Source organism: Serratia marcescens (genome assembly GCF_006715005.1).
Lineage (GTDB): Bacteria > Pseudomonadota > Gammaproteobacteria > Enterobacterales > Enterobacteriaceae > Serratia > Serratia montpellierensis.
Genome location: NZ_VFMJ01000001.1, coordinates 5004366 through 5062036, shown reverse-complemented (window position 1 = coordinate 5062036; position 57671 = coordinate 5004366). Strand labels below are relative to the sequence as shown.

At 62.1% G+C, this 57671-nt stretch carries 44 protein-coding genes and 1 riboswitch (2 of these 45 cut by a window edge); of the genes, 20 read left to right on the top strand and 24 right to left on the bottom strand.

The window, feature by feature from the left end; genetic code table 11:
• Both dusA and FHU12_RS24475 read right to left on the bottom strand, forming a co-directional pair.
• Positions 1-368: the 5' portion of a tRNA dihydrouridine(20/20a) synthase DusA gene (gene dusA, locus FHU12_RS24480; protein WP_141972288.1), read on the bottom strand. It extends 643 nt beyond the left edge of the window; the window shows 368 of its 1011 coding nt (coding positions 1-368); it begins with the start codon at positions 366-368; its stop codon lies off the left edge, out of view.
• A gap of 112 nt (positions 369-480) precedes the next feature.
• Positions 481-1053, bottom strand: coding sequence for a sugar O-acetyltransferase (locus FHU12_RS24475; RefSeq protein WP_141973077.1), 573 nt, complete (start codon positions 1051-1053; stop codon positions 481-483).
• 244 nt (positions 1054-1297) lie between these two features.
• On the opposite strand from FHU12_RS24475, the gene zur reads away from it, so the two are divergent.
• The gene (gene zur / locus FHU12_RS24470; RefSeq protein ID WP_015379223.1) at positions 1298-1810 is read left to right on the top strand and encodes a zinc uptake transcriptional repressor Zur; all 513 of its coding nucleotides are present in this window, start codon (positions 1298-1300) and stop codon (positions 1808-1810) included.
• Positions 1811-1912: 102 nt separating this feature from the next.
• Here the strand turns inward: zur and FHU12_RS24465 are convergent, their stop codons facing one another.
• The 4 genes from FHU12_RS24465 to FHU12_RS24450 all read right to left on the bottom strand — a co-directional run bounded on the left by FHU12_RS24465 (position 1913) and on the right by FHU12_RS24450 (position 4955).
• Positions 1913-2122 carry a CsbD family protein gene (locus tag FHU12_RS24465; RefSeq protein WP_004936743.1) on the bottom strand — a complete coding sequence of 70 codons (210 nt, stop codon included), beginning with the start codon at positions 2120-2122 and terminating at the stop codon, positions 1913-1915.
• 314 nt (positions 2123-2436) lie between these two features.
• Positions 2437-3774 (bottom strand): MATE family efflux transporter DinF, encoded by a 1338-nt coding sequence (dinF, locus tag FHU12_RS24460; RefSeq protein WP_141972286.1) that lies wholly within the window; start codon positions 3772-3774, stop codon positions 2437-2439.
• A 101-nt stretch (positions 3775-3875) separates the two neighbouring features.
• Positions 3876-4484 carry a transcriptional repressor LexA gene (lexA, locus tag FHU12_RS24455; protein WP_025160136.1) on the bottom strand — a complete coding sequence of 203 codons (609 nt, stop codon included), beginning with the start codon at positions 4482-4484 and terminating at the stop codon, positions 3876-3878.
• Between the two features lie 102 nt (positions 4485-4586).
• A complete protein-coding gene (locus tag FHU12_RS24450; protein WP_141972284.1) occupies positions 4587-4955 on the bottom strand; it encodes a diacylglycerol kinase in 369 nt (122 codons plus the stop codon).
• Positions 4956-5104: 149 nt separating this feature from the next.
• On the opposite strand from FHU12_RS24450, the gene plsB reads away from it, so the two are divergent.
• Entirely contained in the window at positions 5105-7570 is a 2466-nt protein-coding gene (gene plsB, locus FHU12_RS24445) for a glycerol-3-phosphate 1-O-acyltransferase PlsB (protein ID WP_141972282.1), read from the top strand.
• Between the two features lie 66 nt (positions 7571-7636).
• On the opposite strand, the gene ubiA is transcribed toward plsB, so the two are convergent.
• Positions 7637-8509, bottom strand: a complete 873-nt coding sequence (gene ubiA, locus FHU12_RS24440) for a 4-hydroxybenzoate octaprenyltransferase (protein WP_047573515.1) — start codon at positions 8507-8509, stop codon at positions 7637-7639.
• Positions 8510-8526: 17 nt separating this feature from the next.
• Positions 8527-9042, bottom strand: coding sequence for a chorismate lyase (ubiC, locus tag FHU12_RS24435; protein WP_084827467.1), 516 nt, complete (start codon positions 9040-9042; stop codon positions 8527-8529).
• Between the two features lie 392 nt (positions 9043-9434).
• On the opposite strand from ubiC, the gene FHU12_RS24430 reads away from it, so the two are divergent.
• Genes FHU12_RS24430 through FHU12_RS24420 form a run of 3 tightly spaced genes read left to right on the top strand, consistent with a single transcriptional unit; the run spans position 9435 to position 12848 of the window.
• A complete protein-coding gene (locus FHU12_RS24430; protein ID WP_025304457.1) occupies positions 9435-10817 on the top strand; it encodes an MFS transporter in 1383 nt (460 codons plus the stop codon).
• Between the two features lie 24 nt (positions 10818-10841).
• The gene (locus FHU12_RS24425) at positions 10842-11843 is read left to right on the top strand and encodes a LacI family DNA-binding transcriptional regulator (protein WP_141972280.1); all 1002 of its coding nucleotides are present in this window, start codon (positions 10842-10844) and stop codon (positions 11841-11843) included.
• Positions 11844-11864: 21 nt separating this feature from the next.
• Complete coding sequence (locus tag FHU12_RS24420; protein ID WP_141972278.1) at positions 11865-12848, top strand: nucleoside hydrolase; 984 nt, start codon at positions 11865-11867, stop codon at positions 12846-12848.
• Between the two features lie 55 nt (positions 12849-12903).
• Here FHU12_RS24420 and malM read toward each other — a convergent pair whose 3' ends face one another.
• The 4 genes from malM to FHU12_RS27540 all read right to left on the bottom strand — a co-directional run bounded on the left by malM (position 12904) and on the right by FHU12_RS27540 (position 17305).
• Positions 12904-13809, bottom strand: coding sequence for a maltose operon protein MalM (gene malM, locus FHU12_RS24415; protein WP_141972276.1), 906 nt, complete (start codon positions 13807-13809; stop codon positions 12904-12906).
• 100 nt (positions 13810-13909) lie between these two features.
• Positions 13910-15202, bottom strand: a complete 1293-nt coding sequence (locus tag FHU12_RS24410) for a maltoporin (RefSeq protein ID WP_049288181.1) — start codon at positions 15200-15202, stop codon at positions 13910-13912.
• Between the two features lie 29 nt (positions 15203-15231).
• Positions 15232-16341 (bottom strand): maltose/maltodextrin ABC transporter ATP-binding protein MalK, encoded by a 1110-nt coding sequence (gene malK / locus FHU12_RS24405; protein ID WP_038874339.1) that lies wholly within the window; start codon positions 16339-16341, stop codon positions 15232-15234.
• The gene (locus FHU12_RS27540; protein ID WP_141972274.1) at positions 16334-17305 is read right to left on the bottom strand and encodes an alpha-amylase family glycosyl hydrolase; all 972 of its coding nucleotides are present in this window, start codon (positions 17303-17305) and stop codon (positions 16334-16336) included. The genes malK and FHU12_RS27540 overlap by 8 nt, the downstream gene beginning before the upstream one ends.
• A gap of 358 nt (positions 17306-17663) precedes the next feature.
• Between FHU12_RS27540 and malE the strand changes: the two genes are divergently transcribed.
• The 3 genes from malE to malG are packed head-to-tail and all read left to right on the top strand — an operon-like array spanning position 17664 to position 21394.
• Entirely contained in the window at positions 17664-18857 is a 1194-nt protein-coding gene (gene malE / locus FHU12_RS24395; RefSeq protein ID WP_025304464.1) for a maltose/maltodextrin ABC transporter substrate-binding protein MalE, read from the top strand.
• 57 nt (positions 18858-18914) lie between these two features.
• Complete coding sequence (gene malF, locus FHU12_RS24390) at positions 18915-20492, top strand: maltose ABC transporter permease MalF (RefSeq protein ID WP_141972272.1); 1578 nt, start codon at positions 18915-18917, stop codon at positions 20490-20492.
• A gap of 11 nt (positions 20493-20503) precedes the next feature.
• Positions 20504-21394, top strand: a complete 891-nt coding sequence (gene malG / locus FHU12_RS24385) for a maltose ABC transporter permease MalG (protein ID WP_004936696.1) — start codon at positions 20504-20506, stop codon at positions 21392-21394.
• A 152-nt stretch (positions 21395-21546) separates the two neighbouring features.
• Here the strand turns inward: malG and psiE are convergent, their stop codons facing one another.
• Positions 21547-21954 carry a phosphate-starvation-inducible protein PsiE gene (gene psiE / locus FHU12_RS24380; RefSeq protein WP_099816667.1) on the bottom strand — a complete coding sequence of 136 codons (408 nt, stop codon included), beginning with the start codon at positions 21952-21954 and terminating at the stop codon, positions 21547-21549.
• Between the two features lie 225 nt (positions 21955-22179).
• On the opposite strand from psiE, the gene FHU12_RS24375 reads away from it, so the two are divergent.
• A complete protein-coding gene (locus FHU12_RS24375) occupies positions 22180-23616 on the top strand; it encodes a capsule assembly Wzi family protein (protein ID WP_141972270.1) in 1437 nt (478 codons plus the stop codon).
• A 62-nt stretch (positions 23617-23678) separates the two neighbouring features.
• On the opposite strand, the gene pgi is transcribed toward FHU12_RS24375, so the two are convergent.
• On the bottom strand, positions 23679-25325 hold the full coding sequence (gene pgi / locus FHU12_RS24370) for a glucose-6-phosphate isomerase (protein ID WP_033639258.1): 1647 nt from the start codon (positions 25323-25325) through the stop codon (positions 23679-23681).
• Positions 25326-25554: 229 nt separating this feature from the next.
• Here pgi and FHU12_RS24365 point away from each other — a divergent pair, with 229 nt between their 5' ends.
• From FHU12_RS24365 to FHU12_RS24345, 5 genes are all read left to right on the top strand, one after another.
• The gene (locus FHU12_RS24365; protein WP_060425143.1) at positions 25555-27363 is read left to right on the top strand and encodes a cation:proton antiporter; all 1809 of its coding nucleotides are present in this window, start codon (positions 25555-25557) and stop codon (positions 27361-27363) included.
• A gap of 52 nt (positions 27364-27415) precedes the next feature.
• Positions 27416-27610: riboswitch (Lysine riboswitch) on the top strand.
• A 108-nt stretch (positions 27611-27718) separates the two neighbouring features.
• A complete protein-coding gene (lysC, locus tag FHU12_RS24360) occupies positions 27719-29086 on the top strand; it encodes a lysine-sensitive aspartokinase 3 (RefSeq protein WP_141972268.1) in 1368 nt (455 codons plus the stop codon).
• 138 nt (positions 29087-29224) lie between these two features.
• Positions 29225-30142: a ketopantoate/pantoate/pantothenate transporter PanS gene (panS, locus tag FHU12_RS24355; RefSeq protein WP_141972266.1), complete on the top strand. Its 918-nt coding sequence runs from the start codon at positions 29225-29227 to the stop codon at positions 30140-30142.
• A 384-nt stretch (positions 30143-30526) separates the two neighbouring features.
• Positions 30527-32206 (top strand): ShlB/FhaC/HecB family hemolysin secretion/activation protein, encoded by a 1680-nt coding sequence (locus tag FHU12_RS24350; RefSeq protein WP_141972265.1) that lies wholly within the window; start codon positions 30527-30529, stop codon positions 32204-32206.
• Positions 32207-32251: 45 nt separating this feature from the next.
• A complete protein-coding gene (locus FHU12_RS24345) occupies positions 32252-37078 on the top strand; it encodes a hemagglutinin repeat-containing protein (protein WP_141972262.1) in 4827 nt (1608 codons plus the stop codon).
• Between the two features lie 48 nt (positions 37079-37126).
• Here the strand turns inward: FHU12_RS24345 and FHU12_RS24340 are convergent, their stop codons facing one another.
• From FHU12_RS24340 to FHU12_RS24315, 6 genes are all read right to left on the bottom strand, one after another.
• Complete coding sequence (locus FHU12_RS24340; protein ID WP_141972260.1) at positions 37127-38776, bottom strand: Na/Pi cotransporter family protein; 1650 nt, start codon at positions 38774-38776, stop codon at positions 37127-37129.
• 207 nt (positions 38777-38983) lie between these two features.
• Complete coding sequence (locus FHU12_RS24335) at positions 38984-39976, bottom strand: ABC transporter ATP-binding protein (protein ID WP_141972258.1); 993 nt, start codon at positions 39974-39976, stop codon at positions 38984-38986.
• Positions 39977-39980: 4 nt separating this feature from the next.
• Positions 39981-40766 (bottom strand): ABC transporter permease, encoded by a 786-nt coding sequence (locus FHU12_RS24330; RefSeq protein ID WP_063988515.1) that lies wholly within the window; start codon positions 40764-40766, stop codon positions 39981-39983.
• A gap of 17 nt (positions 40767-40783) precedes the next feature.
• Positions 40784-41629 (bottom strand): ABC transporter permease, encoded by an 846-nt coding sequence (locus FHU12_RS24325; RefSeq protein ID WP_141972256.1) that lies wholly within the window; start codon positions 41627-41629, stop codon positions 40784-40786.
• On the bottom strand, positions 41626-42435 hold the full coding sequence (locus FHU12_RS24320) for an alkaline phosphatase family protein (protein WP_016930299.1): 810 nt from the start codon (positions 42433-42435) through the stop codon (positions 41626-41628). Before FHU12_RS24320 ends, FHU12_RS24325 begins: the two co-directional genes overlap by 4 nt.
• 11 nt (positions 42436-42446) lie before the next feature.
• Positions 42447-43508 (bottom strand): ABC transporter substrate-binding protein, encoded by a 1062-nt coding sequence (locus tag FHU12_RS24315; RefSeq protein WP_004936660.1) that lies wholly within the window; start codon positions 43506-43508, stop codon positions 42447-42449.
• A gap of 193 nt (positions 43509-43701) precedes the next feature.
• Here FHU12_RS24315 and FHU12_RS24310 point away from each other — a divergent pair, with 193 nt between their 5' ends.
• Complete coding sequence (locus FHU12_RS24310) at positions 43702-44412, top strand: UTRA domain-containing protein (protein ID WP_141972254.1); 711 nt, start codon at positions 43702-43704, stop codon at positions 44410-44412.
• Between the two features lie 37 nt (positions 44413-44449).
• On the opposite strand, the gene metH is transcribed toward FHU12_RS24310, so the two are convergent.
• Entirely contained in the window at positions 44450-48145 is a 3696-nt protein-coding gene (gene metH, locus FHU12_RS24305) for a methionine synthase (protein ID WP_141972252.1), read from the bottom strand.
• Positions 48146-48341: 196 nt separating this feature from the next.
• Here metH and iclR point away from each other — a divergent pair, with 196 nt between their 5' ends.
• The 5 genes from iclR (at position 48342) to FHU12_RS24280 (ending at position 53910) form a co-directional block, all read left to right on the top strand.
• Positions 48342-49172 carry a glyoxylate bypass operon transcriptional repressor IclR gene (iclR, locus tag FHU12_RS24300; protein WP_141972250.1) on the top strand — a complete coding sequence of 277 codons (831 nt, stop codon included), beginning with the start codon at positions 48342-48344 and terminating at the stop codon, positions 49170-49172.
• Between the two features lie 252 nt (positions 49173-49424).
• The gene (gntK, locus tag FHU12_RS24295; protein ID WP_141972248.1) at positions 49425-49964 is read left to right on the top strand and encodes a gluconokinase; all 540 of its coding nucleotides are present in this window, start codon (positions 49425-49427) and stop codon (positions 49962-49964) included.
• Positions 49961-51298: a gluconate transporter gene (gene gntU / locus FHU12_RS24290; RefSeq protein WP_141972246.1), complete on the top strand. Its 1338-nt coding sequence runs from the start codon at positions 49961-49963 to the stop codon at positions 51296-51298. Before gntK ends, gntU begins: the two co-directional genes overlap by 4 nt.
• 101 nt (positions 51299-51399) lie before the next feature.
• Entirely contained in the window at positions 51400-53214 is a 1815-nt protein-coding gene (edd, locus tag FHU12_RS24285; RefSeq protein ID WP_141972244.1) for a phosphogluconate dehydratase, read from the top strand.
• 54 nt (positions 53215-53268) lie between these two features.
• Positions 53269-53910, top strand: a complete 642-nt coding sequence (locus FHU12_RS24280; protein WP_141972242.1) for a bifunctional 4-hydroxy-2-oxoglutarate aldolase/2-dehydro-3-deoxy-phosphogluconate aldolase — start codon at positions 53269-53271, stop codon at positions 53908-53910.
• A gap of 1 nt (position 53911) precedes the next feature.
• Here the strand turns inward: FHU12_RS24280 and aceK are convergent, their stop codons facing one another.
• The 3 genes from aceK to aceB form a co-directional block, all read right to left on the bottom strand.
• Entirely contained in the window at positions 53912-55666 is a 1755-nt protein-coding gene (aceK, locus tag FHU12_RS24275) for a bifunctional isocitrate dehydrogenase kinase/phosphatase (RefSeq protein WP_141972240.1), read from the bottom strand.
• 69 nt (positions 55667-55735) lie between these two features.
• Positions 55736-57043: an isocitrate lyase gene (gene aceA / locus FHU12_RS24270; RefSeq protein ID WP_141972238.1), complete on the bottom strand. Its 1308-nt coding sequence runs from the start codon at positions 57041-57043 to the stop codon at positions 55736-55738.
• Positions 57044-57084: 41 nt separating this feature from the next.
• Positions 57085-57671 carry the final stretch of a malate synthase A gene (gene aceB / locus FHU12_RS24265; protein ID WP_141972236.1) on the bottom strand. The gene runs 1012 nt beyond the window's last position, so only the last 587 of its 1599 coding nucleotides appear in the window; its start codon lies off the right edge, out of view; the stop codon is at positions 57085-57087.

Here is a 57671-nt window from a genome sequence, read left to right as displayed (position 1 = left end):
GCGACCAGCGTCGCCTGCCCCATCAAACAGGCGCCGAACATGCCGTTTTGCACGCGATCGGACGGGCAGCCGACGTTGAGGTTAATTTCGTCGTAACCGCGCTGCTCCGCCAGCTTGGCGCAGTGCGCCAGCGCGGCCGGATCGCTGCCGCCCAGCTGCAGCGCCACCGGATGCTCTTCTTCGCTGTAGGCCAGGTAATCGCCCTTGCCGTGGATGATCGCGCCGGTGGTCACCATTTCGGTGTACAGCAGCGTTTCCTTGGTCAGGAGGCGGTGGAAGTAACGGCAATGACGATCGGTCCAGTCGAGCATCGGCGCGATGGAGAAACGATGGGCGGCGTAGGTTGGGGCGTGGTTGTCTTTCGTCATGCTGAGTTACTGGCTACCTGAGTCTGTCTGGGTTCAACGAACGGCGCGCGGCCGCAAACGGCTATTATAACGACAATCGGCGCCGTTGGGAAAACCCGCCTTCGCTTCCCCCCTATTCCAACGCGCGGATAACCCGGCACGGCTGCCCCAGCGCCAGCACATTGGCCGGGATGTCGCCGGTCACGATGCTGCCCGCGCCGATAGTCGTGCCGTCGCCGATGGTCACTCCCGGCAGGATCACCACGTTACCACCGATCCACACGTTGTTGCCGATGGACACCGGCTGTGCCGAAGTGCGGAAAGGAAAGGCCGGGTCGCCGGTAAAGCGTTCGCCAGCCTTCAGCGGGTGGCTCGGCGTGTAGATTTGCACGTTGGGGCCGATCAGCGTGTTGTCGCCGATGGTGATGGTATTGCAATCGAGGAACACCGCATTGACGTTGATAAAACAGTTCTTGCCGATACGAACATGCTGCCCATAGTCGCACCAGAATGGCGTTTCAATCCAGCTCGCCTCGCCCCAGGCGCCGAACAGCTCACCGAGCAGGCGTTTTTTTTCGTCCGCCTGATGCGAATCCAGCTCGCCCAGGCTTTTGGTTAACGCTCTGGCCCGATGGTACATAGCAATCAGTTCTTCATCGCGGCTGTTGTACTCCAGGCCGCTTAACAGCTTCTCTCTTTCCGTCATCACACAAGGCTCCTGCTCATAGCGGGGTGAAACGCGTTATACCGCCCTCGCCCGCCGCTCTCCAGCGCTAAAACCGGCAATGTTGATTTGCCGCCCGGCGGAGGGGAAAAGTTGTGATGCATCTCTCTTTTAGCGATCTCGACGCGCTTTTCCCTGCGCTATCCTCAGGGGAAAAGGGGGCAACTCTCGGCGATTCGCCGTAATCATGGTAAAATCGGCTTTTTTACGTACCGGGATATTTGCGATGAACTCAACCACCCAGGAAAAGCTGTTGGCACAGGCGGAACGCCTCTGCCAACAACGCAATGTGCGATTGACGCCGCAACGGCTGGAAGTGCTGCGTCTGATGACTCAGCAACCCGGTGCAATCAGCGCTTATGACCTGCTCGATCTGCTGCGCGTCGCCGAACCGCAGGCCAAGCCGCCGACGGTATACCGCGCGCTGGATTTTCTGCTGGAGCAAGGGTTTATCCATCGAGTGGAATCGGCCAACAGCTACGTGCTGTGCCACCATTTCGAACAGCCGATGCACACGTCCGCACTGTTTATCTGCGACCGCTGCGGCCAGGTGACCGAACGCACGACAGAAGGCGTAGAGGAAACGCTGCAGAAACTGGCGCAGGAAGCCGGATTTGCGCTGCGGCACAGCGTGGTGGAAGCACACGGTCTGTGCGCCGGCTGCGTGGAGGTTGAGGCGTGCGATAGCAAGCATGACTGCGCCGAACACGATCACAGCATCGCCATCAAGAAGAAGTAATACGAAGTCAGGTACCTCCCTGTACCTGCGGCCGGAGCGCCAGAGGATGAGAGCGACGCCGGCCTGCGCTGGGTAAGCCGCCTTCAATGGCGGCCCTGCAGATTACCAGCGGTGTTTGGTGTGATCTTCCCAGGCTTTCACCTCTTTCTCGGCCGCCTCTTTCTGGTAACCGTAGCGCTCCTGGATTTTGCCGACAAGCTGTTCGCGTTTCCCTTCGATGACCGTCAGATCGTCATCGGTCAGCTTGCCCCATTTTTCCTTCACTTTGCCTTTAAGCTGCTTCCAGTTACCGTCGGCTTGATCTTTATTCATAGTCTCTCCGTTAACCTGTGGTGAATCAGTGATCCCTGTCGCCGGCCGGGGTTAACCAGAAATTTTTCTGACCGATACCCCTTCACCTTAAGGAATACCGTTCCCCTTTATTCTCCAGCCACATGATTCATTCTAGTTAAACATGGAAATAAAAAAGCCAAACATCAGAATAAAAAACCATTAAAAAATAAAATAAAAATAAAAAACGCCAACAAACAACGAACTAAGCCGGGAAAAACCAGGCTGAAAACATGTAAGCAAACATGAACCAAAGCATTATTAAAATTAATAATTAACCCAGCAAAGCGTCCGGTTTAGCGTGCGGCAAACCAGCTGCCGCGCACCTGATGGCGGTGCCAAATCCAACCCAGCGCCACGCCGCGCAACGTCAGAAACACCGCCAGCGCCAGCCAAAGCCCGTGGTTGCCAAGCAGCGGCACGCTGAACAGCGCCACGCCATATCCTGCCGCGGCCACCGCCATGCTGTTACGCATCTCGGCGCCGCGCGTGGCGCCGATAAACATGCCGTCCAGCAAATAGCACCACACCCCGACCAGCGGCAGAATAACCTGCCACGGTAAATAGTGGGCGGCCAACGCACGCAGCTCCGGTAAGGAGGTCAACGCCGCCACGATCTGCTGGCCGGTGATGGCATACACCAGGCCGAAGGCCAACGCGACCAACCCCGCCTGCCTGCAGGCCGCGTGCCATACCTTACGCAGTTGGCTGTCGTCCCGGGCACCGTAGGCGTGGCCCGAATGGGCCTCCACCGCATAAGCGAAGCCGTCGAGCGCATAGGCGGTAAACGTCAGCAGGTTCATCAACACCGCGTTAACCGCCACCACGTCGCTCCCCAGGCGAGCGCCGAAAATGGTCAGCGATGCGAAGCACAGTTGCAGCAACAGTGAACGCAACATGATGTCGCGGTTAAGCGCCAGCAGCCGACGCAGATCGCCACGCCAGGCCTGACGCAGCATCGGCAGGGTGATACCGCGCAGGCGCATTACCCGCCACGCCAGCCACAGGCCAAGCAAGAACGTGGCATATTCGGCGATGGCGGTTGCCGCCGCCGCCCCTCGCACGTTCCAGCCCAGGCCCATCACCAGCCAGATATCCAGCACGATGTTCAGCAGGTTGCCGACGATCAGCAGGATCACCGGCGCACGCACGTACTGCACGCCCAGCAGCCAGCCCAGCAGCACCAGATTAGCCAGCGCCGCCGGCGCACTCAGCCAGCGGATTTCAAGAAAACGCCGCGCCTGTTCCAGCACCTCGCCATTACCACCGACGATCCGCAGCGCCAGTTCGATCAGCGGGTAGCGCAGCAGGACGATCGCCGCCCCGGCCAGCAGTGCCAGCAGCAGCGGCTGCATAAAGGCGCGCGCCAGCGCCTGCGGGTTCTGTGCCCCCAGCGCCTGCGCCGCCAGGCCGGTGGTGCTCATGCGCAGGAACAACAGCAGCATGAACAGGAAGCTGGTCGCCACCGCGCCGATCGCGACGCCCCCCAGATAGATCGGGCTGTCGAGGTGGCCGATCACCGCGGTGTCCACCAGCCCGAGCAGCGGCACGGTAATATTGGAGAAAATCATCGGCATAGCCAGGCGCCACAGGGCTTTATCGGTGTCGCTGGTGAAGGCGGAAATCAAGCGCATGATGAAATGTTCCCGTAGCAGTGGCGAAGGGCAAGGTCAGAAACAAAAACGCCCCAGAACAGGGGCGATTGATACAAGGGGTGGCACTGAGGGTGCGGCGATTAAATCCAGTCGCCGTTGCGGATCACGCCGACCGCCAGCCCTTCGATCGTGAAATTCTGCTGGCGCAGATCGACCACGATCGGTTGGAATTCGTTGTTCTCCGGCAGCAACTCGACCACGTTGCCGTGTTTTTTCAGGCGTTTGACCGTCACTTCGTCTTCGATGCGCGCCACCACGACCTGGCCGTTGCGCACGTCTTGCGTTTTGTGCACCGCCAGCAGATCGCCGTCCAGAATGCCGATGTCGCGCATCGACATGCCGTTCACCCGCAGCAGGAAATCGGCGCTCGGCTTAAACAGGGAAGGATCCACCTGATAGTGCCCTTCGATGTGCTGCTGCGCCAGCAGCGGCTCGCCGGCGGCGACGCGGCCAATCAGCGGCAGCCCTTCTTCTTCTTCCATCAGCAGGCGGATACCGCGCGATGCACCGGAGACGATTTCGATCACGCCTTTGCGTGCCAGCGCCTTCAGGTGCTCTTCGGCGGCGTTAGGCGAACGGAACCCCAGACGCATCGCGATCTCGGCACGCGTTGGCGGCATGCCCGTTTGCGAAATATGATCGCGAATCAGATCGTAGACCTCTTGCTGTCTGGTAGTTAGTGCTTTCATTCCGCCCCCTGTTTGTTTATACAGTCTTGCTGTGAGTATATACAGGTAAGCGCGGATTGGGAACCGAAGAATAAATAAAAATCAGTCAGTAGGCGCCTTTCGTCAGCCAAAATGCTGCCACAAGACCGTGCCCCAAACGAACAGCGCCAGTACGATCGCCAGCGACACCGCCGCCGACCCCATGTCCTTGGCCCGCCCGGACAGCTCATGGTGTTCGCTGCCGATGCGATCCACCACCGCCTCGATCGCGCTGTTCAGGATCTCGACGATCACCACCAGCGCTACCGATCCGATCAATAAAATGCGCGCTATCGCACCCACATCCAGCCAGACTGCCAGTATGATAGCCAAGAGGGTGACCACCAGTTCCTGTCGGAACGCCGCCTCGTGTTGCCAGGCGGCGGAAAGCCCTTTATAGGAATAGCCGGCGGCCTTGATGATGCGGGTCAGTCCGGTTGCTTGGTTTGCCATGTTTTCGTGCCTTTCTCAGAGGTCGGTCATAATAACAAGAGTCTAGAACAGTCCGCGCTGACGGCTCTCGGTTTTCGAACACCACAGATCTGCTACCCGGTTTCTGGTATGCTTGCGGCGCATTGCTAACAAGAGGCTTCACGTTGTTTATGTCAGGTTGGCGTAAAATTTATTATAAAATATTGAATTTACCACTTAAATTGTTGGTAAGAAGTAAGGTCATCCCTTCAGATCCGGTTACCGAGCTAGGGTTGGATCCCTCACGGCCGATTTTGTATGTTTTACCTTACAATTCCAAGGCGGATTTGCTGACGCTGCGCACCCAGTGCCTGGCGCAGGATCTGCCCGATCCGCTCAACTCGCTGGAGATCGACGGCACCGTGCTGCCGAGCTACGTGTTCATTCACGACGGCCCGCGCGTGTTCCGCTACTACACCCCGAAAGAAGAGTCGGTAAAGCTGTTCCACGACTATCTGGATCTGCATCGCAGCAATCCGGATCTCGACATTCAGATGCTGCCGGTTTCGGTCATGTTCGGCCGTTCGCCGGGCCGCGAAGGCCACGGCACGCCACACCTGCGTCTGTTGAACGGCGTGCAGAAATTCTTCGCCGTGCTGTGGCTCGGCCGCGACAGCTTCGTGCGTTTCTCCAACACCGTTTCGCTGCGCCGCATGGCGACCGAACACGGCACGGATAAAACCATCGCGCAGAAACTGGCGCGCGTGGCACGCATGCACTTCTCGCGTCAGCGCCTGGCCGCGGTAGGCCCGAGCCTGCCGGCCCGTCAGGATCTGTTCAACAAGCTGTTGGCGTCCAAAGCGATCGAAAAAGCGGTCGAGGACGAAGCGCGCAGCAAGAAGATCTCGCACGAGAAGGCCCAACAGAACGCCATCGCGCTGATGGAAGAGATCGCCGCCGATTTCTCCTACGAAACCGTGCGCCTGTCCGACCGCGTGCTGAGCTGGACCTGGAACCGGCTGTATCAGGGCATCAACGTCACCAACGCCGAACGCGTGCGCCAGCTGGCGCAGGACGGCCACGAGATCGTCTACGTGCCCTGCCACCGCAGCCACATGGATTATCTGCTGCTGTCCTACGTGCTGTATCACCAGGGCCTGGTGCCGCCGCACATCGCCGCCGGCATCAACCTCAACTTTTGGCCGGCGGGTCCGATCTTCCGCCGCCTGGGCGCGTTCTTCATCCGCCGCACCTTCAAGGGCAACAAGCTGTACTCGACGGTGTTCCGCGAATACCTCGGCGAGCTGTTCACCCGCGGTTACTCGGTGGAATACTTCGTGGAAGGCGGCCGTTCCCGCACCGGGCGTCTGCTGGAGCCGAAGACCGGCACCCTGTCGATGACCATTCAGGCGATGCTGCGCGGCGGTGCCCGTCCAATCACGCTGGTGCCGATCTACATCGGCTACGAGCACGTGATGGAAGTGGGCACCTATGCCAAAGAGCTGCGTGGCGCCACCAAGGAAAAAGAGAGCCTGCTGCAGATGCTGCGCGGCCTGCGCAAGCTGCGCAATCTGGGCCAGGGTTATGTCAACTTTGGCGAGCCGCTGCCGTTGACCGCTTACCTCAACCAGCACGTGCCGCAGTGGCGCGAGTCTATCGATCCGATCGAGGCTCAGCGCCCAAGCTGGCTGACGCCGACGGTCAACGATCTGGCCGGCCAGATCATGGTGCGCATCAACAACGCCGCCGCGGCCAACGCCATGAACCTGTGTTCCACCGCGCTGCTGGCCTCGCGCCAGCGTTCGCTGACCCGCGAACAATTGCTCGAGCAGCTCGAGTGCTACCTGCAGCTGATGCGCAACGCGCCTTACGCGCATGACGTCACCGTACCGACGCAAACGCCGGACGAGCTGCTGGATCACGCGCTGAACATGAACAAGTTCGAGGTGGAAAAGGACAACATCGGCGACATCATCATTCTGCCGCGCGAGCAGGCGGTGCTGATGACCTATTACCGCAACAACATCCACCACCTGCTGGTGTTGCCGTCGCTGATCGCCAGCATTGTGATGCATCATCGCCGGGTGTCGCGCGCCGAGCTGCTGCGCCAGATCGGCATGATCTACCCGATGCTGAAAGCCGAGCTGTTTCTGCATAACGATAAGGAACAGCTGTCGGAAGTGCTGCGGCCGATGATCGACGAGCTGATCCGTCAACAGCTGATCTGCGACAAAGGCGACGAGCTGGTGCTGAACCCGGCGCGCATTCGCCCGCTGCAGCTGCTGGCCGCCGGCGTGCGCGAAACCCTGCAACGCTACGCCATCACTATGTCGATCCTCAGCGCCAACCCGAGCATCAACCGCGGCGCGCTGGAGAAAGAGAGCCGCATCATGGCGCAACGTCTGTCGGTGCTGCACGGCATCAACGCGCCGGAGTTCTTCGACAAGGCGGTGTTCTCCACCCTGGTGGCGACGCTGCGCGAAGAAGGCTATATCAACGACAGCGGCGATGCGATCCGCGAACACACCCTCGAGGTGTACAACATGCTGAGCGATCTGATCACGCCGGAAATCAAGCTGACCATCGAAAGCGTCAACATGCCGGAAGAAACCAACGTTCTGCCGCAAGCCGATGCGGAAGAAGAGCAAGACGAGTGATTTCGTCCGGCGCGGAAACACAAAAGGCACCCCGAGGGGTGCCTTTTTTCTTGCTGCAGGAAACCGTTACGCAGGCAGATAGCTCAGCGCGATGCCGATAAACACCACCAGTCCGACATAGTTGTTCTGCAGGAAGGCCTTGAAGCAGGCTTCGCGCTCACGCCCGGCGATCTGTTTCTGCTGGTGAATGAACAGCGCGCCCGCCAGCAGCAGCGACCAGTAAAACGCCCCGCCGAGCTGCGCCAGATAACCGACCCACACCAGCAGCAGCAGCGTCGCGAATTGCAGCAGCCCGACGATCAGCTTGTCATAACGCCCGAACAGGATAGCGGTGGATTTGATGCCAATCTTCAGGTCATCGTCGCGGTCGACCATCGCATACAGCGTGTCGTAGGCCACCGTCCAGCAGATGTTGGCCAGCAGCAGCAGCCAGCAGCTGAGCGGCAGCGATTCGCTGACCGCCGCATAGCCCATCGGAATGCCCCAGCCGAACGCGGCGCCCAGCACGAACTGCGGCAGGTTGGTCACCCGCTTCATGAACGGATACACCCAGGCCAGCGCCAGCGCCGCCAGCGACAGCCAGATGGTCATCGCGTTCAGCGTCAATACCAGGCAGAACGAAATCAACACCAGCACCACGAACAGCACTTTGGCCTCTTTGGCGCTCACCCGGCCGCTCGGCATCGGCCGCCCGGCGGTGCGTTTCACATAGCCGTCCACCGCGCGATCGGCGTAATCATTCACCACGCAGCCGGCGGCGCGCATCAGGAACACGCCGAGCACGAACACCAGTAAAATCGACAGCGGCGGCACGCCTTTCCCGGCCAGCCACAGCGCCCACAGCGTCGGCCACAGCAGCAACAGCGTGCCGATCGGTTTATCAATGCGCATCAAATGGCTGTAAGCCCGCCATTTACTTTGAGTCACGCTTCCCTCCAAGGTCTTACTCTCCTCTCTTATGCAGGAACCGCTGAATACAGCGGTGAAGCCGGTAAAAACAGTTCGGTCAGCAACAGCGGTTTGCCCGCCAGCCGCAGCCGTGAACGGCGTGCCCACAGCGCGTCCTGTCGGCCGATATGGATATAGTCGCGGGTCAGATCGCCGCTGCTGAACAGGTAGCGCCCCAGCGGCAGCGTGCCCAGATCCACCAGCGCCTGGTCAGGGCCGGTCAGCGTATTTTCCGGGATCACCGTGCGCCCCAGCAGCCAGGGCTGGTCGTCACCCAGCAGCACCACTTCGCGCAGCCAGTAGCGCGGGCTGTTTGGCAGGTGCTTCGCCTCGTCGCCCAGCGCCTCGCGCGTGACGAAGCATTCGCGCTGCGGTTCGACGCGCACCTGGGCGCAATGGCGTTCAAATCGGCGGGTCATGGAGCCTAACTCCATCAGCCAATCGCTGACGGCGGCGGGCGCCGGAGGATCCTGTTCGGACAACCACTCCAGCGGCGGCAGGATGGAATCCCTGATGCCAGACATTGCTTTACTCCTCGCCTGAACCACAGCCGGTACGGCGCGCCAGACGATACAAACTGTTAACAGGCCCCCATTGTAGCGCAGAAATACGAAAGCGGCAGGCTGATTCGTGGCGAAAACGGCAGGCGCATCAGCCGGAAAAACCGAGGGGCTGTCATCTTTTTGCCATCCGCATTCTCTATCTTCATCTCCCGGCACGCTGACGATTCTGTGATCGCCCGCAAAGTTTCAGCTTCCTCGCGTTGTGTTATCTACGCGCGTAGATACTCTGACACCGCAGCGTTGAATCGCCATGCGTCCGACATGATTTGTCGGCACACCTTTGTTGCCGGCACCAGGGAAACCATCTTTAACCGCGCCCCTCCAGGCGCAGAACAAAAGAGGATAGCACTGCCATGAGCGAAACAACGCTTGCCCCTTCACAGACCGCCGACGCCGCGCTGGCGGCCGATGAACGCCTGGCAACCAAAGAGGGGCGCAGCCAATTTTGGCGCGCCACCTTCTCCTGCTGGCTCGGCACCGCGATGGAATACGTCGATTTTGCGCTGTACGGCCTGGCGGCCGGCATGGTGTTCGGCGACGTGTTCTTCCCCGAGGCCACGCCGCTGGTCGCCCTGCTGGCCAGCTTCGCCACCTACTCTGTCGGCTTCGTCGCACGGCCGATCGGTGCGCTGGTGTTCGGCTGGATCGGTGACCGCAAAGGCCGCCGCGTGGTGCTGATCACCACCGTGGCGCTGATGGGCCTCTCCACCACGCTGATCGGCCTGATCCCGTCCTATGCGCAAATCGGCGTCTGGGCACCCACCTGCCTGGTGATCCTGCGCTTCGCACAGGGGTTCGGCGCCGGTGCGGAACTGTCCGGCGGCGCGGTGATGCTGGCGGAATACGCGCCGGCCAAACGGCGCGGGCTGGTGGCGTCGATCATCGCCATCGGCTCCAACAGCGGCACTCTGCTGGCGTCGCTGGTATGGCTGCTGGTGCTGCAGTTGGACAAGGAAGACCTGATGAGCTGGGGCTGGCGCATTCCGTTCCTCGCCAGCATTCTGATCGCCGGCGCGGCGCTGTACCTGCGTCGCCACGTGCGGGAAACGCCGGTCTTCGAACGCGAGCTGCAGCAAAACCACCAGCGCATGCTGGACGCCGCCCAGGCCGCGCCGGATACGCGCAGCTACCTGCAGCGCACCAAGGCGTTCTGGGTGATGCTCGGCCTGCGCATCGGCGAAAACGGCCCTTCCTACCTGTGCCAAGGCTTTATCGTCGGTTATGTGGCCAAGGTGCTGATGGTTGATAAATCGGTACCGGCGCTGGCGGTGCTGATCGCCTCGCTGTGCGGTTTTCTGGTGATCCCGCTGGCTGGCTGGCTGTCCGATCGCTTCGGCCGCCGCATCACCTACCGGTGGTTCTGCCTACTGTTGGTGCTGTACGCCTTCCCGGCGTTCTGGTTGCTCGACAGCCGTGAACCGGCGATCGTCATCTCGGTGATCGTGGTCGGCATGTGCATCGCATCACTGGGGATCTTCGGCGTGCAGGCGGCCTACGGCGTCGAATTGTTCGGCGTGAAGAACCGCTACTCCAAAATGGCGTTCGCCAAGGAGCTCGGCTCGATCCTCTCCGGCGGCACCGCGCCGCTGATCGCCACCGCACTGCTGTCCGGTTTCGGTCACTGGTGGCCTGTCGCCTGCTATTTTGTTGTAATGGCGGCCATCGGCTTAATCACCACCTTCTTTGCTCCCGAAACCCGCGGCCGCGATCTCAACCTGCCGCAGGATGCCGCGTAACGAGAAGGCGAACAGGATCCCAATTTGGATAATCACTCCGCGCGACGCGTTACCCGCGCCGACGTGGCCCGCGTAGCGGGCACCTCCGTCGCCGTGGTCAGCTATGTGATCAACAATGGTCCGCGCCCGGTGGCGGAAGCCACCCGGCTGCGCGTGCTGGCGGCAATCGAGCAGACCGGCTACCGGCCGAACGACATCGCGCGGGCGCTGGCTTCCGGCAGCACGCAAACCTACGGGCTGGTGGTGCCGGATATTTCCAACCCGTTCTTCGCCACGCTGGCGCGGGCGCTGCAGCAAGAGGCCTTCAGCCGCGGCCGCGTGCTGCTGCTGGGCGACGCCGGCGACGACCGGCAGCGCGAATATGAGCTGATCAACAACCTGCTGCGCCGCCAGGTCGACGGCCTGCTGTACACCAGCGTCGATCGCCACCCGTGGTTCGATCTGATCCGCGCCTCCGGCACGCCCTGCGTAATGATAGACACCATCGACAGCCAGGCCGGCGTCTGCGCCATTCGCGTCGACGAGCGCGACGCCGCCTGCCAGGCAACCCGCCATCTGCTGCAACACGGCTACCGCGATATCGGCATTTTTATCGGCCCGCTGACCATGCTCAACGCACAGGATCGCCTGAACGGCTGGCGCGATGCGCTGCTGGAGGCGGGCATCGCGCCACGCGACGAGTGGATTTTCGAGGTGCCCTACACCCGCCAGGGCGGTTACCAGGCCACCCAGCGCCTGGTGCAAGGCCCACGCCCACGCGCCGTTTTCACCTCCAACGAACAGCAGGCGCTCGGCTGCCTGTCGGCGCTGGCGGAGCACGGGCTGCGCGCGCCGGACGATCTGGCGCTGATCTGTTTTAACGGCACGCAGCAAGCCGAATTCAGCGTGCCGCCGCTCAGCGCGGTCGAGCAGCCGATCGACGCCATGGCCAAGCGGGCCATCGCCATGCTGGCCGCCGGTGCCGCGCCCGCCGAGCTGCATGAATTCGCTTTTCAACTGCGCATCCGCCGTTCCTGCGGCTGTTAGCGGTTTTTCAGGACACCTTATATGCGTTTAATCATTGATTGCGATCCCGGCAACGGCGTTCCCGGCGCCAACGTCGACGACGGCCTGGCGCTGGCCCTGGCGCTGGCGGCCAAACCGCAGCTGCACCTGGAGCTGATCAGCATCGTGGCCGGCAACACCCCGCGAGAAGTGGGCTTCGCCGTCGCCACCGAGCTGCTGGCGCAGAGCGGCTATCAGGTGCCGGTCGCCCTCGGCGCGGCGCGCGCCCTGAGCGAGCCGCCGGAGCCGTGGCGCGCACATCTGGACCGCCCAATCGCCGATCCGAAGCTGGCGGCGCTGTGGCGTGACCTGCCCGCGCCCTCGCTGGCCAACGCGCCCGTACCGGACGCCGCCATCGCCATCGGCGAGCTGATCTGCCGGCATCCCGGCGAGATCACGCTGGCGGCGATCGGCCCGCTGACCAACGTTGCGCACGCCATGCAGCTTTACCCGCAGATGGCGCAGGCGGTGAAAGAGATCGTGATCATGGGTGGCGTGTTCAACGTCGACGGGTACATCAAGGACACCAATTTCGGTTTGGATCCGGAAGCGGCGCGGCTGGTGTTGAACAGCGGCGCCACCATCACGCTGGCACCGCTGGACGTCACCACCCAGACCATGCTGACCCAGGCGGATCTGGCCGCGTTGACCCAGCCGGATACCCCGCTGTGCCGCTATTTACGCGCCACCACGCGGCCGTGGATCGACTATTCGCGCCATACGCGGCACCTGCCGGGCTGCTGGATCCATGATGCGTTGGTGATCGCCTGGCTGCTGGCGCCGCAGCTGGTCACGACCGAGCTGTTCCATGTGGATGTGGCGCTGGAAGGGGCGTTGACGCGCGGCAGCTCACGCCGCTGGCGGCCGGACAGCCTGCGCCTGACGGTCGGCATGCCGGCGCCGCAGGGCAGGCCGGTGCGCGTCATGCAGCAGGTGGACAACGCCCGTCTACTGGCATTGATCGGCGCAACGCTGGCCCGCGGATGAAAAAAGGTGCGCCAAGGCGCACCAATCATCGAGCCAGCATCGGCAGCGCCGGGTGTTACCCCTTGCCTTTAACGCTGCTGATAAACGTTTTACGCGCGGTGGTCGAGCCCAGTTTCTCGGCCTCATTCATCAGTTTCAGCGCCTTATCGATATCGCCCGCCTTCACCGCCTGTTTGATGCCGTTATTAAAGTAGCTTTCGGTATCGTTGAGCATCGGCTCCGCCGGTTTCTCCGGCGCCGGTGCCGGTGCAGCCACGGCGGCCGGTGCGGTCGAGCCCACCACCACCGGCGCCACGGTCGGCGCAGGCTGCAGCATGCCGATCATCACGTTGCCGGTGCCCTGTTCAGCGGTGACCTTAAGCTTCAGCGTGCCGGTCGTCGCGTGGCCGGCGATCGGATCCGGGATATCCGGCACCGCGTTGCCCACGCCCTGCGCATAGGCCTTGGCCGGGTTGGTCAGCTGCGTGGTTTTCGTCAAATCCTGACGGGTGGTGTACACCAGCAGGTAAATCTGTTTTTGACCGAGCGCCGGGGTCAGTTTCAGCGTGCCTTCGAGGCGATCGGAGGACATCGTCCCCGGCGGCTGGTAAGGGAAGTAGCTGCTCGGATAATACGCCGCCGGGCGCAGATGCTCGTCCAGCACCAGCACGCTCGGCGCATACAGCGAATTGTTTTTGGCAAGGCTGCTCAGCGTCACTTCCAGCGAACCGCGATCGGCCGGCAGCGTATAGGCGGCGATCGCCCCCTGAATCTCGCCCTGATTGAGCTGCGGGCTGACGGCGTCGAGCTTCACCTCTTGCGACACCGGCGGCTGCAGCGGCTGCCACGGCAGGCTTTGCAGCGTGGCGGCGCTGATGGCCGGCGCGACGGAAACGTTGGCCGGCGTCTCGGCGTTGGCCGCCAAAGGCGCGCCGACGGTCAGCGCCAGCGACAGGCAGAGTGACAGCAGATTCTTTTTCATCGTTATATCCTCTTTCAGCGCCGCGGCGGATCAGGCAAGAGATCCGGCCGCGGCGAATGCGGTTGGGGGAGAACCTACGGCCCTCCCCGTCCTGTCGTCGTTACCACCAAATTTCCATCTGGGCGCCGAAGGTGACTTCGTCATCCTTGCCGCGGCTGAAGGTATGCATGCTGGTGTCGTTGTAAGCGGTGCCGGCGTTATACCCGGTGTCATCGCCGGTGGCGTAGCCCCACTTCTCATCCCACTTGGCGTAGGTGGCGAACAGGCGGATGGCCGGACGCGACCAGATGCTGTTGCCGGCCTGCCACTGCTGCGCCAGGGTCACTTTATACTGGCCGTTGCGGTCGCCGGTGCGCTGGGATTTAACGTTGTCATAGCCGGCTTCCAGCAGGGTGCTCATGATCGGCGTCCATTTGTACATCGGGCGCACGCCCACGGTGTACCAGGTGGTGCCGTTGTTGTTGTCGCGGTCGATGTCCTGGAACATGGCGACGTACATCAGCGCCCATTGATCGTTGAAGTCGATGGCGCCGTGATCCAGCACGCGGATCATCTTGCCGTTGTTATCGATGGTGGCGCCTTCGTTGCGGCCGTTGTTCTGCGAGGTCATCGAGTCAGTGGCGTACTGCACCACAAACTTGTTGTAACCGTTCAGGATGCTTTGGGTGTGTTCCGCGGTGAACATCCAACCGTCTTTGCTCGCGCCGTCGGCCAGGTGGTAGTGGTCCTGCGCATTGGCGCGGCCGTAGTCCACGCCCAGCTCCAGGGTGCCGCCCGGGTTCAACTCCAGCCCGGCCAAGCGCACGTCGAAGGTATCGTTGACGGTCGGACGCTGTTTCCATTCGTTATCCAGATAGCCGTAAGAGCCGCCGGACTCCGAGTTGCGGGTCACGGCAGCGGACAGCTTGCCGAAGCCCAGATCGATGTTTTCCAGACCGGCGCCCGGGCCGGAGATATCCCAGTAGTAGAAGTCGATCATGTGAACGTCATGACGCTGATAGAAACGCTTACCGGCCCACAGCGTGGAGCCCGGCAGCCAGTCGATCAGGTTTTTACCCTGCACGTTGACTTCGCGGAAGCCCGGCGTCACATCTTCCCAGTCGGAACGTTGCGAGACCGAATAGGCCAGGTTGGTGTCGAAATAGAAGCTTTTGTCGCCTTCTTTCCACACTTCCTGCCCCAGTTTCAGCTCGGCGTAGGTTTCGCATTCGTTGCCGAGACGGTATTTGCTCGCGGCGCCGGTGGCCTTGAAACACTGTTGCTCACCGCCGCTGCCGGTCCAGCCGATGCCGGAACGGGCGTAACCGTGGAAATCCACGGCCAGCGCCTGGGTAGAGAGAACACCGGCGGCGACAGCCAGTGCCAGAGGAAGTTTGCGCAGAGTAGTCATCATTATTCTCCTGTTATACCGACTTTGATGCTTTAAACGCCCGGCTCCTGGTGCAGCCGTTTACATGCCGTACCGTCTTCACGGAACAGGTGGCAGCGGTGAGGCGGCAGGCCGATGGCGAATGTGGCACCTTCTTCTACCAGCACCACGTCATTCTGGCGGTACACCAGGTTTTGACGGATGGCCGGGATTTGGATGTGGATTTGCGTCTCGTTGCCGAGTTGCTCCACCACCTGTACGTCGCCGGTAAGCCGCACTTCAGAGGCTTCGCCGGGCAGCAGATGTTCAGGGCGAATGCCCAGTGACAGGTTGGCGCCGGGCTGAACGCCCGCGCCTTCCACCGGCAGCCACACCAGCTGGCGGTTGGGCAGTTCGACCTGCACCTGTTGCGGCTGCGCAGCGGTCACCTTGACCGGCAGGAAGTTCATCTTCGGCGAGCCGATAAACCCGGCGACGAAGCGGTTGGCCGGATAGTGATACAGTTCCAGCGGCTTGCCGACCTGGGCCACGCGGCCGGCGTCGAGCACCACGATCTTGTCGGCCAGCGTCATCGCCTCGACCTGATCGTGGGTGACGTAAATCATGGTGCGCTGCAGGCGCTTGTGCAGACGGGAGATCTCGATGCGCATCTGTACCCGCAGCGCGGCGTCGAGGTTGGACAGCGGTTCGTCGAGCAGGAATACGTCCGGCTCGGCCACCAGCGTGCGGCCGATCGCCACGCGCTGACGCTGCCCGCCGGACAGCGCCTTCGGCCGCCGGTCGAGCAGGTGCGCCAGCTGCAGCACCTCGGAGACCTGGTTCACCCGTTGGTTGATTTCCGCTTTCCTGGCGCCGGCCAGCTTCAGGCCGAACGACATGTTGTCCGCCACCGACAGGTGCGGATACAGCGCATAGGATTGGAACACCATGCCGATGCCGCGCTCGGAGGGCGGCACCTCATTCATACGTTTCTCGCCGATCAGCAGCTCGCCGGAGGTGATGTCCTCCAGCCCGGCGATCATGCGCAGCAGCGTCGATTTGCCGCAGCCCGACGGCCCGACAAACACCACAAACTCGCCGTCCTCGATGGTCAGATTGACGTCTTTGGAAATCACGGCCTCACCGAAGGCCTTATAAACGCTGCGCAGTGTCACGCTAGCCATGCGTTACTCCCCTGCTTTCGCAGTTAACATGTCGTGTGAAAATGGCGGAGGCAAAGCCCGCCAAAACCCATTGATGACCCTCTTGCTGCGCGCCGTGCTGCCATGCCAACGGCAAGGTCGCCTCAGACGGCGCGGCCGCCTGAGTATAAGGCTGCAGGTTTATCAGCGCTTCAAGGCATTGATCCTGATGGGTAATAAGTAAGCGCACCACGCCGTCCCGCTGGCTGACCGCGCTCAGCTCGCCGCGCTGGATGAGCGGCGAACGGCGCAGGGCCAACAGCGCCTGGCAGTAACGTAAGGTGGAGTGGCTGTCGTGCTGTTGGCGGCTGATGGCCAATGCGCGGTGTTCGATCGCCACCTGCTGATACCAGCTGATTTCCCCGGCGGTGACCTGTTCGGGGGCCTCATGCCACGGCATCGGCGTTTGCGCGCCGCGCGGATCCTGCAGGCCGGCGGCATGCGGCAGCCCCAGCTCTTCGCCCTGATACAGGCAGATCGGCGCCGGCAACATCGCCAGCAGCGTCAGAAAGGCGGCAGCGGAGCGCAGATCGCCCTGCCCCCAGCGGCTGACCACCCGGGGCTGATCGGCGTCGCCGGTGCTCCACAGGCTGTCCGCCAACGTGGCGCGGCGGGCCTGCAGCACCGCCACCAGCTTCTCCGCGCTGAACGGCATCACGTCCAGCGCCAATGCCCCCTGGACGAACCGCTGCAGCGCGGCCGCATTGCGAACGCGGTTGGCTTCATCGGCGTACCACAGCGTCAGCCCTTCGCCCGTCACCGTTGCCTCGGTCTCCGGCGCCAGCGTCTGCGGCAGCAACAGGCCGTCGATCGACAGCGCTTTCAGGTACGGCAGCGCCGCCAGCATGCCGTGCGCGTCGCCCACGCCGTCCCCGTTTCCGTCACGGAAACTGGCCGGATGGATCCGGTACAGGGTGGGCTGAGTGGCGATAGGCATTGACGACATAAATCCGGTATCCCTGCTGCGCGTGGCGTTGAAAATCAATGGGCCGATAGTGCGGGAGTCGCCGGAAAGGGTAATCATCCGTAACAAGATTTTTCATGGGGGAGGAGACGGGAGGATGAGAGAACGACCGCAGCGATGAGAAGTTCCGCGCTTAAGGCAAATCTGTGATCCGGCTGGCAAAAATTGCCCCCCTATTTTGTGCCTGACGCCACAGAATAGAGCGCAACGTTAACTGGATCACACTCCTCATCTCAGGGGCGTAGAGGGGGGGAGGATGAGAATATGTCGCGTTGTGACCCACTATTACCGCGAAACGTCTCTCCTTGATTTATGTGCCCACAAAAAGAAGGACTGGATTATGACTCGCAGCATTACCCTCGCCCGCACGCTGGCGCTCTCGGCACTGGCCACCCTGGTGCTCTCTTCTTCCGCCTTCGCCAAGATCGAGGAAGGCAAACTGGTTATCTGGATCAACGGTGACAAGGGCTATAACGGCCTGGCCGAAGTCGGCAAGAAATTCGAAAAAGACACCGGCATCAAGGTCACCGTCGAGCACCCGGACAAGCTGGAAGAAAAATACCCGCAGGTGGCCGCCACCGGCGACGGCCCTGACATCATCTTCTGGGCCCACGACCGCTTCGGCGGCTATGCGCAGTCCGGCCTGCTGGCCGAAATCCACCCGTCCAAAGCCTTCCAGGACAAGCTGTTCCCGTTCACCTGGGACGCCGTGCGCTATGACGGCAAGCTGATCGGCTACCCGATCGCCGTCGAGGCGCTGTCGCTGATTTACAACAAAGACCTGGTCAAACAGCCGCCGAAGACCTGGGAAGAGATCCCGGCGCTGGACAAACAGCTGCGCGCCAACGGCAAGAGCGCCATCATGTGGAACCTGCAGGAACCCTACTTCACCTGGCCTATCATCGCCGCCGACGGCGGTTATGCCTTCAAGTATGAGAACGGCAAATACAACATCAAGGATGTCGGCGTCGCCAACGCCGGTTCGCAGGCCGGCCTGCAGTTCATCGTCGATCTGGTGAAAAACAAGCACATCAACGCCGATACCGACTACTCGATCGCCGAAGCCGCGTTCAACAAAGGCCAGACCGCGATGACCATCAACGGGCCGTGGGCCTGGAACAACATCGAGCAGAGCAAAATCAACTACGGCGTGACGCTGCTGCCGACCTTCAAAGGCAAGCCGTCCAAGCCGTTCGTCGGCGTGCTGACCGCCGGCATCAACGCCGCCAGCCCGAATAAAGAGCTGGCGACCGAGTTCCTCGAGAACTACCTGCTGACCAACGAAGGGCTGGCGGACGTCAACAAAGACAAGCCGCTGGGCGCGGTGGCGCTGAAGTCCTATCAGGAAGCGCTGGCCAAAGATCCGAAGATAGCGGCCACCATGCAGAACTCGCAAAACGGGGAAATCATGCCGAACATCCCGCAGATGAGCGCCTTCTGGTACGCCGAACGCAGCGCGGTGATCAACGCCGTCAGCGGCCGTCAGACGGTGAAAGCCGCGCTGGACGACGTGCAGACCCGTATCACCAAGTAACGACGTCGTGCGGGGTACCACGGTGCCCCGCCGTTGCTTCACAGAAAGGAAGGCCCTATGCAATTCGCTCACGCCGGGACGCCCGCGCGTAAAAAATCGAAGTGGTGGCAAAGCGACGCGCTGAAATGGCTGGTGGTCGGCCTGTTCAGCCTGGTGACCTGCTACCTGATTGTGTTGATGTATGCACAGGGTGAATACCTGTTCGCCATCCTGACGCTGATCCTGGTCAGCGCCGGGCTTTACGTCTTCGCCAACCGCCGCGCCTACGCCTGGCGCTATGTGTATCCCGGCGTCGCCGGCATGGGGCTGTTCGTTCTGTTCCCGCTGATTTGCACCATCGCCATCGCTTTCACCAACTACAGCAGCACCAACCAGCTGACTTTTGAACGCGCGCAATCGGTGCTGATGCAGCGCCAGTTCCAGAGCGGCCAAACCTTTACCTTTGGCCTCTACCCGGCGGAAAACCAGCAGTGGCGCCTGCAGCTGACGCCACCGGACAGTGAACAGCTGCTGATCTCCGAGCCTTTCCGCCTCGACGCCGCCGCGCCGCAAACCCTGAAACTGACGGCGCAGAGCGCCGCGCCGCAGGGCGAACGCGCCACGCTGCGGGTGATTACCCAGAACCGGCAGGCGCTGAGCCAGCTGGTGGCGCAACTGCCCGACGGCGGGGAATTGCGCATGAGCTCCCTGCGCCAGTTCTCCGGCACCCGCCCGCTGTATGCGCTGGACAAAGACGGCAGCACGCTGACCAACAACCAGACCCAGGTGCGCTACCGGCCAAACGGCGACATCGGCTTCTATCAGGCGATCAACGCCGACGGCGGCTGGGCGCAGGAAACCCTGAGCCCGGGTTATACCGTCACCACCGGCTGGAAAAACTTCCTGCGGGTGCTGCAGGACGAGGGCATCAAGAAACCGTTCGTGTCGATCTTCATCTGGACCATCGTGTTCTCGGTGATGACGGTGATCCTCACCGTGGCGGTTGGCATGGTGCTGGCCTGCGTGGTGCAGTGGGAGGCGCTGAAAGGCAAGGCGATCTACCGCGTGCTGCTGATCCTGCCCTATGCGGTGCCGTCATTCATCTCGATCCTGATCTTCAAAGGCTTGTTCAACCAGAGCTTCGGCGAGATCAACATGATGCTCAGCCATCTGTTCGGCATCAAACCGGCCTGGTTCAGCGATCCGCTCACCGCCAAGAGCATGATCCTGATCGTCAACACCTGGCTCGGCTACCCCTACATGATGATCCTGTGCATGGGGCTGCTGAAGGCGATCCCGGACGATCTGTACGAAGCCTCGGCGATGGACGGCGCCAACCCGTGGCAAAACTTCTTCCGCATCACCTTACCGCTGCTGATCAAGCCGCTGACGCCGCTGATGATCGCCAGCTTCGCTTTCAACTTTAACAACTTCGTGCTGATCCAGCTGCTGACCAACGGCGGCCCGGACATGATCGGCACCACCACGCCGGCCGGCTATACCGATCTGCTGGTCAGCTACACCTACCGCATCGCCTTCGAAGGCGGCGGCGGGCAAGACTTCGGGCTGGCGGCCGCCATCGCCACGCTGATCTTCCTGTTGGTGGGCGCGCTGGCGATCCTGAATTTGAAAGCCAGCAAGATGAACTTCGATTAGGGAGAATAACGATGGCCATGGTTCAACCCAAGTCCCAGCGCCTGCGCCTGTGGATCACTCATATTTTGATGCTGTGCTTTATCGCCCTGATCATGTTCCCGCTGCTGATGGTGGTCGCCATCTCGCTGCGCTCCGGTAACTTTGCCACCGGCAGCCTGATACCGGAAACCCTCTCCTGGGATCACTGGCGGCTGGCGCTCGGCTTCAGCGTCACCCACGCCGACGGCAGCGTGACGCCGCCGCCGTTCCCGGTGCTGCTGTGGCTGTGGAACTCCATCAAGATCGCGGCGATCACCGCCATCGGTATCGTGACGCTGTCCACCACCTGCGCCTACGCCTTCGCCCGCATGCGTTTTCGTGGCAAGAGCACGCTGCTGAAAAGCATGCTGATCTTCCAGATGTTCCCGGCGGTGCTGTCGCTGGTGGCGCTGTACGCTCTGTTCGATCGCCTGGGCCAGTACATTCCGTTTATCGGCCTGAACACCCACGGCGGCGTGATCTTCGCCTACATGGGCGGCATCGCGCTGCACGTCTGGACCATCAAGGGCTATTTCGAAACCATCGACAATTCGCTGGAAGAGGCGGCGGCGCTGGACGGCGCCACGCCGTGGCAGGCGTTCCGTCTGGTGCTGCTGCCGCTGTCGGTGCCGATTCTGGCGGTGGTGTTCATTCTGTCGTTTATCGCCGCCATCACCGAAGTACCGGTAGCGTCGCTGCTGCTGCGCGATGTGAACAGCTACACGCTGGCGGTGGGGATGCAGCAATATCTCAACCCGCAGAACTACCTGTGGGGCGACTTCGCCGCCGCAGCGGTGCTGTCGGCGATACCGATTACCGCCGTGTTCCTGCTGGCGCAGCGCTGGCTGGTGGGCGGCCTGACGGCCGGCGGCGTGAAGGGGTAATTTGTGCCACTGCAGTGCGTTTGATGTCTTTCCTTATCTTTTACCCTATGGATTTCAAGTTACAGCGAGTGCAAACAACGCTGTAGCTTGAAAGACGACGGGTAATGATATCCTGTGTCTTTGGCGGCCATTGGCCGCCATTTTTATCTCCGCTACTCCCGTTTCAGCCGATCGGTGTTGGCCAGATAGAGCGTCACCACCAGCACCAATATCGCCGCGGCGTAGATCAGGGTATCGATGGGATTCTTGTGGTCCACGATAATCAAACGAATAATCGCGGTAATGCCGATATAAATAAAATAGCGCAGCGGGAAATGATAACCCGACTCAAAATACTTGACGATCAAGGCGATAAATTCAAAGTACAAGAAATAAATCACGATGCCTTCAATCAACAAGTAAGAAGAAGACTCTTCGCTGTTGATAAAGAGCACCTTCGCCAGGTGGAGGGTTTCCTTGACCAGAAACACCGCCAGAATTGCCGCCAGCAGCAGCAAGCCCACGTTCAGTACCCGCTGCAGCCCTTTCGCTATCATGATCGAACGCGACGTTTTTGCCATAAAACCTCTCTCAGAATACCGCTAATATGATTCAACCGTGCCAATATAGGCATTGTCTTAAAAATTATGCCCCGCGCGAAAGCACTTTAAACCCCATTTAATTCATAAAGTTATAATAAGATGTTTCTGGCTTATAGATTTGTAGCAAATCGAAATGTCAACTATCATGGGTCACAGAGATCTTTACATAAAACTAATAACCTCGAATTAACAAGGGAATTCTTTATGCGCGCTAAACTTAACGGACTGGTCGCTGCGGGCCTGTTTACCTGTGCATTGTCCGGCCACGCCGCCGGCCTGGTAACTCCTGACAACGATCTGCGTAACGATCTCGCCTGGTTGTCTGACCGCGGCGTCATCAACGTCAGCCTGTCCACTTGGCCGCTGAGCCAGGAAGAGATCAGCTCCGTTATCGCGCAGGCCAAGCCGGTCACCAATACCGAGAAAAACGTCATCGACCGCGTGCAGCGCCGTGTCGATGCCTTGAAAGCCAACATCCGCGTCAGCGGTTACGCCTCGACGGATAAACCCGGCACCCCGCAGGGCTTCGGCCAAAATGAGTACGCCGACGATCGCCTGACCATCGGCGCTGGCGCCAACGGCGAGTTCTGGGACGTGCGTCTGCAGGGCTCGGTGGAAGGCGATCAGCGCGTCAGCGACGGCTCCAAATTCAATATGAACGGCTCCTACGGTGCGGTGAAAATCTGGAACCAGTGGCTCTCCTTCGGCGAAGTTTCCCAGTGGTGGGGCCCTGGCTACGACGGCAGCCTGATCCGCTCCGACGCCGCACGCCCGGTGGCGGGCTTTATGCTGCAGCGCGCCGACCAATCGCCGTTTGAAACCCCGTGGCTGTCGTGGATCGGCCGCTGGCAATACCAGCTGAGCGCCGGCCAACTGTCGCAGTACAGTTCAGTACCGCACACCAAACTGATCGGTGGCCGTTTCACCATGATGCCGACCGACTTCCTGGAGCTGGGCGCTTCACGCATCATGATGTGGGGTGGCGAGGGCCGACCGCAGTCGTGGAGCTCGTTCTGGGACGGTTTCACCGGTAAAGATAACGATGATTCAGGTAAAGGCAACGATCCGGGCAACCAGCTCGCCGGTTTCGATTTCAAACTGAAAATGCAGCCGCTGATCGGCCTGCCAGTTAGCCTGTATGGTCAATTGGTGGGTGAAGATGAAGCGGGCTATCTGCCATCGCAAAACACCTATCTGCTCGGACTGGAAGGCCACCCGGAATGGGGCCCGACGACCATTAACTGGTATATCGAAGGGTCAGACACCCGTTCGGATATGAGCCGCAAAAACTATGTGTACACACACTATACCTACAAAGGCGGCTACTACCAGCAGGGTTACCCGCTGGGCCATGCGATGGGCGGCGACGGCCAGATGCTGTCCGGCCGCGTAGAGCTGGTGCTGGACGACAGCCAGCGTTGGAGCACCCGCTTGGTTTACGCCAAGGTGAACCCGCTGAGCCAAAGCATCAACCAGGCGTTCCCGAAATCCGATACGCTGAAGGGCATTCAGGTCGGCTGGGGTTACACCTTCCCGTCTCAGGTTAAATTCGACACCAGCCTGTGGTACACTGACAACGATCACAGCACCGCCGATGACGTCGGCGCGGGCGTCAGCTTCGAAGTGCCGATCAACCTGTAATTTTTTGCCGACGTAAAAAAACCCGCCGCGGCGGGTTTTTTTATTGGCTTCAGCTCAGGCGATTAGCGCCATTCCTTGAAGCGGTTGATCAGCGCATTGGTCGAGCTGTCGTGGCTGCTGATTTTCTCGCTGCCCGCCAGCTCAGGCAGGATGCGGTTAGCCAGCTGTTTGCCCAGCTCCACGCCCCACTGATCGAAGGTGAAGATGTTCAGGATCGCGCCCTGGGTGAAGATTTTGTGCTCGTACAGCGCAATCAGGCTGCCCAGGCTGAACGGGGTGATTTCGCGCAGCAGGATCGAGTTGGTCGGACGGTTGCCTTCAAACACTTTGAACGGCGCCACGTGCTTGACCTGCTCAGGGGTTTTACCCTGCGCCGCGAACTCGGCCTCCACCACTTCCAGCGACTTGCCGAACGCCAGCGCTTCGGTCTGGGCGAAGAAGTTGGACAGCAATTTGGCGTGATGATCGCCCAGCGGGTTATGGCTGATGGCCGGTGCGATGAAGTCGCACGGCACCAGCTTGGTGCCCTGGTGGATCAGCTGGTAGAACGCATGCTGGCCGTTGGTGCCCGGCTCGCCCCAGATGATCGGGCCGGTCTGGTAATCCACCGGATTGCCGTTGCGGTCGACGTACTTGCCGTTGGATTCCATGTTGCCCTGCTGGAAGTAAGCGGCAAAACGGTGCATGTACTGATCGTACGGCAGAATGGCTTCGGTTTCGGCGCCGAAGAAGTTGTTGTACCAGATACCGATCAGCGCCAGCAGCACCGGCAGGTTTTTCTCCGCCGGCGTTTCGGCGAAGTGCTTATCCATGGCGTGCGCGCCGCTCAGCAGCTGCTCGAAGTTGTCATAACCGATGGACAGCGCGATCGACAGACCGATCGCCGACCACAGGGAGTAACGACCCCCTACCCAGTCCCAGAACTCGAACATGTTGTCGGTATCGATGCCGAACTCGGCCACCGCTTTGCCGTTGGTGGACAGCGCGGCGAAGTGCTTGGCCACATGCTGTTGATCGGCGGCGCTGCTCAGGAACCAGTCGCGCGCGCTGTGGGCGTTGGTCATGGTTTCCTGAGTGGTGAAGGTTTTGGAGGCCACCAGGAACAGCGTGGTTTCCGGGTTCAGCGGCTGCAGCGTTTCGGCGATATGGGTGCCGTCAACGTTGGAGACGAAGTGCATGTTCAGGTGGTTTTTATACGGGCGCAGCGCTTCGGTCACCATGTAAGGGCCGAGATCCGAGCCGCCGATGCCGATGTTCACCACGTCGGTGATCGGCTTGCCGGTGTAGCCTTTCCACTCGCCGCCGATGACGCGCGCGCAGAACTGTTTGATCTTGGCCAGCACCGCGTTCACTTCCGGCATCACGTCTTTGCCGTCGACCAGGATCGGGCTGTTGCTGCGGTTGCGCAGGGCAATGTGCAGCACCGCGCGATCTTCAGTACGGTTGATCTTCTCACCGGCGAACATCGATTTGATGGCGCCTTGCAGATCGGTTTCTTTCGCCAGCGCCTGCAGCTTCTCCAGGGTTTCCTGCGTGATACGGTTCTTGGAATAGTCCACCAACATTTGGTCGTTGAAGGTCGCGGAGAACCGGGAGAAACGATCGCTGTCCTGGGCGAACAGGTCGGCGATCCGTACGTCTTTCATCTGTGCATAATGTTGCTGCAGGGCTTGCCAAGCAGCGGTTTGACTAGGATTGATATTTTTCATAGCAACACTCTTAGGCTTGAGAATAAAAATGACGCGTTTGTCCGATTGTAGCCTGTTCGACTGTGATTATGATCTCTTTTCTTGCGATAGGCGCTAACTGTCAACGCATTGCCGCCTCGTTTCAGCTTTCACTCTATACTTTTGGCTAACGGCCTGTTATCGGGGTTGCCGAATTGTCATCAGGCTGTGTCATCGTCGCTCATTTCGTCATTTGAAAGGGATCTCGCTTATGGAATTATCCGCCCCGCTCATGTTGGTGCTTATCGGCCTGGCGTCGCTGCTGGCGCAGTGGCTGGCCTGGCTGCTGCGCCTGCCGGCCATTTTGCCGCTGTTGCTGTTCGGCATCGTGCTCGGCCCAACGGTGCATCTGGTGCAGCCGGATCTGCTGTTCGGCGATCTGCTGTTTCCGCTGGTGTCGCTGTCGGTGGCGATCATCCTGTTCGAGGGGGCGCTGACGCTGCGTTTCGAGGAGATACGCGGCCTCGGCGGCGTGGTGCGCAATCTGGTCACCGTCGGCATGCTGGTCACCTTTTTGGTCATCAGCCTCGCCAGCTGGTGGCTGCTGGATTTCCCGCCGGAGCTGGCGGCGCTGATCGGCGCGGTGACGGTGGTGACCGGACCGACGGTGATCGCCCCGCTGATGCGCGTGGTGCGGCCGAACGCCAACATTAACCAGGTGCTGCGTTGGGAAGGGATCGTCATCGATCCGGTCGGCGCCATCTTCACCCTGCTGGTGTTCGAATTCATCGTGCTGAAACAGAATGCGGAGTCCTATACCCATCTGTTTTGGACGCTGGGCGTGACCGCCGCCGTCGGCCTGATCGCCGGCGCGCTGTTCGGCTACCTGCTCGGCCTGGCGCTGCGCCGCGTCTGGCTGCCGCGCTACCTGCAGAACCTGGCGGTGCTGGCGATCATGCTGGCCGCCTTCGGCGTTTCCAACGCCATCGCCGACGAATCCGGCCTGCTAACCGTCACGGTGATGGGCATCTGGCTGGCCAACATGCGCGACGTCGATACCAGCGATATTCTGGCGTTCAAAGAGGAGCTGTCGGCGATCCTGATCTCGGCGCTGTTCATCATTCTGGCGGCGCGGCTCGACATCCAGGCACTGTGGAACATGGGCTGGCCGCTGCTCCTGCTGCTGCTGGCGGTGCAGTTCATCGCCCGGCCGCTGTGCATCGCGGTGTCGACCTGGCGCTCTTCCCTGCACTGGCGCGATCGGCTGCTACTGTGCTGGATCGCCCCGCGCGGCATCGTCGCCGCGGCGGTCAGCTCGCTGTTCGCGCTGACGCTGCAGCGCAGCGGCTATCAGGGCGCCGACCGGCTGGTCACCGTGGTGTTCGCCATCATCATCGGCACCGTGGTGCTGCAAAGCCTGACCAGCGGTATGATGGCCCGCTGGCTGCGGGTGCAGCAGCAGAAACCGCGCGGCGTGCTGATCGTCGGCGCCAACAGCGTGGCGCGCATGCTGGCGCAGGCGCTGATCAAGCTGAACGTGCCGGTGATCGTCACTGACAGCAGCTGGGAATACTACCGTCAGGCGCGCATGGACGGCATTCCGGCCTACTATGGCCATGCCTATTCCGAACACGCCGAGAACTACCTCGACCTGAGCAATATCGCTCAGGTGTTGGCGCTGTCGCCCAACCGCCACCAGAACGCGCTGGCGGTCTACCACTTCGGCCATCTCTTCGGCGAGGATCACGTGTTTGCCATCCGCTCGGGAGCGCCGTTGAAAGGGCGCGGCGCCAGCGCGGAAAGTTCGCGTTTCCGCCGGCATGAAATTTTATTTAATCAGGAAGCCACCTACGGCCGCCTGAGCAGCCTGCTTGCCAGGGGGGCCACCATCAAAGCGACCAAATTGAACGAAAATTTCGGTTGGCTGGAGTATTTGGAGAAACATCAGGGCGTTATCCCGCTATTCAGCCAAAAGGAAGACGGTTCTCTGCAACCGATTGGCGCCGGTTCCACGCCCGCGATGCCCTGTACGCTTATCGCGCTGGTACAAGATGAAAATCCCTCACCGTCTGTACGTTGACAGAATGGCGATAACCGGCTATTCCTAACAGCCTACTTGCGCACCCGGTGCGCAAGCCAGAAGAGGCGCGTCGCCCAGGTAGAGTGTCAGAGGAGCCGTTTCTCCGTTGACGGCACCCGAGGGGGAGCGACGCCGAGGTACGATAATGGCCGGCCATTATCGTATCGACTACAGGGGCTGAATCCCCTGGGTTGTCACCAGGGGATCGCCCACAGGGCGATCGACAAGGTGGGGCGCTTCTGGGTGTATCGTAGCCTGACCTCTACGCCTGCCCCCTGTTTACCGCTCTCCCCTTGTGCCAAGGCTATGGAATTACAGTGCCCCCAAACGGGCATCCCTGACACGAGGTTTCTACATGAACCAAGCAGTACCCCAGAATTCCACCGTGGTAGCCAAGTTCGGCGGCACCAGCGTCGCCGACTTTGAAGCCATGAACCGCAGCGCCGACGTCGTGCTGGCCAACCCGCAGGTCCGCCTGGTGGTGTTGTCCGCCTCGGCGGGCGTCACCAACCTGCTGGTCGCCCTGGCCGAAGGTTGCGAGGCCGACAAGCGCAGCTACCAGCTTGATGAAATTCGTCGCATCCAGTACGCCATCCTCGATCGCCTCACGGCGCCTGCGGTGATCCGCGACGAGATAGACCGGCTGCTGGAAAACATCGCCATGCTGTCAGAGGCCGCGTCGCTGGCCACCTCGACGGCGTTGACCGACGAGCTGGTCAGCCATGGGGAGCTGATGTCCACCCTGCTGTTCGTGGAGATCCTGCGCGCCCGCAACGTGCAGGCCGAATGGTTCGACGTGCGTAAAGTGATGCGCACCGACGATCACTTTGGCCGCGCCGTGCCGGACAGCGCCGCGCTCAGCGAACTGGCCCGGGCGCAGTTGCAGCCGCGCCTGCAGGAAGCGCTGGTGGTCACCCAAGGCTTTATCGGCAGCGAGCCGAAAGGCCGCACTACCACGCTCGGCCGCGGTGGGAGCGACTATACCGCCGCGCTGCTCGGCGAGGCGCTCGGCGTTGGCCGGGTGGATATCTGGACCGACGTGCCAGGCATTTACACCACCGATCCGCGCGTGGTGCCCGCGGCCAAGCGCATCGACAAAATCGGTTTCGAAGAGGCAGCGGAAATGGCCACCTTCGGCGCCAAAGTCCTGCACCCCGCCACCCTGCTGCCGGCGGTGCGCAGCGACATTCCGGTGTTCGTCGGTTCCAGCAAGGATCCGGCGGCCGGCGGCACGCTGGTGTGCAACACCACCGAGAATCCGCCGCTGTTCCGCGCGCTGGCGCTGCGCCGCAAGCAAACGCTGCTGACGCTGCACAGCCTGAACATGCTGCACGCGCGCGGTTTCCTGGCCGAGGTGTTCAATATTCTGGCGCGCCACAACATCTCCGTCGATCTGATCACCACCTCGGAGGTCAGCATTGCGCTGACCATGGACACCACCGGTGCCACCTCCGTCGGTGGCAGCCTGCTGACCACCTCGCTGCTGACCGAGCTGTCGTCGCTGTGCCGGGTGGAAGTGGAAGAAGACCTGGCGCTGGTGGCGATCATCGGCAACCAGCTGTCGCGCGCCTGCGGCGTGGGCAAAGAGGTGTTCGGCGTGCTCGATCCGTTCAATATCCGCCTGATCTGCTACGGTGCCAGCAGCTATAACCTGTGCTTCCTGGTGCCGGGCGAAGAAGCCGAACAGGTAGTGCGTACCCTGCACCACAACCTGTTCGAATAAGTCATCCTGATTGCGGGCGCAGCACGTTGCGCCCCTGCATCTAAAAAATCCGTTTAAAACCGGCAGGGGTTCAGCATGTTGAACCCGCAAAAAACACAACCCCACCCACCGTTCTCACTCTGGCTAAGGAAAACCTGCATGTTGGCACTCTTCACGCGCTTATTCCCCCTGTGGGCGATACTGCTGTCCGTCACCGCCTATTACACGCCGACCACCTTTACCGGCATCGGCCCCTACGTCAGCCCGCTGCTGATGCTGATCATGTTCGCCATGGGCGTCACGCTGCGGCTGGACGACTTCAAACGCGTGCTGGCGCGCCCCGGCCCGGTGGCGGCCGGCATCTTCCTGCACTATCTGATCATGCCGCTGGCGGCCTGGATCCTGGCGATGCTGTTCCGCATGCCGCCGGATCTGTCCGCCGGCATGGTGCTGGTGGGCAGCGTGGCCAGCGGTACCGCGTCCAACGTGATGATCTACCTGGCCAAGGGTGACGTGGCGCTGTCGGTGACCATCTCGGCGGTCTCGACGCTGGTGGGGGTGTTCGCTACGCCGCTGCTGACCCGCCTGTATGTCGATGCCAAGATCAGCGTCGATATCATGGGCATGCTGCTGAGCATTCTGCAGATCGTGGTGATCCCGATCGGCCTTGGCCTGATCGTCCACCACACCCTGACCAAGGCGGTGAAACGCATTGAGCCGCTGCTGCCGGCGCTGTCGATGGTGTGTATCCTGGCGATCATCAGCGCAGTGGTCGCGGGCAGCCAAAGCCACATCGCCTCGGTCGGTTTGGTGGTGATCGTCGCGGTGATCCTGCACAACGGCATCGGTTTGCTCAGCGGCTACTGGGGCGGCAAGCTGTTCAGCTTTGACGAATCCACCTGCCGCACGCTGGCGATCGAAGTCGGCATGCAGAACTCCGGGCTGGCTGCCACGCTGGGTAAAATCTACTTCTCGCCGCTGGCCGCCCTGCCGGGTGCGCTGTTCTCGGTCTGGCACAACCTCTCCGGTTCGCTGCTGGCGGGTTATTGGTCCGGTCGTCCCATCAAGAAAAAATAAACCGCCTGTCGGGACGCAAACAATTGCGTCCCGTTCTTCTCTGCGAAATTTCGTATTTCCCACTGGTCGGATTGTCATAATTCCTCTCATCCCCTATCATCCGTGAAAAATAAAAATTCAGATTCTTCCTATCCATGCCGATAATGTTGGCAAGAGAAAGAGACGTTCTACTTTTTTTAATTAATTAAGTCGCCAGGGTTGCCCGCCATAAAAGAAGCAGCCTAATTATTATTTAGATATATACCCACCGTCTTATTTGCTGCGGCAAATCAAGATACCTCGCAATGTGCATGTCGCTCATTATTTCGGGCCGGCCGTCGGCCGCCCGTGGTTAACCTCATGGATTGGGCTGGCTGCCCCGGCGGCCTCTCATAATGGATTACAATGATAAAAAAAATCACCGCCTTGACGCTGTTGGTCAGCACGGCCCTTTCCGCCGAAACCCTGCCGGATTCCCACATGATGCGGGATATGTCGATGGGGGAGTCGCGCCGCGCGCTGCAAGACAGCACGCGTGAAGTCAACCAGTTGATTGAGCAACGCCGCTACCAGCAGCTGAAGCAGCAACGCTTGCTGGCGGAGCCGGAACCGGCCGCGCCCGCCCTGCCGCAGTCCGCGCAGTGCCTGCCGATCGCCGGCGTTTATCTGCAGGGCGTTACCCTGCTCTCGCCGGGCGATTTATCCGCCCTGAGCGCGCTGCCGGAACAGTGCATCAGCAGCAACGATATCAATCGCCTGACCCGTGAATTAACGCGCCTGTATGTACAAAAAGGCTATATCACCGCGCGCGTGCAAATTGTTCGCCCTAATTCACAGGGAGAATTGGGGTTAAGCGTCACCGAAGGATTTATCGAGAAAATAGAAGGCGGCGATCGCTGGGTCAACAGCCGTTTATTATTTCCGGGTCTGGAAGGCAAGCCGTTGAAATTAACCGAACTCGACCAAGGATTGGATCAGGCCAACCGTTTGCAATCGAATACCACCAAGCTGGATATACTGCCCGGTCGCCAGGTTGGCGGTTCGGTCATTCGTTTGCGCAATCAGCATGCCAAGCCCTGGCTAATTACCACCGGCACGGATAATTACGGCCAAAAAAGCACCGGCCAGTGGCTGGCGCGCGCCACCGCCACGCTGGACAGCCCGTTCGGCCTGTCGGACTTCGTCAGCCTGAACGCCAACAGCACGCTGGAAAACCCGGCCCACCGCTATAATCGCGCCTATACCCTGCTCTATTCGCTGCCGTACGGCGCGTTCACCTTCAGCGGGTTCGCCAGCTTCTCGTCCTATGAGAACCACCAGCAGCTGCCGCACAACGTGGTCAAACTGCACGGCCAGACCCAACAGTACGGGCTGCGCAGCGACTATGTGTTTTATCGCGATCACGATCAGATAGACAGCCTGAGCGGCCAGTTGACCTACAAGCGCATCGACAACTACTTCGAAAGCGTGCGCCTCGAGGTCAGCAGCCCCACGCTGACCCTGGCCGAGCTGAGCGCCAGCCACCTGCAGATTCTGCCCAACGGGGTGTTCAGCGCCAACCTCAGCGTCGAACAGGGTCTGCCGTGGCTGGGCGCCGATCGCCACCCGAGCTCGGTGCACCTCGACAGCCAGTTCACCAAGGGCAAGCTGTTCGCCAACCTCAGCCAGCGCCTTCACCTGGGCGATGCGACCTATCAGCTCAATAACCTGTTCTATGGCCAGTACAGCCGCGACCCGCTGCCCGGCGTGGAATGGCTGAGCCTTACCGATCGCAGCGCCGTACGCGGCTTTAGCCGCAGCACCCAGTCCGGCGACAACGGCTGGTATCTGCAGAACACGCTGTCGCGCAGCTTCAATCTGGGCGCCACCACGCTGACGCCGCGCCTCGGCGCCGACGTCGGCCGCATTCTGCCGCGCCAGGACAACTCGGGCTGGCGCAGCAGCGCCGGGCTGAGCAGCGGCGCCACGTTACGCTACCGGCAGGCGTTGGTCGATCTGGAGGTCAGCCGCGGCTGGATTTTGTCGGACCACGCCACACCCGAGGATCCCGTTCAGGTACTGGCGCGCTTTTCTTACACCTTTTAATCAGCAGTTTTGCAGGACCCCACGGCAATATACGGAGATACATGGATGAAAAATAATAACTTCAGGCTTTCAGCAGCGGGCAAACTGGCCGCCGCGCTGGCGATAATTCTCGCCGCTTCCGCCGGCGCCTACGCCGGAGAGATTGTGGCAGCCAATGGCGCCAACGGCCCCGGCGTTTCCACCGCCGCGACCGGTGCCCAGGTGGTCGACATCGTCGCGCCGAACGGTAACGGGCTGTCGCACAACCAATATCAGGACTTCAACGTCAACCAGCCCGGCGCGGTGCTGAACAACTCCCGCGAGGCGGGACTGTCGCAGCTGGCGGGCCAGCTGGGCGCCAACCCCAATCTGGGCGGACGTGAAGCCAACGTGATCCTCAACGAAGTGATCGGCCGTAACCCTTCTCTGCTGCACGGCCAGCAAGAGATCTTCGGCATGGCGGCCGACTACGTGCTCGCCAACCCGAACGGCATCAGCTGCCAGGGCTGCGGGTTCATCAACACCAGCCGCTCCTCGCTGGTGGTCGGCAACCCGCTGGTGGAGAACGGCCTGCTGCAGGGCTACAGCACCCTGGGCAACCGCAATACCCTGAGCCTCAGCGGCACACTGAACGCCAGCGGCGTGCTGGATCTGATCGCACCGAAGATCGACAGCCGTGGTGACGTGATCGTACAAGACTTTACCCACCGCAACGGCAGCGTGACGCCGGCGGCGATCAACGCCATCAGCGGCCTTAACCGCGTGGCGCGCGACGGCAAGGTGCTGGCCAGCGAACAACCGACGACCGCGCTGGACAGCTACTACCTCGGCAGCATGCAGGCCGGGCGCATCAACATCATCAACACCGCGCAGGGCAGCGGCGTTAAGCTGGCCGGCACGCTGGCCGCCGGCGACGAGCTCAAGGTGAAGGCCTACGATATTCGCAGCGAAAGCCGCGTTGAGGATGCCAGCAGCAACCGCAACGGCGGCGACAACTACCAGAACTACCGTGGCGGCATCTATGTCAACGATCGCAGCAGCAGCCAGAAGCTGACCCGCACCGAGCTGAAAGGCAAAAACATCAGTCTGGTGGCGGATAACCACGCGCACCTCACCGCCACCGATATTCGCGGCGAAGACATCACCCTCCAGGGCGGCAAGCTGACGCTCGACGGTCAGCAGTTGAAGCAGACTCAGGGTCACACCGACGACCGCTGGTTCTATTCCTGGCAATACGACGTCACCCGCGAGCATGAGCAACAACAACAGGCGGGCAGCACCGTCGCCGCCAGCGGCAACGCCAAACTCATCAGCACCCAGGAAGATGTGAAACTGCTGGGTGCCAACGTCAGCGCCGATCGGGCGCTGAGCGTCAAAGCGGCGCGCGATGTGCACCTCGCCGGGCTGGTGGAGAAGGATAAGTCCACCGAACGCGGCTACCAGCGCAATCACACTTCCAGCCTGCGCACCGGTAGCTGGAGCAGCAGCGACGAAAGCGAAAGCCTGAAGGCCAGCGAACTGCGTAGCCAGGGCGAACTGACGTTGAAAGCCGGCCGCAATGTCTCTACCCAGGGCGCCAAGGTCCACGCCCAGCGCGATCTGACGATCGACGCAGATAACCAAATCCAGGTCGGGGTGCAGAAAACCGCCAACGCCAAAGCGGTGCGCGATGACAAAACCTCCTGGGGCGGCATCGGCGGCGGCGACAACAAAAACAACAGCAATCGCCGCGAGGTCAGCCACGCTTCCGAACTGACCAGCGACGGCACGCTGCGCCTGAACGGCCAGCAGGGCGTCACCATCACCGGCAGCAAGGCGCGCGGCAAGGAAGGCGGCCAGGTCACCGCCACGCAGGGCGGCCTGCGCATCGACAACGCACTGAGCACCACCGTGGACAAAATCGACGCGCGCACCGGCACCGTGTTCAACATCACCAGCAGCTCACACAAGGCCGACAACAGCTATCAGAGCAGCACCGCCAGCGAGCTGAAGTCCGACACCAACCTGAAGCTGGTCAGCCGTAAGGATACCGACGTCATCGGCAGCCAGGTTGCCAGCGGCGGCGAGCTGAGCGTGACGTCGCAGACCGGCAACATCAACGTCAAGGCCGCCGAACAGCAGCAACACATCGATGAGCAGAAGACCGCGCTCACCGTCAACGGCTATGCCAAAGAGGCCGGCGACAAGCAATACCGTGCCGGTTTGCGCATTGAGCACACCCGCGACAGCGAGCAAACCACCCGCACCGAGAACCGCGGCGCAACCCTCAGCGGCGGCAGCGTGAAGCTCGAGGCGGATAAGGACGTGACCTTCAGCGGCTCCAAACTGGTCGCCGACAAAGGCGACGCCAGCGTCAGCGGCAACAAGGTCTCGTTCCTGGCGGCCGACGACAAAACCACCTCGAACACCGAGCAGACCAAGATCGGCGGCGGTTTCTACTATACCGGCGGCATCGACAAGCTCGGCAGCGGCGTGGAGGCCGGCTACGAGAACAGCAAAACGCAGGCGCAGAGCAGCAAGGCGGTCACCTCCGGCAGCGACGTCAAAGGCAACCTGACTGTCAACGCCCGTGACAAGCTGACCCAGCAAGGCGCGCAGCACAGCGTCGGCGGCGCCTACCAAGAGAACGCCGCCGGCGTCGATCATTTGGCCGCTGCCGACACCGCCAGCAGCACCACCACCAAAACCGACGTCGGCGTGAACATCGGCGCCAACGTCGATTACAGCGCAGTGACCCGTCCGGTCGAGCGCGCGGTCGGTAAGGCGGCCAAGCTGGATGCCACCGGCGTCATCAACGACATCGGCGGCATCGGCGCGCCTAACGTCGGCCTGGATATCGGCGCACAGGGCGGCAGCAGCGAAAAACGCAGCAGCAGCTCGCAGGCGGTCGTCAGCTCGGTGAAAGCCGGCAGCATCGACATCAACGCCAAAGGCGAAGTGCGCGATCAGGGCACGCAATATCAGGCGAGCAAAGGCGCGGTCACGCTGACGGCGGACAGCCACCGCAGCGAAGCTGCGACAAACCGACAGGAAGAGCAGAACCGCGATACCCGCGGCAGCGCCGGCGTACGCGTCTACACCTCCACCGGCAGCGATCTGACCGTGGACGCCAAGGGCGAAGGCGGCACCCAGCGCAGCAACAGCAGCGCCAGCCAGGCGGTGACCGGCTCGATCGACGCGGCCAACGGCATCAACGTCAACGTGAAAAAAGACGCGGTCTATCAGGGTACCGCGCTAAACGGCGGCAGCGGTAAAACCACCGTCGACGCCGGCGGCGATATCCGCTTTGATCAGGCCAGCGACAAACAGAGTGAGAACCACAGCGGCTTTAACGTCAAAGCCTCGGCGAAGGGCGGCTTCACCGCCGACAGTAAAAACTTCGGCGCCGGCTTCGGCGGCGGCACCAACAACGGCGAAAGCAGCAGCAGCACCGCACAGGTCAGCAACGTCAACGGCCAACAGGGCGTTGAGCTGAAGGCGGGCCGCGATCTGACGCTGCAGGGCACCGACGTCAAGAGCCAGGGCGACGTCACTCTGAGCGCGGGCAATAAGGTCGCGCTGCAGGCGGCGGAATCGACCCAAACGCGTAAGGAGAGCCAACTGTCCGGCAATATCGATCTGGGTGCCGGCAGCAGCGACAGCAAGGAAAAAACCGGCGGCAACCTCTCCGTCGGCGGCGCCTTCGACATCGCCAAGGTGAATGAGTCCGCGACCGAGCGCCAGGGCGCCACTATCGCCTCAGACGGCAAAGTCACCCTGTCCGCCAACGGCAAAGGCGATGACGCGCTGCATCTGCAGGGCGCCAAGGTCAGCGGCGGCAGCGCCGCGCTCGAGGCGAAAAACGGCGGCATCCTGCTGGAGTCCGCCAAGAACGAGCAGCACAAGGACAACTGGAGCCTGGGCATCAAAGCCAACGCCAAAGGCGGCCAAACGTTCAACAAGGACGCCGGCGGCAAGGTCGATCCGAACACCGGCAAAGACACCCATACGCTGGGCGCCGGTCTGAAGGTCGGCGTGGAACAGCAGGATAAAACCATCCACGCCAACACCGGCATCACTGCAGGCGACGTGGCGCTCAACAGCGGTAAGGACACCCGTCTCGCCGGCGCGCGTGTCGATGCCGACAGCGTACAAGGCAAGGTGGGCGGCAATCTGCACGTTGAAAGCCGCAAAGACGTTGAGAACGCGGTGAAGGTCGATGTGGATGCCGGTCTGAGTCACAGCAACGATCCGGGCAGCAGCATCACCTCCAAGCTGTCGAAGGTCGGCACACCGCGCTACGCCGGTAAGGTGAAAGAGAAACTGGACGCCGGAGTGAACAAAGTGGCCGACGCCACCACCGACAAGTACAACAGCGTGGCGCGTCGCCTCGATCCGCAGCAGGACACCACCGGCGCGGTCAGCTTCAGCAAAGCCGACGGCAAAGTCACGCTGCCGGCAACGCCGGCCGGCGAAAAACCGCAAGGGCCACTGTGGGATCGCGGTGCACGCACCGTCGGCGGCGCGGTGAAAGACAGCATCACCGGGCCGGCGGGTCGCCAGGGGCAGCTCAAGGTCAATGCCGACGTGGTGAACAACAACGCGGTCGGCGAGCAATCGGCGATTGCCGGTAAGCACGACGTGGCGCTGCAGGTCGGCGGCCAAACCCAACTGACCGGCGGCGAGATCCGCAGCCAGCAAGGCAAGGTGGAGCTGGGCGGCAGCCAGGTCAGCCAGCAGGACGTCAGTGGCCAACGCTATCAGGGCGGCGGCCGCGTCGATGCAGCGGCCACGGTAGGCGGCTTGGCCGCCGGTGCGGCGAAACAGGGCGTTGACGGCAACGTGCCGTTCGTCAGCGGCCATGCCTCAACGAAACAGGCGGATGCCAAAGCCGGCGTGTTCAGCGGCAAATAACGCGCCTCCCTTACGCAATGCCCCCGGTTAAAACCGGGGGCATTTTTTTTACAGCGTACTCGGGGTGTCTTCCCAGTCGCGATCGTCGTCCTTGGCATCCTGATCCAACACGTTGTAGGCCACGGCGCAGAACAGCGAGTTCAGGCGCTTCATATCCCCCAACAATCCCAAATGCAACGAACTGGTCTCGATGCTCTGCACGTTTTGCTGATGCAAACGATCGACGTGCGCGTGCGCGTAGCGGCGATCCAGAATGCGGAAGCGGTGCTTGGAACGGCGCAGGCGCTTGGCGCTGGTGACGTCGCCGGACAGAAACACCGACAGCCCCAGGCGCAGGTTGCCGATCAGCCGTTCGTGCAGCCCGTCCAGCTCCGCCAGCCCTTCCGTCGAGAAGGCCCGGCGCGCGGCGTGCGACTTGGCGCCCACGTCGCCGGCCATGCGTTCGATGATGTCGCCCGCCTGTTCCAGGTTGAGCGCCATTTCGATGATTTCCGCCCAGCGGCGCGAGTCCTCCTCGCCCAGATCTTCCTTCTGGATCTGCGCCAGATAGAGCTTGATGGCGGTGTACAACACGTCGACGTCATCGTCCAGACGCCGCACCTCTTTATCCACCCCTTGCTTGCCGTGCAGCACTTCGCGCTGCAGGATCATCATGTGTTCCACCACGTCGCCCATGCGCAACGTTTCGCGCGCCGCGTTGGCCAACGCCAGCGTCGGCGTGTCCAGCGCGCTGGCGTCCAGATGGCGCGGCCGCATGCGCGGATCGTCGGCTGCCACGTCGACAATCAACCGTTCGCACAGCGTCGCCATCGGCCCGGCCAGCGGGATCATCACCAGACAACGGATCAGGTTGTAGAACACGTGGAAATAGATCACCAGTTCTTCGCTGCCGCCAGGCAACTGAGCCATCACATCCGCCAGATAGGCGACGAACGGCAATACCAGGATGCAGCCCACCAGTTTGAACAGCAGGCTGCCGAGCGCCACGCGCCGCCCGGCGGCGTTCTGCCCGCTGGCGTTGATCATCGCCAGCAGGCCACTGCCGAGGTTGGCGCCGATCACCAGGCAGAGCGCCACCTTCAGCGAAATCACGCCGGACGCGGTCAGGGTGGCGGTCAGCAACACCGCCGCCAGGCTGGAATAGCTGACGATGGCGAACAGCGCGCCGGTCAGGGCGTCCAGCATCACGTCGCCGGTCAGCGACGAGAACAGCACTTTGACCCCGGCCGCCTGGGTGATCGGCGTGGCGGCAGCCACGATCAGCTCCAACGCCAGCACGATCAGCCCAAGGCCGATCAGGACGCGCCCGATCTGGCCGATCCGCATCTGCTTGCGGCTGAGGAACAGGAAGACGCCGACCAGGATCAGCAACGGCGACAGCCAGGAAAGATCGAAGGTCAGCACGCGCGCCATCAGCGCGGTGCCGACGTCGGCGCCGAGCATGATCACCAGCGCAGGCGCCAGCCCCACCAGCCCCTGCGCGACGAAAGAGGTCACCAGCAGCGCCGTGGCGTTGCTGCTTTGCACCAGCGCGGTCACGCCGATGCCGGAAACGAACGCCAGCGGTTTTTTCTCAACGCTGTCGCTCAATACGCGCCGCAGATTGGCGCCGTAAACCCGCATGATCCCGGTGCGCACGATGTGGGTGCCCCACACCAACAGCGCCACGGAGGAAAGCAGGTGAAGAAGGGTCAGCACGGAAGATACGCTCCATTAACGCCCGGCCAAAGGAGGCTGATACCCGATGCTTGTCACGCGACGCAGAGAGGCGAGCCAAAGGATGACGGGTACAGCGCGCGGTCCCGCCTGCCGGGCGTGGGTCTGGCAGGACAGCGGGCGGGCGGCAGACCGCAGAAGAGAAGGGTTAATGCGGCGGCGGAAAGGCCCCGGCGCCGCGCTGCGAAGTCATGCAACTTCCCGCAATACAACAGGTTCCAAGTGTAGTCCAATTTCAGCGCCGTCGGGCCGCAGGTCGGCCACCGAACGGTTGAGCACGTCAACCAGCAATTCTACACCGCAAACCTGAATCCGATAGCGTACCACATTCCCGAGCAAACTGTGGCCCAGGATCACCCCGCCAATCCCCTGCCCGGCCGGTAACAGGCCGATGGACTCTGGGCGGATCGCCACCTTGCCGGCATAGCTGCGCCCGGTCAATTGGGCGGCCTGTTCGGCGGGCAACAGGTTATAGTTGCCGATAAATCCGGCGGCGAAAGCGTCCGCCGGCTGGGTATACAAGGTTTCCGCGTCGCCGCTCTGCACGATCTGCCCCTTGTTCATCAGCACGATGCGATCCGACAGGGTCAACGCCTCTTCCTGATCGTGGGTGACGAAAATCGCCGTCAGGTTCAGCTCGCGTTGAATGCGCCGGATCTGCTCGCGCAGATGTTTGCGGATACGCGCGTCCAGCGCCGACAGCGGTTCGTCGAGCAGCAGCAGACGCGGGCGAGTGACCAGCGATCGCGCCAGCGCCACGCGCTGACACTGGCCGCCCGACAGCTGATGCGGATAGCGCTTCGCCAGATCGCTCAGCTCCACCAGCGCCAGCACCTCCTGCACTCGCTGGCCGATCTGCCCGGTCGCCAGCTTCTGCATTTTCAGGCCGAAGGCCACGTTGCCTTCCACCGTCATATTGGGGAACAGCGCATAACTTTGGAACACCATGCCGATGCCGCGCTTTTGCGGCGCCAGCGGCACCAGATCCTGGCCCTGCAATAAAATGTGCCCGCTGTCGACCGGGGTCAGGCCGGCCAGGCAGCGCAGCAGCGTCGATTTGCCGCAGCCGCTCGGCCCCAGCAGAGTGACGAACTCCCCTTCTTCGGCGGTGAAATCGATATCCTGAAACACCTGGGTCTGGCCATAGTGTTTGTTCAGACGGGTGACGTTGAGATAAGCCATCGGGTTAACCCTTGTTTTTATTCAGCAGGTTCGCCAGCCAGGTGACGAGCAGCACCACGGCGAAATAGGAGATGACCAGCGCGCTGGTGAAATGCCCGCTGCCGTTGCGCATATTAAACAGGTAGACCTGCAGCGTTTCATATTGGCTGCCCACCAGCAGGTTAGCGAACACAAACTCGCCGATCAGGAACGAGAACGACAGCAGCACGGCGATCATTCCGCCCTTGCGCAGGTTCGGCAGCACCACCCACAGCGCCGCCTGCCAGGTACTGGCGCCGAGCAGATGCGCGGCGTCCATCAGATCGCGCAGGTTGATCGCCTGCATGTTGTTGCTGATGGCGCGGTAGATAAACGGCAGCGCGATGGTGAAATAGCAGCCCACCAAAATCCAGGGGGTGCCGAGCAGCGGCAGCGGATCGGCGGCGAACAGCTGCATCAACCCCACCGCCGACACCACCGGCGGCACGGCGAACGGCAGCAGAATCAGCACGTTCATCACCGCGTCCAGCTTGGGGAAGTAGTAAGCAATCACAAACATCGCCGGCAGGATCACCACCACCGACAGCAGCAGCGTGCCGAAGCAGATCAGCAGCGAATGCCACAGCGCCTGCAAAAAGCGCGGGTCGCTCCACAGCGCCGTCAGCCACTTCAGGGTAAAACCGTCCGGTAAAATGGTGGCGCCCCATTGGGTTGCCAGTGCGTAAATCAGCGTCGCCGCCAGCGGCAGCAACAGGATCAGCAGCAGCAGGCCGGTCACCGTGCGATGATACAGGCGTTCAGCACGCGACATGCGCATTCTCCATTCGGTTATGAGCGCGCATTGAGATAGCTCCTGCGCAGCATCCATTGGTGGATCACCGTAATAAACGCCATCATCACCACCAACAGCATCGCCAGCGCGCTGGCCAGGTTCGGATCGAGGGAGATGTCCCCCGCCACCAGCGCCGAGATGCGGATCGGGATCACGTTGAAATTGCCGGTGGTCAGCGCGTACACCGTGGCGTAGGCGCCCAGCGCGTTGGCCAGCAGGATGACGAAGGTGCCCATCAGCGCCGGCGCCAGCACCGGCAGGCCGATATGCCGCCAATAGCTCCAGGGGCCGGCGCCGAGCAGCGCCGCCGACTCGCGCCAGTCGGCGCGCAGCGCATCGAACGCCGGATAGAGCAACAATACGCCCAGCGGGATCTGGAAGTAGGTATACAACACGATCAGGCCGCTCTTCGAATAGAGATTGAAGCTCTCCATCAGACCGTATTTACGCAGCAACAGCGTCAGGCAGCCGTTCAGCCCCAACAGAATGACGAAGGCGAACGCCAGCGGCACCCCGGCGAAATTGCTGGTCATGTTGGTGAACGACATCACAAAGTCATGAAATCGGGTCTGGCCGAGCTGGCGCAGCGAGTAACTGCCCACTAATGCAATCAGCAAGCCGTAGACGCTCGACCACAGCGAGATCTCCAGCGAGAACTGAAAGGCCTGCAGGTAGAACGGCGACGTGAGGATATCGACATAGTTGCCCCATCCCCAGCCGCTGCTCTCGCTGAAAAAGCTGTGAACGGCGATCCACACCAGCGGGGCGATCTGAAACGCGCCGAACAGCACGATAAACGGCAGCAGGCACAGCGCGGCGATCCATTTGGTTTTGCTGTTCATCGCGCATCCTGCGCCAGCAGCGCCCGGCAGCGCGGCTTGTCGTGCGGCGCCTGCAACAGATCGCAGATCGTGCCGCACAGCTCGGTTTGCTGCGGATCGGCGTCGTCCAGGCTGAAGCCCGCGCCGAACACGAACAGCGGCACCTGGCGCTCTTCCGGCAACACGCCGCCGTGGCTGCGGTCGTCGTTCATGCCGTGGTCGGCGGTAACCAGCACCTGATAACCGGCGGCCAGCCACTCGGGCAGGTAACGCGACAGCGAACCGTCGGCGCGGCGCGCCGCGTTGCGGTACTGCGGCGAAGAGAGGCCAAAGCGGTGCCCGGCGTCGTCGATGTTCATCGGGTGGATCAGCAGGAAGTCCGGTTGATGACGCTGACGCAGGCTTTCGGCGTCGTCGAACAGATGGCTGTCGGGATAGCCGTCGTCGTAATAAAAATGCCCGTGCTGGATAGGCAGCTCGGGGGCGTCGGTATGGCGGTCGCGCGCGGCGTCGAACGGCGTGCGGTTATACAATTCGCTGAACCAATGATACGCGGCAGCGGCGGTGGTCAGCCCGGCGGCGCGCGCGTAATGAAACACGCTTTGTTGATGAGAAAGGCGCGAGACGTGGTTGTGCACCACGCCGCTCTCCACCGGCGTGACGCCGGTGAGGATGCATTCATACAGCGGCCGGGAGAGCGAGGGCAACTCGCTCTCCAGCAGGTACAACCGCCCGCGTCCCGCCGCACATTCGGCCTGCAGATACCCCATGGCGTCATGCGCCACCCGGTAGTTGAGACCATCCAGCAGCACGAGGATCGTTTTCATGGTGCGTTAACTCACTGCTGCATAAACATAATGACGTTTTCCTGCCACAGGCGCGGCAGCGCTTTGGCGCTCTGTTCCCAGGCCGCCGGATCGGCGATCGGGTGCGCGTTCTTGTACTGCTCGGCCGGCAGCAGCTTGGCCTTGACGTCGTCCGGCAGCGTCAGATGTTCGGCGCGGATCGGGCGGGCATAGCCGCGCGCCAGGTTGATCTGGCCGGCGTCGGAGAAGATGTATTCGCGCGCCAGTTTGGCGGCGTTCGGGTGCTTGGCGTATTTGTTGATGATGGTGGTGTAGCCGGAGGTGATCGAGCCGTCCGACGGGATCAGCACTTCAAAGCGGGTTTTGTCGATCTGATCGCGGTAGTTCAGACCGTTGAAGTCCCATACCACGCCAACCTGCACTTCCCCTTTCTCCAGCGATGCGATCACCGGGTTACTCAGGCTCAGGCGGCCGGCCTTGGCCAGCTTGCCGAAGAATTCCAGGCCCGGCTTGAGGTTTTTCTCGTTGCCGCCCATGGCGTAGGTCGCCGCCAGCACGCCGCTGGCCGCCTGCGATGCGGTGCCGACGTCGCCGATGGTGACCTGATAGCTGCCTTTTAGCAGATCGGCCCAGCTGTGCGGGATGTCTTTCACCTGCTGTTTGTTGATGATAAAGGCGATGGTGCCGGTGTAAGCCAGCGCCCAGTGGCCGTCTTTGTCTTTCGCCCAGTCCGGCACCTGATCCCAGGTAGAGGGTTTGTAGGGCTGCGTTACGCCCTTCTGCACCGCCACCGGGCCGAAGGCCGCGCCGACGTCACCGATGTCCGCCGTAGCGTTGTTCTTTTCCGCATCGAATTTGGCGATCTCCTGTGCCGAGCTCATGTCGGTATCGACATGCTTCAGGCCGTATTTGCTCAACAGATCTTGCCAGGTGCCTTTCCAGTTGGCCCAGCTGTCCGGCATGCCGACGCTGTTGACTTCGCCTTCTTTTTTAGCGGCCTGCTCCAGCGCCGCCAGATCGGTATCCGCGGCCCAGCTCATCTGGCTGGATAACACGATGGCACTGGTTAACACAGAAGCGCACAAACGTTTCATAACTGATGCTCCAGGTGGTAGTGTGAGGATGGCTGGACTAGTCCAGCAAGGACCAAACCAATCTAACGGACGAATGTGATAATTATATGTCAGCTTAAAAAAGCGACAGTTTTATCACCCATTGCAACGGCGAAAACGCGACGCTGGTCTACCTTAAGGAAGGCCAAACGCACTGAAACGGGACACCCGCTGTATGAGTGAAGCACCGACGACCGTCGCCACCATCTGCCAAACGCTGAACGCCCGCATCACCGCGGGCGAGTTTGCCGTAGGCGGCAAGCTGCCCTCCGAACGCGCCCTGAGCGAACAGTTCGCCACCACCCGCATTACCTTGCAGGAGGCGCTCGGCCAGCTGGAGGCGCAGGGCGTCATCTACCGTCAGGTGCGGCGCGGCTGGTTCATCTCGCCTCCACGTCTTATCTACAACCCGCTGCAGCGCAGCCATTTTCACGCCATGGCGCAGCAACAGGGGCGCGCCGCCCATACCGAAGCGATCGACAGCGCGGTAGTCACGCTTGACGCACCGCTGGCCGGCCGCCTGGCGCTGCCCCCCGGCGCCGAGGCCTATCGCATTCGCCGGCTGCGCTACATCGACGGACGCGCGGTGCTGTACTGCGAGCACTACCTCAATCCAGCCTATTTCCCCGGCATTCTGGACGAAGACCTGACCCAGTCGCTGACCGCGCTGTACGCCGCGCGCTACGGCATTCACTACGGGCGGGTGCGTTTCGACATGCTGCCCACCCTGCTGCCGCAGCAGGCCGCCGTCATGCTGAAGGTGACCTACGGCAGCCCGGCGTTGTTCATTACGCGGGTGAATCGCGATCAGCACGACAGAGTGATCGATTGCGACCTGGAATATTGGCGTTACGACGCGCTGCACATCGACGTGGAAGCGCTGTAAATGACAAGGGCGCATCGCTGCGCCCTTAAAGAGGAAATCAGTCGGCGTCGTAGCCGAGGTTTGGCGCCAGCCAGCGTTCGACCTCGCTCACGCTCATCCCTTTACGCACCGCGTAGTCTTCCACCTGATCGCGCTGGATCTGCGCCACCGCGAAGTACTTGCTCTCAGGATGGCTGAAGTACCAGCCGGATACCGCCGCCCCCGGCCACATGGCGAAGGACTCCGTCAGTTCCATACCGGTGTGGCGGTTGACGTCCAGCAGCTGCCAGATGGTCGCTTTTTCAGTGTGCTCCGGGCAGGCCGGGTAGCCCGGCGCCGGCCGGATGCCCTGATAGTTTTCGCGGATCAGTTCCTCGTTGCTCAGGCTCTCGTCGGCGGCATAGCCCCAGTGCAACTTGCGCACCTGCTCATGCAGGTATTCGGCGAAGGCCTCCGCCAAGCGATCCGCCAACGCCTTGACCATGATTTTGTTGTAATCGTCGTGCTGCGCGTCGTACGCCGCCGCCAGCGCGTCCTCCTCCAGCCCGCCGGTCACCGCGAAGGCGCCGAAGTAGTCGGCCTTGCCGCTGCTTTTCGGCGCCACGAAGTCCGCCAGGCAGTAGTTCGGGAAGTCGGTTTTTTCCGTCTGCTGGCGCAGATGGCGGCTCACCGCCAGCACCTCGTCACGCCGTTCGTCGCGGTACACTTCCACGTCGTCGCCGACGCGGTTGGCCGGGAACAGGCCGTAAACGCCGCGCGGGTTGAGGCTGCGCTCGGCGGCCAGCCGATCCAGCATCTGATTGGCGTCGTGGAACAGGCGCTTGGCCTCTTCCCCCACCACCTCGTCTTCCAGGATGCGCGGGTATTTGCCCGCCAACGACCAGGTCATGAAGAACGGTGTCCAGTCGATGTAGTGGCGCAGCGTCTCTATGCCGGCCGCCACCGGAAACACGCCGAGTTGCCGCGGCGCCGGCGGCTGATAATCGGCCCAGTCCAGCGCCATGGCGTTGGCGCGCGCCTTCTGCAAATCGACCGGCGGCGTGCGCGGTTTTTTGCGCGCGTGCTGAATGCGCACCGTTTCATACTCTTTGCGGGTGCGCGCCACAAACTCGTCGCGCTGGGTGGCGGACAGCAGTGCCGACACCACGCCCACGGTGCGCGAAGCGTTCTGCACGTAGGTGGTCGGGCCGCTGTAGTTCTGCTCGATTTTCACCGCGGTGTGCGCCTTGGAGGTGGTGGCGCCGCCGATCAGCAGCGGCAGCGTAAAGCCCTGGCGCTCCATCTCTTTGGCCACGTTGACCATCTCGTCGAGCGACGGCGTGATCAGCCCCGACAGGCCGATGATGTCCACGTTCTCCTCGCGCGCGGTGCGCAGGATTTTCTCCGTCGGCACCATCACGCCCAGATCGACGATTTCATAGTTATTGCACTGCAGCACCACGCCGACGATGTTCTTGCCGATGTCATGCACGTCGCCCTTCACCGTCGCCAACAGGATTTTCCCCGCGGAGGTGCCTTGCTGCTTGCTGGCCTCGATGTACGGTTCCAGGTAGGCCACCGCCTGCTTCATCACGCGGGCGGATTTCACCACCTGCGGCAGGAACATCTTGCCCTCGCCGAACAGATCGCCGACCACGTTCATCCCGGCCATCAGTGGCCCTTCGATCACTTCGATCGGGCGTTCGGCCTGCTGCCGCGCTTCTTCGGTGTCCAGCTCGATAAACTCGGTGATGCCCTTCACCAGCGAATATTCCAGCCGCTTCTCCACCGGCCAGCCGCGCCACTCCGCCTGCTGCACCGCCGCTTCGCCGTCTTTGCTGCCGCGGTACTTTTCCGCCAGCTCCAGCAGGCGTTCGGTGCCGTCCTCGCGACGGTTGAGGATCACGTCTTCTACCGCCTCGCGCAGCTCGGTAGGCAGATCGTCATAAATCGCCAGCTGCCCGGCGTTGACGATGCCCATGTCCATGCCGTTGCGAATGGCGTGATACAGGAATACCGCATGGATCGCTTCGCGCACCGGATCGTTACCGCGGAACGAAAACGACACGTTGGACACCCCGCCGGAGATCATCGCGTGCGGCAGGTGGGTTTTGATGTCGCCGCAGGCTTCGATAAAGTCGACGGCGTAGTTGTTGTGCTCGTCGATGCCGGTGGCGACGGCGAAGATGTTCGGGTCGAAAATGATGTCTTCCGGCGGGAAGCCGACGCGTTCGGTCAAAATTTTATAGGCGCGGCGGCAGATCTCGAACTTGCGCTGGCGGGTGTCCGCCTGGCCCACTTCGTCGAACGCCATCACCACCACTGCGGCGCCGTAGCGGCGCACCAGTTTGGCGTGATGGATAAAGGCCTCTTCGCCCTCCTTCATCGAGATCGAGTTGACGATGCCCTTGCCCTGAATGCACTTCAGGCCTTTCTCGATAACGGACCACTTGGAGGAGTCGATCATGATCGGCACCCGGGCGATATCCGGCTCGCCGGCGATCAGGTTGAGGAAACGCACCATCGCCGCTTCGGCATCGAGCATCCCCTCGTCCATGTTGATGTCGATGATCTGCGCGCCGCTCTCGACCTGTTGGCGCGCCACGTCGAGCGCCTCGTTGTATTTCTCTTCTTTGATCAGGCGCTTGAAGCGCGCCGAACCGGTGACGTTGGTGCGTTCGCCGACGTTGACGAACAGGGTGTTGGCGTCGATGGTCAACGGTTCCAGACCGGCCAGGCGGCAGGCGACCGGGATCTCCGGCAGCCGGCGCGGCGGCACGCCCTCGACCGCGTTGGCCATCGCGGCGATATGTTCCGGCGTGGTGCCGCAGCAGCCGCCGATGATATTGAGGAAGCCGGCCTGCGCCCACTCCCCGACCTGGCGCGCCATCTCGGCCGCATCCAGATCGTATTCGCCGAAGGCGTTCGGCAAACCGGCGTTCGGGTGCGCGGTGACGTAGGTCTCCGAGATGCGCGCCAGCTCGGCAACGTACTGGCGCAGTTCGTCCGGCCCCAGGGCGCAGTTCAGGCCGAAGGTCAGCGGCTTGACGTGGCGCAGCGAATTGTAAAACGCTTCGGTGGTCTGGCCGGACAGGGTGCGGCCGGAGGCGTCGGTGATGGTGCCGGAAATCATGATCGGCAGCTCCACCCCCAGTGCTTCGAATTCGGTTTCCACCGCAAAAGCGGCGGCCTTGGCATTCAGGGTGTCGAAGATGGTTTCGATCATGATCAGATCGACGCCGCCTTCCACCAGCGCGCGAGTCGATTCTCGGTAAGCCGCCACCAGTTCATCGAACGAGATGTTGCGGAACGCCGGATCGTTGACGTTCGGCGAGATGGACGCGGTGCGGTTGGTCGGCCCCAACACCCCGGCGACGTAGCGCGGTTTTTCCGGCGTGCGCGCCGTCCATTCGTCGGCGCAGGCGCGCGCCAGACAGGCGGCCTGATAGTTAATCTCGGCGGACAGCGACTCCATGTGGTAGTCGGCCATGGCGATGGAGGTGGAGTTGAAGGTATTGGTCTCAAGGATATCGGCGCCCGCCTCAAGATAGGCGTAATGAATGGCGGTGATCACTTCCGGCTTGGTCAGCACCAGCAGATCGTTATTGCCTTTCAGATCGCTGCGCCAGTCGGCGAAACGCTCACCGCGAAAATCGCGCTCGTCCAGGCGATAGCTCTGGATCATGGTGCCCATGCCGCCGTCCAACACTAAAATGCGCTGCGCTAACTGGCGGCGCAGTTGTTCTACTCGATTCGTCACTGTAACCCCTTCCATTGCCATCCAGCCCATTGCTCAACTGCCGCAAAAACCAACGAGTCATCCTAGCACAGCTTGTAAGGACAAAGGGCCAGGCGACAATTGAGAGTTTTTCAGGTTGTGCGTCAACACCTCCGATGAGCTGGCGGCGACTTGCAATTCATCGACAAAAAACGAAAATGAATTCCATAATACGGAAAAAGGAATCTCACCCATGGCCACCCCTGCTCCCGCCAAGCGCGGCAAGAAGCCCCGCACAGCAGCCCCCGCCGCCAGTGCGGCGACCGGTCAGGTACAATCGTTGACCCGTGGCCTGAAACTGTTGGAATACATTTCGGAAGCCCAGGGCAACGTGGCGCTGACCGATCTGGCCCAGCAGGCCGGCCTGCCGAATTCCACCACTCACCGCCTGCTCACCACCATGCAGCAGCAGGGATTCGTGCGCCAGGTCGGCGATCTCGGCCTGTGGACCATCGGCTCGCACGCCTTTGTGGTCGGCAGCAGCTTCCTGCAAAGCCGCAACCTGCTGGCGATGGTGCATCCGACGCTGCGCCGCCTGATGGAAGAGTCCGGCGAAACGGTCAACCTGGCGGTGCTGGATACCAGCGAGTACCAGGCGATCATCATCGATCAGGTGCAGTGTACGGCGCTGATGCGCATGTCGGCGCCGATCGGTGGCAAACTGCCGATGCACGCCTCCGGCGCCGGCAAAGCGTTCCTCGCCACCCTGCCGGACGATCAGGTGACCAAACTGCTGCACAAGAAAGGCATGCACACCTACACGCCACACACTCTGACGCCGCACAACCTGAAAGAGGGGCTGGCGCAGATCCGCAAACAAGGCTTCTCCTTTGACGACGAAGAGCACGCGCTCGGCCTGCGCTGCGTGGCGGCCTGCATCTTCGACGAGCACCGCGAAGCCTTCGCCGCCATCTCCATCTCCGGCCCGGTGTCGCGCATCACCGACGATCGCGTGATCGAGCTGGGCGCGCTGGTGATCCACGCGGCGAAAGAGATCAGCCTGGCCTACGGCGGCGTGCGCTAATCCCGCTCATCCAAGGGGCGCCCCAGTGCGCCTCTGCTCCCCTGTTATGCTCTGTTGTCAGCATGTAACAGGCTGTCGGCATCCTGTTTAGCACACGGGAAAAAAGCTTGAAGCCGATCACAGTTAACGATCCTCACGGCGAAAGCCCATTGCAACCGCTCACACTTCCTTCGACAATGTTACCGATAACATGTTACCGGTAACAATCAAGCTGAACGAAGGTAACGTCACCCGGTGTTTTGGAGCCAAGCCATGACCAACAATCAAAATCGCATTTACGTCGTTATGGGCGTTTCCGGCAGCGGCAAGTCCGCCGTCGCTGCCGCCGCGGCCCGCCAACTCTCCGCCGGTTTCCTCGACGGCGACTTCCTGCACCCACGCAGCAACATTCTGAAGATGGCCGCCGGCGACGCGTTGAACGACGACGATCGCGCGCCGTGGCTGGCCGCGCTCAACGACGCCGCCTTCGCCATGCAGCGCACCAACAGCGTGTCAATCATCGTCTGCTCGGCGCTGAAAAAGCAGTATCGCGACCGCCTGCGCGCCGGCAACGGCAACCTGTCGTTCATCTATCTGCACGGCGAGTTCCCGGTGATCGAATCCCGCCTGGCGGCGCGCAACGGCCACTTCTTCAAGCCGCAGATGCTGGTCACCCAGTTCGCCGCGCTGGAGCAACCGGGCGCCGACGAGAGCGACGTGATGGCAATCGACATCAATCAACCGCTGGACGCGGTGATCGCCGATACCGTACGCCATATCCAGAGCTTCCTGCCGCAGGACGTGTGCGCGTGAGTACCGTAACGCTGGTCGGTACCGCAGTCGGCTCGGTTTTACTGCTGTTATTCCTGGTGATGAAGGCGCGCATGCACGCCTTCGTCGCGCTGATGCTGGTGTCCATCGCCGCCGGCATCTTCTCCGGCATGCCGCTGGACCGTATCGCCGACACCATGCAGAAAGGCATGGGCGACACGCTGGGTTTCCTGGCGATCGTGGTGGCGCTCGGGGCGATGTTCGGCAAGATCCTGCATGAGGTCGGCGCGCTCGATCAAATTGCGGCGCAATTGCTGAAACGATTCGGACAAAGCAAAGCGCACTACGCGCTCGGCATCGCCGGCCTGATCTGCGCGCTGCCGCTGTTCTTCGACGTGGCGGTGGTGCTGCTGATCGGCATCGTGTTCGCCGTGGCGCGCCGCACCGACGGCAATATCGTCAAACTGGCGATCCCGCTGTTCGCTGGGGTGGCCGCCGCCGCCTCCTTCCTGCTGCCGGGGCCGGTGCCGATGCTGCTGGCTTCGCAGATGAAGGCCGATTTCGGCTGGATGATCGCCATCGGCCTGGTGGCAGCGGTGATCGGCATGCTGATCGCCGGCCCGCTGTACGGCAGCTTTATCAGCCGCTTCGTCAACTGGCCAATGCCGCCGGAAGAGAACGAGCCGACGCTGACCAAGGGCAATCTGCCGTCGTTCGGCTTCAGCCTGGCGCTGGTGCTGTGCCCGCTGGTGCTGGTCGGCATGAAAACTATCGGCGCGCGGCTGGTCACCCCGGGTTCGCAGCTGCAGCAGTGGCTGGAGTTTATCGGCCACCCGTTCACCGCCATCCTGCTGGCCTGCCTGATCGTGATTTACGGCCTGGCGAAACCGCGCGGCATGAGCAACGAACAGACGCTGGCCATCTGCTCCGCCGCCGTGCAACCGGCCGGAATCATCCTGCTGATGACCGGCGCCGGCGGGGTGTTCAAACAGATCCTGGTGGATTCCGGCGTCGGGCCGGCGCTGGGTGACGCCATGATCGGCGCCGGCCTGCCGATCGCCGTGGCCGCGTTCGCGCTGTCCGCCATGGTGCGGGTGATCCAGGGCTCGGCCACCGTCGCCTGCCTGACCACCGTCGGCCTGGTGCTGCCGGTGACCAGCCAGCTCGGGCTGAACGGCGGGCAGTTGGCCGCGCTGGCCATCTGCATCGCCGGCGGCTCCATCGTGCTGAGCCACGTCAACGACGCCGGTTTCTGGCTGTTCGGCAAATTCACCGGTGCCAACGAGCTGCAAACGCTGAAAACCTGGACGGTGATGGAAACCCTTCTGGGCAGCGTCGGCGGCGCCATCGGCATGATTGCATTCACGATGTTTTAAATCCTAAATCGCCCCCGGCCTTGCACACCAGGGCTGCAAATCATCCCCGGGGGCACCGCCACAGGCGGCGACGACTATAACAACAGCAATGTGAGGAAGGCATGATTAACCCAACCTTGTCCCGTGTCACACAGCGCATCATCCACCGTTCCCAAGCCAGCCGCGCCGCCTATCTGGCGCGCATCGAAGCGGCCCGCGCCCAAACCGTCCACCGCGCGCAGCTGGCCTGCGGCAACCTGGCCCACGGCTTCGCCGCCTGTCAGCCCGATGACAAGACGTCGCTGAAAAACATGGTGCGCAGCGATATCGCCATCATCACCGCTTATAACGACATGCTGTCGGCCCACCAGCCGTATGAGCACTACCCGCAGCGGCTGAAGCAGGCGCTGAAAGCGGTCGGTGCCGTGGGCCAGGTGGCCGGCGGCGTGCCGGCGATGTGCGACGGCGTGACGCAGGGACAGGACGGCATGGAGCTGTCGCTGATGAGCCGCGACGTGATCGCCATGTCGGCCGCCGTCGGCCTGTCGCACAATATGTTCGACGGCGCGCTGTTCCTCGGCATCTGCGACAAGATCGTGCCCGGACTGGTGATGGCCGCCCTCTCCTTCGGCCACCTGCCCGCGCTGTTCGTGCCGGCCGGCCCGATGAGCAGCGGCCTGCCGAACAAGGAAAAGGTGCGCGTGCGCCAACTGTACGCCGAGGGCAAGGCCGACCGTCTGGCGCTGCTGGAGGCCGAGGCCGCGTCCTATCACGGTATCGGCACCTGTACCTTCTACGGCACCGCCAACACCAACCAGATGGTGATGGAAGTGATGGGCCTGCACCTGCCGGGCGCCTCTTTCGTGCATCCGGACACGCCGCTGCGCGACGCACTGAACGATGCCGCCGCGCGCCAGGTGACCCGGCTGACCGACACCGCCGGCAACTACCTGCCGATCGGCCGTCTGGTGGACGAGAAAGTGGTGGTGAACGGCATCGTCTCGCTGCTGGCCACCGGCGGCTCCACCAACCTGACCATGCATCTGGTGGCGATGGCGCGCGCAGCAGGCATCATCATTACCTGGGACGATTTCTCGGAGCTGTCGGAGGCGGTGCCGCTGCTGTGCCGCATCTATCCGAACGGCCCAGCCGACATCAACCAGTTCCAGGCCGCCGGCGGCGTGCCGCTGGTGGTGCGCGAGCTGCTGCAACACGGGCTGCTGCACGAAGACGTGCATACCGTGGCCGGTTTCGGCCTGCACCGCTACACCCAGGAACCCTGGCTGGATAATGGCCAGCTGGTGTGGCGCGAAGGCGTGGCCGGCTCGCTCGACGCCAGCGTGATCGCCAGCGTCGCTCAGCCGTTTGAGCATCACGGCGGCACCAAAGTGATGGCCGGCAATCTGGGCCGTGCGGTGATGAAAACCTCGGCGGTGCCCGCCGACAACCAGATCATCGAAGCGCCGGCGGTGGTGTTCGACAGCCAGCACGACATCGTGCCGGCGTTCGAAGCCGGCAAGCTGGATCGCGATTGCGTGGTGGTGGTGCGCTTCCAGGGGCCGCAGGCCAACGGCATGCCGGAGCTGCACAAGCTGATGCCGCCGCTGGGCGTGCTGATGGATCGCGGCTTCAAAGTGGCGCTGGTGACCGACGGCCGCCTGTCAGGCGCCTCCGGCAAGGTGCCTTCCGCCATCCACGTCACCCCGGAAGCCTATAGCGGCGGCCTGCTGGCGAAAGTGCGCGACGGCGATCCGATCCGCGTCAACGGCCGCAGCGGCGAGCTGCAGGTGCTGGTCGACGCCGACGAACTGGCCCAGCGCGCGCCATGCCAGCCCGATCTGAGCGCCGAACACATCGGCTGCGGCCGCGAGCTGTTCGGCGCGCTGCGCAGCCAGCTGTCCGGCGCCGAGCAGGGCGCCTGCTGCATCAAATTTTAATCGATAGCCTGGCCGCATCGCCGCCTGGCGGCGGCCACAGAGGAGAACGTCATCATGAACAAGTGGAAAACAAGCGCCGAGCAGATCCTGACGGCGGGGCCGGTGGTGCCGGTCATCGTTGTCAACAAGCTGGAACATGCAGTGCCGCTGGCGAAAGCGCTGGTCGCCGGCGGCGTGCGGGTGCTGGAAGTGACGCTGCGCACCGCCTGCGCCATGGACGCCATTCGCGCCATCGCCCAAGAAGTGCCGGAAGCGATCATCGGCGCCGGTACGGTGATCAATCCGCAGCAGCTGCGTGAAGTGACCGAAGCCGGCGCGCAGTTCGCCATCAGCCCAGGATTGACCGACGAACTGCTCAAGGCGGCCACCGCCGGGTCCATTCCGCTGATTCCGGGCATCAGCACCGTTTCCGAGCTGATGCTGGGCATGGATTACGGCCTGCGCGAGTTTAAATTCTTCCCGGCGGAAGCCAACGGCGGCGTAAAAGCGCTGCAGGCGATCGGCGGCCCGTTCCCGCAGGTGCGTTTCTGCCCGACCGGCGGCATCTCGCCGGACAATTACCGCAGCTATCTGGCGCTGAAAAGCGTACTGTGCATCGGCGGCTCCTGGCTGGTGCCGGCGGACGCGCTGGAAAGCGGCGACTACGCCCGTATCACCGAACTGGCGCGCGCCGCCGTCGCGGGCGCCAAGGCCTGATTTACATCGCAGCGGTGGCGGCCGGCAGGGCCGCCCCGCTGCGCTGGCTGAACCGCTGCTTCTTGCGGTAAGCGAACACGTCTTCCACGTGCCCCTCGCGGATGCGCTGCTGCAACCCACGCCAATACTCCGCGGTAAACAGATCGCTGTGCAGCTCTTCAAACACCCGCCGAATGCGCCGATCGCCGCACAGGAAGTGACGGAACTCCTCCGGGAACACGTCGTTGGGCGCGATGCTGTACCACGGCTCGCTGGCCAATTCGTCCTCCGGATAGCGCGGCGGCGGAATGTCGCGGAAGTTAACCTCAGTCATGTAGCAAATCTCGTCGTAGTCGTAGAACACCACCCGCCCGTGGCGCGTCACGCCGAAGTTTTTGAACAGCATGTCGCCGGGGAAGATATTGGCGGCGGCCAGCTGCTTGATGGCATTGCCGTACTCTTCAATCGCATCGCGCATCTGCTGGTCGTTGGCCTGCTCCAGATACAGGTTCAGCGGCGTCATGCGCCGTTCCATATACAGATGCTTGATCACGATGCGATCGCCGAGATCTTCCAGTTTGCCCGGCACTTCGCGCCGCAGCTCCGCCAACAGCTCCGGGCTGAGGCGCGCCTTGTCGACGACGAAATTCTCGTACTCCTGGGTATCCGCCATGCGCCCGACGCGATCGTGCTCTTTCACCAGCTGATAGCAAGCCATCACCTGCGCCTGCGTTACCTCTTTTTGCGGGGCGAATTCGTCTTTGATCACTTTAAACACCCGATCGAAGGACGGCAGAGTGAACACCAGCATCACCATGCCCTTCACCCCCGGCGCGATGATAAATTGCTCCTGCGACTGCGCCATAAAGGTCAGGTATTCGCGATAGCATTCGGTTTTACCGTGCTTCTGGCAGCCGATCGCCATGTACAGCTCGGCGGTGGTTTTGCCCGGCAGGATCTCGCGCAGCCACTCCACCATCGCCGCCGGCAGCGGCGCGTAGACCATGAAATAAGAGCGGGCGAAGCCGAAGACGATGCTGGCCTCGGCCTTGCCGGTCAGGCAGGCATCGATAAACAGCGCGCCCGACTCGCTGTGGTGGATCGGGAGCAAGAACGGATAAACACCGTCGGCCAGGCGCAGCTTGCCGACCAGCCAGGCGGCCTTGTTGCGATAGAACAGTTCGTTGGCTATCTGGAAGGTTGCGCCCGCCAGCTGCGCTGCGCTGAAGGCGCGTTGCAGCGCCTGAGTGATGTCGCGAATATCGCGCGCCAAGTCCTCCCACGGCAGCCGCAGCGGCAGATCGCTCAGCACGCTACGCAGCATCGCCGGCAGATCGCCATTGGGGGTGAAATCGCGTGCCAGCGGACGCGGTATGTCGCGAAAGCGCCGTTCCGGCTGCGAACTGAAGACGAACAGCTTGTCCGGCGTCAGATCGCGGTGCCTGAACAGCCGGCAATAGACCGAGTTAAAGAAGCTTTCGGCGATCTCGAAACGCGGATAGTCCGGCAGCAGGTCGATATAAACCGCTTTAACCCGGCTGGGGAAATCGGCGTCGAAGTATTTCTGCCCGGTGATGCATTTGAGCTGCTCCACCACCAGGCCGACGTGATGGTCATACAGATGGATGCGCTTTTTCATCGCCTGCTGCACCGCCGGCCAGTCCGCCTGCTCGAAGCGCTGCTGCGCGCCGGCGGTCACTTCCAGAAAGCGGCCGTACTGCGCATCGAAGCCCTGCAGGATCGTCTGTGCGATCAACAACTCCAGTTTTGCCGCCATCCTTACCCCCGCCAGAAAAAGAAGCCTGCGCATGCAGGCTTCGGGTGAAACGTCTTCAAGCTTGCCGCATCAGAACTGCTGTTCTTCCGTCGAACCGGTCAGCGCGGTGACCGAAGAGGCGCCGCCCTGAATGACGGTGGTGACCTTGTCGAAGTAGCCGGTGCCCACCTCCTGCTGGTGCGACGCGAAGGTGTAACCGCGATCCACCGCGGCGAACTCCGCCTGCTGCACCTTCTCGACGTAGTGTTTCATCCCCTCGCCTTGTGCATAGGCGTGCGCCAGGTCAAACATGTTGAACCACATGCTGTGGATGCCCGCCAGCGTGATGAACTGATACTTGTAGCCCATGTCCGACAGCGCCTGCTGGAAGCGAGCGATGGTCTGATCGTCGAGGTTCTTCTTCCAGTTGAACGATGGCGAGCAGTTGTAGGCCAACAGCTTGCCTGGGTATTTGGCGTGGATGGCATCGGCGAAGCGCTGAGCGGCATCCAGATCCGGCGTTGAGGTTTCGCACCACACCATATCCGCGTAAGGGGCATAGGCCAGGCCGCGGCTGATCGCCTGCTCGACGCCGGCATGGGTGCGGAAGAAGCCTTCCGCCGTGCGCTCGCCGGTGATGAAGGCGCTGTCATACGGATCGCAATCGGAGGTCAGCAGGTCGGCCGCATCGGCGTCGGTGCGGGCGATCACCAGCGTCGGCACGCCGAGCACGTCGGCCGCCAGGCGTGCGGCGACCAGCTTCTGAATCGCTTCTTGCGTCGGCACCAGCACTTTGCCGCCCATATGGCCGCACTTCTTCACCGCCGCCAGCTGATCTTCAAAGTGCACCCCGGCGGCGCCGGCGGTGATCATCGCTTTCATCAGCTCGAAGGCGTTCAGCACACCGCCGAAGCCGGCTTCCGCATCGGCGACGATCGGCAGGAAGTAATCGGTGTAGCCTTTGCTGCCCGGCTCAATTCGGTTCGCCCATTGGATCTGATCGGCGCGGCGGAAGGTGTTGTTGATGCGCTCGACGACCTTCGGCACGGAGTCCACCGGATACAGCGACTGGTCAGGGTACATGGCCGCCGCGCTGTTGGCATCCGCCGCCACCTGCCAGCCGGACAGGTAGATAGCCTCGATGCCGGCTTTGGCCTGCTGCAGCGCCTGGCCGCCGGTCAGCGCGCCCAGGCAGTTCACGTAGCCTTTGCGCGCCTTGCCGTTCAACAATGCCCACAGTTTGGCGGCGCCGTTTTGCGCCAGGGTGCATTCCGGGTTGACCGAACCGCGCAGGTTGATCACGTCTTCGGCGCTATAGGGGCGGGTAATGCCTTCCCAACGGGCCGATTTCCATTCCTGTTCCAGCTGCTGGATCTGTTGAGAGCGGGAGGTAGACATAATTTTTATCCTTTCAGTCATGTAGGGTTGATTGGGAAAATTCAGGCCAGCAGCGCATAGCCGGGCAGCGTCAGGAAATCGATTAATTCATCTTGCGTGGTGATGCGCTCCATCAGGCGCGCCGCCTCTTCGAACCGGCCGGCGTTAAAGCGCGCTTCCCCTACTTCTTCACGCACCACCAACATCTCTTCTTGCAGCATCTGGCGGAACAGCGCCTTGGTGACCGGGCGCCCGTCGTTCAGGCTCTTCTCGTGGTGGATCCACTGCCAGATAGACGTACGGGAGATCTCCGCCGTCGCCGCATCCTCCATCAAACCGTAAATCGGCACGCAGCCGTTGCCGGAGATCCAGGCTTCAATGTACTGCACGGCCACGCGGATATTGGCGCGCATCCCTGCTTCGGTGCGCTCACCGTCGCACGGTGCCAGCAGCTGTGCGGCGCTGATCGGCGCGTCTTGCTCACGCAGCACCTCCAGCTGATTTTGGCGATCGCCCAATGCTTTGCCGAACACCTCCATCACCGTGTCCGCCAGCCCCGGGTGTGCCACCCAGGTGCCGTCGTGGCCGTTGCTGGCCTCCAGCTCTTTGTCCGCCCGCACCTTGTTCAGCACCCAGGCGTTTTTCTCGG

What these genes read in the sequence shown, in the direction of transcription:
- FHU12_RS24315 (WP_004936660.1), bottom strand. Translation starts at nt 43,508, where the DNA reads ATGAAACGTTTGTGCGCTTCTGTGTTAACCAGTGCCATCGTGTTATCC.
- FHU12_RS24335 (WP_141972258.1), bottom strand. Translation starts at nt 39,976, where the DNA reads ATGGCTTATCTCAACGTCACCCGTCTGAACAAACACTATGGCCAGACC.
- ubiC (WP_084827467.1), bottom strand. Translation starts at nt 9,042, where the DNA reads ATGTCTGGCATCAGGGATTCCATCCTGCCGCCGCTGGAGTGGTTGTCC.
- FHU12_RS24320 (WP_016930299.1), bottom strand. Translation starts at nt 42,435, where the DNA reads ATGAAAACGATCCTCGTGCTGCTGGATGGTCTCAACTACCGGGTGGCG.
- FHU12_RS24310 (WP_141972254.1), top strand. Translation starts at nt 43,702, where the DNA reads ATGAGTGAAGCACCGACGACCGTCGCCACCATCTGCCAAACGCTGAAC.
- lexA (WP_025160136.1), bottom strand. Translation starts at nt 4,484, where the DNA reads ATGAAAGCACTAACTACCAGACAGCAAGAGGTCTACGATCTGATTCGC.
- malK (WP_038874339.1), bottom strand. Translation starts at nt 16,341, where the DNA reads ATGGCTAGCGTGACACTGCGCAGCGTTTATAAGGCCTTCGGTGAGGCC.
- malF (WP_141972272.1), top strand. Translation starts at nt 18,915, where the DNA reads ATGCAATTCGCTCACGCCGGGACGCCCGCGCGTAAAAAATCGAAGTGG.
- FHU12_RS24475 (WP_141973077.1), bottom strand. Translation starts at nt 1,053, where the DNA reads ATGACGGAAAGAGAGAAGCTGTTAAGCGGCCTGGAGTACAACAGCCGC.
- dinF (WP_141972286.1), bottom strand. Translation starts at nt 3,774, where the DNA reads ATGCGCTTGATTTCCGCCTTCACCAGCGACACCGATAAAGCCCTGTGG.
- FHU12_RS24330 (WP_063988515.1), bottom strand. Translation starts at nt 40,766, where the DNA reads ATGTCGCGTGCTGAACGCCTGTATCATCGCACGGTGACCGGCCTGCTG.
- panS (WP_141972266.1), top strand. Translation starts at nt 29,225, where the DNA reads ATGTTGGCACTCTTCACGCGCTTATTCCCCCTGTGGGCGATACTGCTG.
- FHU12_RS24365 (WP_060425143.1), top strand. Translation starts at nt 25,555, where the DNA reads ATGGAATTATCCGCCCCGCTCATGTTGGTGCTTATCGGCCTGGCGTCG.
- FHU12_RS24430 (WP_025304457.1), top strand. Translation starts at nt 9,435, where the DNA reads ATGAGCGAAACAACGCTTGCCCCTTCACAGACCGCCGACGCCGCGCTG.
- malE (WP_025304464.1), top strand. Translation starts at nt 17,664, where the DNA reads ATGACTCGCAGCATTACCCTCGCCCGCACGCTGGCGCTCTCGGCACTG.
- FHU12_RS24410 (WP_049288181.1), bottom strand. Translation starts at nt 15,202, where the DNA reads ATGATGACTACTCTGCGCAAACTTCCTCTGGCACTGGCTGTCGCCGCC.
- FHU12_RS24450 (WP_141972284.1), bottom strand. Translation starts at nt 4,955, where the DNA reads ATGGCAAACCAAGCAACCGGACTGACCCGCATCATCAAGGCCGCCGGC.
- malG (WP_004936696.1), top strand. Translation starts at nt 20,504, where the DNA reads ATGGCCATGGTTCAACCCAAGTCCCAGCGCCTGCGCCTGTGGATCACT.
- FHU12_RS24325 (WP_141972256.1), bottom strand. Translation starts at nt 41,629, where the DNA reads ATGAACAGCAAAACCAAATGGATCGCCGCGCTGTGCCTGCTGCCGTTT.
- aceK (WP_141972240.1), bottom strand. Translation starts at nt 55,666, where the DNA reads ATGGCGGCAAAACTGGAGTTGTTGATCGCACAGACGATCCTGCAGGGC.
- FHU12_RS24280 (WP_141972242.1), top strand. Translation starts at nt 53,269, where the DNA reads ATGAACAAGTGGAAAACAAGCGCCGAGCAGATCCTGACGGCGGGGCCG.
- gntK (WP_141972248.1), top strand. Translation starts at nt 49,425, where the DNA reads ATGACCAACAATCAAAATCGCATTTACGTCGTTATGGGCGTTTCCGGC.
- iclR (WP_141972250.1), top strand. Translation starts at nt 48,342, where the DNA reads ATGGCCACCCCTGCTCCCGCCAAGCGCGGCAAGAAGCCCCGCACAGCA.
- aceA (WP_141972238.1), bottom strand. Translation starts at nt 57,043, where the DNA reads ATGTCTACCTCCCGCTCTCAACAGATCCAGCAGCTGGAACAGGAATGG.
- plsB (WP_141972282.1), top strand. Translation starts at nt 5,105, where the DNA reads ATGTCAGGTTGGCGTAAAATTTATTATAAAATATTGAATTTACCACTT.
- FHU12_RS24420 (WP_141972278.1), top strand. Translation starts at nt 11,865, where the DNA reads ATGCGTTTAATCATTGATTGCGATCCCGGCAACGGCGTTCCCGGCGCC.
- FHU12_RS24375 (WP_141972270.1), top strand. Translation starts at nt 22,180, where the DNA reads ATGCGCGCTAAACTTAACGGACTGGTCGCTGCGGGCCTGTTTACCTGT.
- pgi (WP_033639258.1), bottom strand. Translation starts at nt 25,325, where the DNA reads ATGAAAAATATCAATCCTAGTCAAACCGCTGCTTGGCAAGCCCTGCAG.
- edd (WP_141972244.1), top strand. Translation starts at nt 51,400, where the DNA reads ATGATTAACCCAACCTTGTCCCGTGTCACACAGCGCATCATCCACCGT.
- FHU12_RS24345 (WP_141972262.1), top strand. Translation starts at nt 32,252, where the DNA reads ATGAAAAATAATAACTTCAGGCTTTCAGCAGCGGGCAAACTGGCCGCC.
- lysC (WP_141972268.1), top strand. Translation starts at nt 27,719, where the DNA reads ATGAACCAAGCAGTACCCCAGAATTCCACCGTGGTAGCCAAGTTCGGC.
- metH (WP_141972252.1), bottom strand. Translation starts at nt 48,145, where the DNA reads ATGGAAGGGGTTACAGTGACGAATCGAGTAGAACAACTGCGCCGCCAG.
- FHU12_RS24350 (WP_141972265.1), top strand. Translation starts at nt 30,527, where the DNA reads ATGATAAAAAAAATCACCGCCTTGACGCTGTTGGTCAGCACGGCCCTT.
- FHU12_RS27540 (WP_141972274.1), bottom strand. Translation starts at nt 17,305, where the DNA reads ATGTCGTCAATGCCTATCGCCACTCAGCCCACCCTGTACCGGATCCAT.
- FHU12_RS24465 (WP_004936743.1), bottom strand. Translation starts at nt 2,122, where the DNA reads ATGAATAAAGATCAAGCCGACGGTAACTGGAAGCAGCTTAAAGGCAAA.
- malM (WP_141972276.1), bottom strand. Translation starts at nt 13,809, where the DNA reads ATGAAAAAGAATCTGCTGTCACTCTGCCTGTCGCTGGCGCTGACCGTC.
- psiE (WP_099816667.1), bottom strand. Translation starts at nt 21,954, where the DNA reads ATGGCAAAAACGTCGCGTTCGATCATGATAGCGAAAGGGCTGCAGCGG.
- zur (WP_015379223.1), top strand. Translation starts at nt 1,298, where the DNA reads ATGAACTCAACCACCCAGGAAAAGCTGTTGGCACAGGCGGAACGCCTC.